The sequence below is a fragment of the Rhodococcus gannanensis genome (genome assembly GCF_042681175.1).
Taxonomy (GTDB): domain Bacteria; phylum Actinomycetota; class Actinomycetes; order Mycobacteriales; family Mycobacteriaceae; genus Rhodococcus_G; species Rhodococcus_G gannanensis.
The window spans coordinates 786,720-827,226 of the sequence record NZ_JBHUFB010000020.1 but is presented as its reverse complement, the minus strand read 5'-3'; the positions used below and the strand labels follow the sequence as shown (position 1 = coordinate 827,226).

Here is a 40,507-nt window from a genome sequence, read left to right as displayed (position 1 = left end):
TCGATCGAGCATCCGGCGGTGCGGCCCGAGGCCGCACCGCCGGGAGGAGTGAGTGATGACCATTCTCTGGTCCGGGCTCGCGCTCGGCGCCGTCTACGCGCTCGTCGCGATCGGGTACAACATCGTTTTCATCTCGTCCCACACCTTCAACTTCGCGCAGGCGCAGCTGATGATGGTGGGCACCTTCGTCGCGTACACCGGACTGGTGACCCTGGAGCTTCCGGTGCTCGTGGTCGCGGTCCTCGCGACCGTCAGCGTGATGATCCTCGCCGGACTGGAGGAGATCGTCGCCGTCCGGCCGGTCGCCGACCACCAGACCCAACTGGTCACCACACTCGGGGCAGCGACGCTGCTCAACGGGGCGACCCAGTTGATCTGGGGCAACGAGCCCCTGACCGTGCCGTTCTTCGGATCGAACGAACCGATCACCGTGCTCGGCGGCCGGACCTACCCGGTGGAGATCACGCTGCTCGTCCTGGCGACCGCTCTGGTGATCGTCCTCGGGCTGATCGGCCGTCGCACGATGACCGGCCTTGCCATGCTGGGTGTCTCGGAGGACAGGGAGGCCGCGACGCTGCGTGGCGTCAACGTCCGCGCCCTCGCACTCGGCGCATTCGCCGCGTCCGGCGCCCTGGCGGGGTTCCTCGGACTCTTCGTGGGTCCCAAGACCTTCGCCGTCGCGACCCTCGGTGCGGCGCTCGCGATCAAGGGCTTCGTGGCGCTCGCGATCGGCGGGTTCGGGTCGCTGCCCGGAGCGCTGATCGGCGGGTTGACGGTCGGTGTCGTCGAGTCCTTCGCCGCCCTCGAACTGGGCAGCCAGTACAGCAATATCGCCGTGTTCGTCGTCCTGATCGTGATCCTCATGGTCCGGCCCGCCGGCCTCTTCGGCCGGGTGCACGAAAGGATCGTGTGACCATGCAGATCTGGCGCGCAGTGCGTGCAATCCCCGGGTGGGTGTACCCGCTGGCGGTCGGGGTCCTCCTCCTGCTGCTGCCGACCCTCGGCCTCGGCTATGCGATGACCCGGCAGGTCCAGCTCGCGTGCATCCTGGCGCTGGTCGTCAGCGGGCTGAGCCTGAGCCTCGGCTACGCGGGTGAACTGGCCCTCGGGCAGGCGGCGATGTACGCGGCGGGTGCCTACACCGCCGGCCTGATGTCCGAACACGGCCACACCGATCTGGCCCTGCAACTCGTCGCCGCCGGTGCCGTCGCGCTCGTCGTCGGAATCGTCACCGGCATACCGGGACTGCGCCTGGGCAGCTGGTCCCTGGCGATGACGTCGTTCTTCCTCGTCCTGCTGGTGCCGGACATCATCGCCGTGTTCGGCGAGACGACGGGTGGGCGCAACGGACTCAGCGGCATCGAACCCGCGACGCTCTTCGGGCAGGTGCTCACTCCCGAGGGCTTCTACCTGGTGATCGTGCTCGTCACCGTCGGATGGTTCGCCGTCACGCGCAACCTGGTCGTCTCGCGGCACGGAATCGCGTTCCGCACCCTCAAACAGAGTCCGGTCCTGGCGTCCTCTCTCGGTGTCTCGGTGTTCCGGATGAAGGTGCTCGGCTACGCGATCGGTGCGTTCCCGGCGGGACTCGCCGGTGCCCTGTTCGCGAACCTGGACCTGTACATCTCGCCGGAGGCGTTCGGATTCACCTTCGCCACCTCGGTTCTCGCCGCCTGCATCCTCGGCGGGGCAGCCAGTGTGTACGGCGCCGCGATCGGAGCGGCGATCATGCAGTTCGGTCCCAACCAGGCCAGCGACTTCCAGGAGTACGCCCTCGTCGTCTACGGCGGACTGCTCCTCGTCGGCGGTGTCCTGCTGAGCGGAGGGCTCGCGCGCATCGGGAAGATCGCGGTCGGCCGGTTGGACCGCGCGGCAGACCTGCGCCCGGCCGCGGGTGCCCCGACCGGCGACGCGACCACGACGGTGGACGTGGCGCCGATCGACGGCCGGCCGCTGACGATCGACGGACTGGGCAAGGCGTTCGGCGGCAACCAGGCCCTGCGTGGCGTCACGCTGAGCGCGCAACCCGGCCAGGTGACGGCGCTGATTGGACCCAACGGGTCGGGCAAGACCACCACCCTGAACATGGTCTGCGGCTTCTACAGGCCCGATTCTGGCCGTATTCACCTCGGTGACAAGGAGATTCAGGGATCGATCCCGTACCGGGTGGCGCGGGCCGGGGTGGCCCGCACCTTCCAGACCCCGAACATCCCGGACGAGGTCTCCGTGCTGGAAGCCGTCGCGTCCGGTCGCTACAGCACCGCACGGTCGTCGATGGCGGCGACGGTGCTGCGACTGCCCGGCTTCCGGCGAGTGCGTGCCGCCGACCGGGCCGAGAGCATGCGGGCACTGGAACTGGTCGGGATGGCGCACCTGGCGGGGGAGACGGCGTCCGCACTGCCGCTGGGGATGCGCCGGCTGCTGGAGGTGGCGCGGGCGGTCGTCGCGAGGCCGCAGGTCCTCCTGCTCGACGAGGTGGCGTCCGGGCTGGACGAGGACGAGGTCGAACGGCTCGCCGACATCATCCGCGGACTGCGGGACGCGGGCGCGACAGTCGTGCTCGTGGAACACAACTTCCGGCTGGTGCTCTCGCTGGCCGACCGCATCGTTGTCCTCGCCCAGGGAGAGGTGATCGCGGACGGCGCCCCCGCCGAGATCGAGCACGATCCCCGGGTGCTCGGCGAGTACCTCGGCGTCACCGTCGACGACGACACCGCACTCACCCGGGAGGTGACCTCGTGACCGATGGCACGAAACCGATTCTGCGCGTCCGGGATCTGGAATCCGGCTACGGCGACATGCGGGTGGTGTGGGGAGTCGATCTGGACGTGCGGCCCGGGCAGGTGACCGCGCTGCTCGGCCGTAACGGAGCCGGGAAGACCAGCATTCTGCGCGCCATCTCGGGACTGAACAAGGTCGCCGCCGGTTCGGTCGAGTTCGACGGCAGCGACATCTCGACAATGCCCGCACATCGGCGGGTCCGCAGCGGAATGGCGTACGTCCAGGAGGGCAAGCGGGTGTTCCACCGGCAGACGGTGGAGCAGAACCTGCTGCTCGGCGGGTACACGCGCCGGATGCGTCGCTCCGCCCTGCGTGGCGACGTCGAGCGGATCTACGACCTGTTCCCCATCCTCGGCGACAAGCGAGGACTGCTCGCCGGCTCGATGTCGGGCGGGCAGCAGCAGATGCTCGCCATCGGGCAGGCGCTGATGTCGAATCCCACGCTCCTACTGCTCGACGAACCGTCGGGCGGACTCGCCCCCGTCGTCGTCGGCGAGGTGATGGAACGGGTCCGGGCGCTGAAGGAGACGGGACTGGCCGTGCTGCTGGTCGAGCAGGCGGTCGAGGCCGCGATGAGCGTCGCCGACCATGTCGTGGTCCTCGACATCGGCAAGGTGGTGATGGATTCGCCCGCCGACGCGATCGACGACCTCGCGGTCCTGCGGGACGCCTACTTCGGCCGAACCGCGAGCTGATCCCGTGCGCGTTTCCGGTGACTCCCGCTACCGGAAACGCGCACCGGCTCAGCCGACCTGGATGGCGCCTGCGGGGGTACCGGTGTCGACGAGGGCCCGCACCGTCGCGCGCACCATTCCCGGCGATCCCACCACCAGGACCTGGTGGTCGACGTATGCGCCGTACGAGCTGACGACGTCGGCGAGGGTGCCCTGGATGAAGTGGTCGTCGCCGTATGCGGCTGCGCCACGGACCCGTTCGTACCATTCGTCGGGCCACGCGGGGTCGCGGACCTCCTCGACGACCGGGATCACCGTCAGCCAGTCGAGTTGCTCGTCGAGCAGCCACAGCATGTCGGAGGCGTACAGGTCGCGGGGGTGCCTGCCGCCGACGAAGAGGAAGACCTGCGGCGGGTTCGGCCGCCTCGTCAGGTCGAGGATGATCGCGCGCAGCGGGGCCAACCCGGTGCCGCCCGCGACCATGATGACCTCGCGGGCGTCGCGGTCGACGGCCAGGCGCCCGCTCGCCGGCGCGATCTGCCACTCGTCGCCGACGACGGTCTCGGTGACGATGGCCCGACTGAGCCAGCCCGCGGGGACCGCGCGCACGTGGAACTCGAGCTTGCCGTCCAGTGACGGAGGCAGGGCGGGGGAGTAGCGCCGGCCGACGTTCGGGTTCTGCGGCACGATGACGCCGACCGACTGCCCCGGCGTGAACGGGATGAACTCGCCCTCGAGGCGGATGACGGCGAGATCCTCGCGCAGTCGGTGGTGCTGGACGACCGTCGCCGTCCACAGGTCGAACTCCTGCTCCTTCACGCCGTGCATGATATGCGGCTCGGACGGAGTCGAGCAGATATCGATGCGCAACATCCGCAGGTGTTCCCGCTGTGCTTGCGCAACCACTAGAACATGTGTCAGTTTTCGATCTAGTGTGTGAGGCACCACACGAAGACCTGGCGCCTATCTGAGCGGAGTACTCATGACCACCGACGTCCTGCATCGGCCGCAGTTCCTTGCGGACCTGCTGATCACCGCGCTCGACCGGAACGCCGACCGTCCCGCGCTGTACCTCGGCGACGTGGTGCTCACCGGCGGCCAGATGCGCGATCAGATCAGCAGCTTCGTGCAGGCACTCGCCTCGCAGGGCATCGGCAAGGGCTCCACCGTCGCGATGCTGTCGAAGAACCGCCCCGAGGTCCTCATCAGTGTCGGCTCCCAGATGATCCTCGGCTGCCGCAACACCGCCCTCGCGCCGATGGGCTCGGTCGACGACCACTCCTACATCCTCGGCGACGCCGAGATCGAGACGCTGATCTTCGACCCGACCGCCTTCGAGAGCCGCGCCGCCGAACTCAAGGCGACCGTCCCGACCCTGAAGAACTTCTTCTCCCTCGGCCCGTCCGAGGTGGGCACCGACATCCTCGCGCTGGCCGCGGGCTTCGAACCGGCCCCCCTCGTCGCCGCGGACGTCGACGGCGACGACGCGTCGAGCATGGTCTACACCGGTGGCACCACCGGCAAGCCGAAGGGCGTCGTCAACACCTTCGCGTCCGGCGTCACCCTGCCGCAGATCCAGATGGCCGAGTGGCAGTGGCCGGACGAGATGCGCTTCCTCGCGTGCACGCCGCTCTCGCATGCGGGCATGGCGTTCTTCGTCCCGACCCTGATGCGTGGCGGCTCGCTCGTCGTGTTGCCCGCCTTCGAGCCCGGCGCGGTGCTCGAGGCCATCGAGAAGCACAGGATCACCGCGACGATGCTCGTCCCCACGATGATCTACATGCTGCTCGACCATCCCGACCTGAAGACCCGTGACGTCTCCAGCCTGGAGACCCTGTACTACGGTGCGTCCGCGATGTCCCCGGCGCGACTGCGTGAGGGCATCGAGAAGCTCGGGCCGATCTTCTTCCAGTACTTCGGGCAGTCCGAGTGCGGCATGACCATCTCCGTGCTGCGCAAGGAGGAGCACCTCGTCGACGATCTGGAGCGGCTCGCGTCCTGCGGTCGTCCGGTGCCGTGGCTGAACGTCAAGCTGCTCGACGACGACCTCAACGAGGTTCCCCGCGGCGAGCTCGGCGAGATCTGCGTCCGCGGTCCGCTGGTGATGAAGGAGTACTGGAACAAGCCGGCGGAGACCGCCGAGGCACTGAAGGGTGGCTGGCTGCACACCGGCGACATCGCCCGCGCCGACAAGGACGGCTTCCTGTTCATCGTCGACCGCAAGAAGGACATGATCGTCACCGGGGGATTCAACGTCTTCCCCCGCGAGATCGAGGACGTCATCTCCGCGCATCCCGCCGTCGCGTCGGTCGCCGTCGTCGGTGTCCCGGACGAGAAGTGGGGCGAGGCGGTCAAGGCGTGCGTCGTGCTGCGCGACGGGCAGACCGTCGAGGGCGCCGAGCTGTCCGCGATGGTCAAGGACGCGAAGGGTGCCGTGCACGCGCCGAAGACCGTCGACTTCGTCGACTCCCTCCCGCTGACGCCGATCGGCAAGCTCGACAAGAAGGCCCTGCGTGCCCGGTACTGGGAAGGCGCCGCTCGCTCGGTGTAAATGCGCTTCGCGCCTGTGCGCGCTTGTGGTAGTGGGAACTACCACAAGTGCGCACAGGCCCAGTCATTCGGTAGCGGACTCGGCGGTGGGCTCGACGTCGGCGGTCTCGTCGTCCGAGGTCTCTGCGCCGGCCGTACCGTCGCCGGGAGTGGTCTCGCTGTCGAGGGCTGTGGTGGTGTCGTCCGTCGCGGTCGTGTCGTCGGGTGTGGCGGCAGGCTCGTCGTCGGCCCGCGTGGTGGCCTCCTCCTCGAATCGGGCCTTCTCCGAGTCGGATTCGGAGACAGTGATCGGATCGGGCCTGGCCGGAGCGAACTCCGAAGCCGGCTCTGCTGCAGGCTCGGGTGCGGGTGCGGGTGCGGGTGCGGGTGTCGACGCCGACGCGGCGACTCCGGGCAGCGGGGCGTTCGCGATCACGACCGCCTCGTCGGGCACGTCGCCGGTGTCGGACTCCACCACCACCGGGAACTCGCCGTCGGGGACGACAGGCGGGGCCGGGGGCGTCGTCACCGGGACCGCGGCGTTGTCGATCGTCGGCTTCGTGATCTCGAACCACCTGTCGTACCTCGGGTCGAGTTCCTGCACCCGCGCCACGAACTCCGCCTCGGTGTCGAGCATTCCGAGGTCGCGCTCCCACTGTGCCTGCAGGACGGCCACCGGGTGGTACGCGTCGTAGATCATGTAGGTGACGTTGCCGTTGTCGCTCGCCAGGGCCAACGGATCGTCGAGCCCTGCGGTGTTCTCGGCGGTCCGCCGGAACAGACTCGGAGTCGACCACGGATTGTCGGCGCCGTGCAGGGTGGCCCAGCCCGCGTACACCACGATCGCCGAGGAGACCGGACGCAGGAACCTCCACTGCATGGTGGCGACCGGGTCACCGACCACGATGATCTGGGTCATGGTGTATCCGTCGGTGACCGCCTCTGGGTCGCGGGCACCGTCGGCCTCGACGCCGAGGAGCGGTGCGCCCACCCAGCGCAGCAGGGGCCTGCCGTCGAGCCACGCCTTGACGCCCCACGGGCCCCGCGGGTCGGCCATGATCACCGCCGCGGAGACGTGGCCCACGAGCAGTCCCTCCTCGATGGCCTGTTCGTAGGCATTCGCCGACGCCTCGGCGCCCTGGGAGTGCCCGATGAGGACGATTGCCTTGTCGGCGAACGCCGGATCGTCGGCGATGGCCTCCACGACGCGAAGGTTGTCCTCGTCCCCGCCGACATGCTGGACGTGTACGTCGGGGCGAACAGTCCGAGGACGCTGCCGAGTCCGTCATCGGGGTCGGCGCTCGCGATCACCGGCCAGAAGCTCTGGGGGTAGTGCACCTGATAGGCGGTGCGGTTGCCCAGGAACGTCGTCGCCCACGGCCGGACGGGGACGTTCCCGGTCCCGTTGGTGACGAACATGGCCGGAATTCCGGCGGGAAGGAAGCCCGCCAGTGAATCCGGTCCGTCGTAGTCGGGAGTGGTGACGTCGGTGACGACGCCTTCGTCCTGGAGTTCCTCGAGCGTCTCGGCGGCGGCCCACGCCGTCCCGAACGTCAGGGACACGGCCAGCGCGCCGGCCCCCGCTGCCTTCACGGTTCTTCTCACCGAGATTCCCCCGACGTCGTTGGCGGGTTCCCGTGCGGGGTCCGCGCGGGTCTGGAGCTCAGGTTGCGAATGGTGCCGATCTCCGGGTGATCTGGCACGACGCTATGTGCCGGATGCTGTCTCGGGGGTGGATTCGACGGCGGGTCGGCCGTTCCGATCGGATAACGGCATCGCGTGTTTGATCTCGAAATCGCCTACAGCACCGAGTGATTGGAGTGAATCAATCGCATCGTCCAGGTCGGCCTGCTCGTTGTCGCGGGAGGTTTGCCAATGTCGGGCGGTTGCGGCCGGATGTGACCTTTCCGTGTCCCCGGCGGAGACGCGCAGGCGATAGCCTCGCGACATGGCGACCTACGTCCTCCTTCCCGGCGCCGGAGGGGAATCCTCGTACTGGCAGTTCGTCACCCCGCGACTGCGTGCGCTCGGACACGAGGTGATCGCGCCCGACCTGCCGAGCGACGACGACACCGCAGGACTGCGCGAGTACGCCGACGTCGTGGTGGACGCGGTCGGGGACCGTCGCGGCGTGATCCTGGTGGCACAGTCGATGGCCGGGCTGCTCGTTCCTCTCCTCTCCCCGCGCATCGACATCCGGCTCGTCGTGCTGGTGGCGGCGATGGTGTCCGCCGAGGGCGAACTTCCCGGCGACTGGTGGGCGCACACCGGGCAGGAGGCAGCCAGGCGGGACCTCGACGTGCGAGAAGGCCGGGACCCCGACGCCGAGTTCGACCCGATCGTCACCTTCCTGCACGACGTCCCCGCCGACGTCCTCGCCGTCGCGCTGGACGGTGCCCGGCAGCAGTCGAACACGCCGTTCGAGCAGACGCTTCCGATGCCGCCGTGGCCCGACGTGCCCACCCGGTTCCTGCTCGCGCGCAGGGACCGCTTCTTCCCCGCCGACTTCCAGCGGCGGGTGGTGCGCGAACGGCTCGGCATCGACCCCGACGAGATCGATGGCGGGCACCTGCCCGCGCTGGCCCGCCCGGCCGAGCTCGCGGATCGGCTCGAACAGTTCCGTGAGACGCTCACAGAGAGCCGTTGACAAACCGCGGGTGGCTCCGGTCGATCTCCGGACGACGAGGTGGAAGGTGGGTGCGAACGCGGTGGTGGTCGACACGCAGGGGGCGGCGACCGACTCGGCGCAGGCGCGGACGACTGCGGTCGGGCAGCACCTCCGCAGGTGGCCGCCGTCGCCGCGGGTGATCCTCGCGGCCGCGCTGGTGCTGGTGGCCGCGCAGGCCGTCGCCCGTGCGTCGCTGGTCCTCGATGGACACCTCTACTGGGACGACCTGATCCTCGCCGGGCGTTCGTCCGCGATGCCCCTGCTGTCGCCCGAGTTCCTGCTCTACGACCACGACGGGCACTTCATGCCCGCAGCCTTCCTCACCGCAGGCGTCGCCACAATGCTCGCGCCGCTGCAGTGGTCGGCGGCCGCGGCGACACTCATCGCGTTGCAGCTGCTGGCCGCCCTCGCCGTGCTGCGGGTGCTGTGGCTCCTCCTCGGCCCGCGCCCGGTGGTCCCCGCGCTACTGGCCCTGTATCTGTTCACACCGCTGACACTGCCCTCGCTCGCGTGGTGGGCTGCCGGGTTGAACTCGCTGCCGATGCAGGCAGCACTCGCCTGGGTGGCGGGTGACGCACTGCTGCTCGCCAGCACCGGCCGCCGCCGGTACGCGCTGACGGGCACGGTGGTGACAGCCGTCGCTCTGGCGTTCTTCGAGAAATCGGTGCTGGTTCCGTTCGTCGCGTTCGCCGTCGTCGCGCTGGTAGCGCGGGTCGACGGAACCAGCTCTCCGGTGCGCGGTGCGTGGCGGTCCGGTCGGCCGTTGTGGCTGGCGTGTGGTGCCGTGCTCGCGGTGTGGGCTGCCCTCTACCTCACCGTCGTCGACTCGCAGCTACGTGTTCCGGCACCCGCGGAGGCAGCGATGTTCGTGCACCACGGCACCAGCCTCGGAGTCGTGCCTGCACTGGTCGGCGGTCCGTGGGGGTGGGAACGGTGGCCACCCGGCCCGCCGTGGGCGATCCCGCCGACCGGTCTGGTCGTTGCCGCCTGGATCGTGGTCGCACTCGCTGCCGTCGTGACGCTGCGGTGCAAGCAGCGGACCGGGTGGGTGTGGGCGGCCATGGTCGCCTACGTCGCGGCATCGGAGGTGGCGATGATGGTGGGCCGCTCCGGGCCCGACACCGTCTACGAGATCGCGCAGTCACTGAGATACACGAGCGACAGCGCCGTCGTGCTGGTACTCGGGGTCGCGCTGCTGATTCGGGCCCCGAGCCGCCTCGACACCGGACGCACCGTCGGGCGCCACGTGGCGAGGCCACCGGTCGCGGCCGCGATCGTCGCACTGATCGTCACGTCCAGTCTTTGGTCGACCGTGACGTTCGCCCGCAGCTGGGACGCCAACCCCGGCGCCGGCTACCTGGATATCGCGCGAGATTCGCTGGCGCGGCACCGGGACGTGCCGCTGCTCGACCAGCCGGTGTCCCTGATGACGCTGCTACCCGTCGCGGCGCCGTGGAACATGGCCTCCCGAGTGTTCGGGCCGCTCACCGACCGGCCCGCGTTCGCTTCGGCGACGCCCGAGTTGCGAGCGCTCGACGAGTCGGGCCGTCTGGTGTCAGCGACTGTGGAGCCGACGCGCTGGGTGGTGCAGGGTCAAGAGCCCGGCTGCGGAACGCGAATCGGCCAGGCAGGTGGCGAGGTGCCGTTGAGCGGTCCGCTGATGATCTGGGAATGGACGGTGGCGCTCAACTATCACGCGTCCGCCGACGGGACGGTGTCAGTCGCTCTCGGTGCAGGTTCACCGGTGGACGTACCCGTGCGCGCCGGTCTGCACCAGGCGTTCGTGCGGATCTACGGTACTGGTTCGGTGTTGTCGGTGCGGCCCGTCGGTCCGGGCCTGGAACTGTGCATCGGGTCGGGGACGGTCGGTGTCGTCGTGCCCGGCACCGAGGCGATCCCGTGACTCCCTGACCGGACCTCCGAATAACGGCGGGCCCGCACCCGGGAAGGATGCGGGCCCGCCGTCACGAGGCCGGATGCGGTCGGCTCAGGCGAGCGCGGCCGCCAGCGCCTCGTTGAAGGTCTTGCTCGGACGCATCACCGCAGCGGTCAACTCGGCGTCGGGGGCGTAGTAACCGCCGATGTCGACCTGGTTGCCCTGCGCGTCGTTCAGCTCGCCCACGATGGCGTTCTCGTTCTTGGCGAGGGCGTCGGCGAGCGGGGCGAAGTGGGCGCGCAGCTCCTCGTCCTCGGTCTGGGCGGCCAGCTCCTGTGCCCAGTACATCGCGAGGTAGAACTGGCTGCCGCGGTTGTCGAGCTCGCCCGTGGTCCGGGACGGGCTCTTGTCGTTCTCCAGCAGCTTGCCGGTCGCGGCGTCGAGGGTCTTGGCGAGAATCGTCGCCTTCTTGTTGCCGGTCTTGATGCCCAGGTCCTCGAGGCTGACCGCGAGTGCGAGGAACTCGCCGAGCGAATCCCAGCGCAGGTGGTTCTCCTCCACCAGCTGCTTGACGTGCTTGGGGGCCGAGCCGCCCGCACCCGTCTCGTACAGGCCGCCACCGGCCATCAGCGGCACGATGGACAGCATCTTCGCGCTGGTGCCCAGCTCGAGGATCGGGAACAGGTCGGTGAGGTAGTCACGCAGGATGTTGCCGGTCGCAGAGATGGTGTCGAGGCCGCGGATGAGGCGCTCCATCGTGTACCGGATCGCGCGGACCTGCGACATGATCTGGATGTCGAGGCCCTCGGTGTCGTGATCGGCGAGGTACTTCTTCACCTTCCCGATCAGCTCGTTCTCGTGCGGACGGTACGGATCGAGCCAGAAGACGACCGGCATGCCGGAGTTGCGGGCGCGGGTGACGGCCAGCTTGACCCAGTCCTGGATCGGCTCGTCCTTGACGATGCACAGACGCCAGATGTCGCCCTCCTCGACGTTCTGGGTCAGCAGAACCTCTCCGGTGGCGAGATCGGTGATGTTCGCGACGCCGCCCTCGGGGACCTCGAACGTCTTGTCGTGCGATCCGTACTCCTCGGCCTTCTGCGCCATCAGACCGACGTTCGGCACGGTGCCCATCGTGGTGGGGTCGAACGCGCCGTTGGTCTTGCAGAAGTTGATCATCTCCTGGTAGATCCGGAAGAAGGTCGACTCCGGGCTGACGGCCTTGGTGTCCTTGGTGCGGCCGTCGGCGCCGTACATCTTGCCGCCGGCGCGAATCATGGCGGGCATCGACGCATCGACGATGACGTCGCTGGGGGAGTGGAAGTTCGAGATGCCGCGCGCCGAGTCGACCATGGCCAGCTCGGGACGGTGCTCGTGGCACTTGTGCAGGTCGTCGACGATCTCCTCGCGCTGAGCGCTGGGGAGGGACTCGATCTTGCTGTACAGGTCGGACAGGCCGTTGTTGACGTTCACGCCGAGCTCGTCGAAGAGTGCGCCGTGCTTGGCGAACGCGTCCTTGTAGAAGACCTTCACCGCGTGGCCGAACACGATCGGATGGCTCACCCGCATCATCGTGGCCTTGACGTGCAGGGAGAACATCATGCCCGTCTTGTAGGCGTCCTCCATCTGCTCTTCGTAGAACTCGATGAGCGCCTTCTTGCTCATGAACATGCTGTCGATGACGTCGCCGTCGGTGAGCGCCACCTTCGGCTTGAGGACGATGGTCTTGCCGCTGGTGGTCAGCAGCTCCATCTTCACCTCGCGGTCGCCGTCGACGGTCATCGACTTCTCACCGTGGTAGAAGTCGCCGTGCCGCATGTGCGCGACGTGCGTGCGGGAGGCCGGGGACCACTCGCCCATGCTGTGCGGGTGCTTGCGGGCGTACTCCTTGACGGCCTTCGGGGCGCGACGGTCCGAGTTGCCCTCGCGGAGCACCGGGTTCACCGCGCTGCCCAGGCACTTCGTGTACCGGGCCTTGATCGCGGCTTCCTCGTCGGTGGTCGGGTTGTCCGGGTAGTCGGGGAGGGCGTAGCCCTTGCCCTTGAGTTCCTTGATCGCGGCGAGCAGCTGCGGGACCGATGCGCTGATGTTCGGCAGCTTGATGATGTTCGTCTCGGGCAGCTGGGTCAGACGGCCCAGTTCGGCCAGGTTGTCCGGGACCTGCTGGTCGTCCGTCAGGTGGTCACCGAACTCGGCGAGGATGCGGGCCGCAACGGAGATGTCGCTCGTCTCGACGTTGATTCCGGCCGCATCGGCGAAGGTGCGAATCACTGGCAGAAAGGCGTGGGTGGCCAGCATCGGCGCTTCGTCGGTCAGCGTGTAGATGATGGTCGGTTGTTCCGCACTCATGTTTTGTTCTTTGCTCCCGTCTCGGCAGACGCGATTGGTGTTCGCATCTCGTCTCGGCCACGTGGTGGTGACAGTGACCAATATCTCGTACTACAGCAGATGTGGTGCCGGCCCCGTTGGGGGCCGGTTCGGCCGCCACCTGACTGACGCCCTGTCGAGACTAGTCAGGTCACCCTCGGCGCACGACCCCGACCGCGATGTTGGTCGTCCGGAGACGGGAGTGGCCGCCACCGAACGATCGGTGGCGGCCACTCACACGTCGACCAGAGGTGGACGAATCAGCCCTCGAGGTACTCGCAGAGGTACGCCGTGGGCACCTCGACCTCGAGGTCGAAACCACTCGAACCCGGGACCTCGAAGCTGGTGCCTGCGGGGAACTGCTGCCACTCGGCGCCGGGGAGCTTCACGCGGAGTTCCCCGTCGACGACCGTCATGCGCTCCGGAGCGTCCGTACCGAAGTGGTACTGCCCGACGTCCATGACGCCGACCGAGGCGCGGCCCGCGGACCGCTCGAACGCGACGCTCTGCACGGCGTCGTCGAAGTAGGTGTTGTGCTGGAGACTCATCGGGCAATCATCGCAGAGCACGACGGGTCTCCGACCTGCGGGCCGACGCAGTTCCCCCTGCTCGGAGGTGCCGGCTCACCAGATCATCGGGGCGAGGACCTTCGTCGCGTACTGACGCACGGCCTCGGGGTCGTCGAGGTCGAACGAGTGGGTGGGCGTCAGCGCGAACGACGTGATCAGACGGAAGACGGTCTCCGCGGCCTGTCGCAGATCGTCGTCGGGCATCGAGGCGCCGACCGCGCGCAGCGAGTACGCGATGCCCTTGCTGAACTCCAGGATGAGGGTTTCCACCTGCGGCGCCTCGAAGCCGACGAACATCTCGAGCGCCTCGGGCTGGTCGGCCAGGATCTTCTGGACCAGCGTGTCGGAACGGAATCCGGTCACCGCGACGACGAAGGTCTCGACGAGTGCCGCGCGCGGGTCCGTCCCGGCGATACGGGAGCCGATCTCCCGCGCATAGCTGTGGCGCAGCTGCACGATGACCTCGCCGAGCAGGTCCTCCTTACGGGGAAACCGGCGGTAGAGCGTGCTGCGACTGACCCCGGCCGCGTCGGCGATGCGGTCGATGCTGGCCCGTCTGACGCCGGAGGTCCGGAACTCGTCGGCCGCGGCACGGGCAATCGTCGCCGTCTGCGCACGTTCGATCGTGACGCGTCGTTCGGCGCGGGAGCTGCTCTTGGCGGCACTGGACACGACATGAACGTATCGCACCGATTCGTCTCACGTGGACAAGTGGTCATGTGTCCCTAATCGGGCATGTCCGGCCCATGCGTGAGCGGTATCTGCGTACTCACCTGCACTGACCGAAAGTGTGTGACATGACGCACATCGCTGTGTGATACTCGTCGCGTTCGGCGCTGACACTGATTCGAGATCAGCGTTTCAAAACCAAGCACACGCTTGGCGGACTGGGGGGTGTGCCAGGTGCCGATGGCCTCGAGCGTGCTCGGCTTCGGCCGCACCGTGCGGCTCGGCGTGCGAACGCCGGTCATCGCGGTGGCCGACATCGTCGGCGGGCGTTTCCCGTTCCGGGAGGCGATCGTGCAGGCCTGGTTCCTGCTCAGCATCACCGTGCTGCCCGCGCTGCTGATGGCGGTGCCTTTCGGTGTCATCGTCTCGGTGCAGATCGGTGGCCTCACCAGCAACCTCGGCGCCACCTCGATGGCCGGTGCCGTCGGCGGCATGGGTGTCATCCAGCAGGGCGCGCCGATGGCCGCCGCGCTGCTGCTCGGCGGAGCCGGCGCCTCGGCCATCGCCGCCGACCTCGGAGCCCGCACCGTGCGTGAGGAGATCGACGCGATGCGGGTGCTCGGCATCGACCCGACCCGGCGGCTGGTCGCACCCAGGATGGTGGCGATGGTGCTCGTGGCGCCGGTGCTGTCGATCCTGATCATCGTCATCGCCATCGCCGCGAGTTTCACCGTCTCGGTTGTCGGCCAGGGCGTGGTGTCCGGCTCGTACTGGCAGTCCTTCGGCAGCTACGCCTCCACCACCGACCTGGCGATCTGCCTGATCAAGTCGCTGGTGTTCGGGTTCGTGGTGGTGGTCATCGCGGCCCGGCGCGGGCTGGAGGCCTCGGGCGGCGCCCGCGGCGTGGCCGACGCGGTGAACGCCGCGGTCGTGCTGGGCATCGTCGCGTCGATGGTCCTCAACGTGATCATCACCCAGGTGACCACCCTGTTCATCCCGGTCCAGGTGATCTGAGATGTTCGGACGGACAACGCAGGTACCGAGCCGGCACTGGAACGAGGGTGGCCGGCTCCGGGACGCCGCGGGCACCGCGGGCCGCCCCTTCGAGCACATCGGCCGCCTGGTCACCTTCGTCCTCGACGTGCTCGCCGGGCTGCCGCACACGATCCGTGTCTACCGGCGGCAGACCCTCGCCGCGTTCTCCGAGACGACGTGGGGCAACGGCTCGATCATCGTCGGTGGTGGCATCGCCGGCGTGCTCGCGATCCTCGGTCTCTCCGTCGGCGGGATGATCGGCATCCTCGGTGTCACCAGCCTGTCCTCGCTGAACCTCTCGCCGATGGCGGGACTCATCACCGGATACGCGGCCACCCGCGAGATGGCGCCGATGATCGCCGCCGTCGGGTTCGCGGCGCAGGCCGGGTGCCGGATGACCGCCGAGATCGGCTCGATGCGGATCTCCGAGGAGATCGACGCACTCGAGGCCCAGGCGATCCGGCCCATCCCGTTCGTGGTCGGCACCCGCGTCGTCGCAGGCGTCGCGGCGATCGTCCCGTTCTACCTCGTGTCGCTGTGCATGGCGTTCCTCGCCTCGCGCATCGTGGTCAGCGTCTTCTACGGGCAATCGGCGGGAGCCTACGACCGCTACGTCGAGGCGTTCGTCAGCCCGGTCGACGTCCTGTACTCGACGATCAAGGTGGTCGTGTTCGCGGTCGCGGTGATCATCGCGCACACCTACTACGGCTTCTTCGCCAGCGGCGGGCCCGAGGGCGTCGGCATCGCCTCCGGTCGCGCGATCCGGGCCAGCCTCGTCGCCATCGTCGCCGTCAACATGATCCTGTCCCTGATGTTCTGGGGCCTGAACTCGGGACTGAATTTCGCATGAGCGGAGTGGGTGAACCTTCGGCCGGGACGCTGCGTGTCCGCGGCCTCGTCGCGGTCCTGGTGGCCGCCGCGGTGGGTGCGGTCGTCGTGGTGAACCCGTTCGCCGGTGACGACCCCACCGCGCGGTTCACGATCGTCACACCGAGCGTGCCGGACGGAATCCAGGACGGGGTTCCGGTCGATCTCCGCGGCGAGACCATCGGCACCGTGTGCGGGTTGGACATCTCCGACCGGACGGTCACCAGGATGGACGTGTGCGTCGACGGCGCCTCGATCGGGAAACTGACCGACGACGCACAGGTCAGCTTCGTCTCCCGCAACCTGTTCGGTTCGGACGCGGTCCGCCTCGCCCCCACGACCTCGGGGACGGCGTTGTCCTCCGGCGACACCATCGTGATGGCGGCGCCGCCCTCGGACTACACAATCACCGCCGCGGTCCGCAGCGCGGGCGCGTTCACCCTTCCCGTCCTGACCCCGGAGCTGACGGAACTCCTGAACGACGTGAGCGACACCACCATTCGGATGACACCGTTCCTCACCACCGCAACCCTCGCGTTGCAGACACTGCAGCAGGCCGACCCGGCGCCGGTGAGCACCCTGCTGCCGACCACCGCCGACGCCGTCGACGGAGTCGGCGAGGCCGGTGCGGGCGCGGTGACCGCGCTCGAGACACTCGTGAACACCGACGACCTGCTCGACCGGCCGTACGTCGCCCGGGTGCACTCGATGATCGGCGACATCGGCACGCTCTTCTCCGGTCTCGGTCTGCTGTTCACCGGTGCCGGTCCGATGGGCTCCGTGCTCGACCTGGTCACCTCGATGACCACCCCGCTCGGCGGTGCGCTGGACGGGGTCACCCCTCAGCGGGTGGGCACACTGATCGACCGGTACGCCGGTGTCTTCCACACCGACGCCGCGACGGGGCGCACCACGGTCTCGGTGTCGGCGAACCTCGACGTGGTTCCGGGCGTGAGCACCCCGCTGAACCTGATCGCCGCGCGAGTGGGGGCGGGGTCGTGAGAACAGTGGGTTCGGCGGTCACCCGCCTGCTGCTGGTCCTGGCGGTGGTCATCCTCGCGGTTTACGCAATCGTGCAGGCCATCAACCGCCCGGTCGGCGGCAGCGTCGAGACGTACCGCGCCGAGTTCTCCGACGTCTTCGGGCTGCGCAAGAACGCCGACGTCCGGATCCGCGGCGTCCAGGTCGGCAAGGTGACCGACATCGAACTGCAGGCGTCCGGAAATGCCCTGGTGGAGTTCACGGTTCAGGAGTCCCGGATGCTGACCGGTCGCGACCGGCTGTCGATCCGCTTCCAGAGCCTCGTAGGTCAGCGCTACCTGGCGATCGCCAAGGACGAGGAGACCCAGGGCGATCCGGGGCAGGTGCCGTACGGCTCGACGATCCCGATGACGATGACCACCGGCTCGTTCGACATCACCCGGCTGTTCAACGGCCTGCGCCCGATCCTGCAGGGAGCGGATCCCGAGGTGTTCAACACCTTCGCGACCAACATGCTGCACCTGGTCCAGGGAGGCGAGGGAGTCGGCATCGGTGACGTCCTCGGCGACATCGACAGGCTCACGCGCTACGCCGCGGACAAGCGCGAGGTGATCTCCGTCATCGTCACCAACCTCGGAGTCGTCTCCGATCAACTCGAGGGGAAATCGGAGATCGTCGAGACGCTGATGGAGAACATGGCGATGCTCTTCGACACCCTGGAGGTCAACCTCGAACGGCTCAAGAGTGCGTTCGGTGGCGGCGCCGACGTCTATCCGCCGATCGTCCAGGTCCTGGAGAGCGTGTTCGACCTCGGGCTCGGCGGCCACGACCACCTGACCGCGCGACTGCTGGAGGCCATCCCGGACACGGCCGAACTCACCGACACCCTGTCGGTGGTGCCGACGGTGACCCGGACCCTGAACGCGTCCATGAACCGGGTCGGATTCGACGACGGGTGTTCGCGGGGGAACGCGGAGTTGCCCGACATGGGTGAGGTCCTGCTCGGTGGCGGGAGGCTGACGCTGTGCAATGGCTGAATCGGTTGCAGGACTTCTCCATTCGCGAGGACGTCGCACCCAGGACGCAGGCGATGTGGGCGATCGGGGTGGCGATCGTCCTCGTGGTGATGACGGCGGTGACCTCGATGCTCTACCTGCATCCGCCGGGACGCACCCAGGTGTACGCGCAGATGAGTGAGAGCGGTGGGATCTCCACCGGTACCGAGGTGCGCATCGCGGGTATCCCCGTCGGCAAGGTCAGCGCCGTCGACCTGCGTGACGACCACGTCGACGTGACGCTCGACGTCGAGGACACCGTGTTCCTCGGCGACCAGACCTCTCTGGACGTGCGGATGCTGACGGTGGTCGGCGGAGCGTACGTGGCGCTGGTGCCTGCCGGTGCGCAGCCCCTGGGGGACGACACGATCCCCGCGGAACGGACGTCCGTGCCCTACTCGACCGCCGAGGTGCTCGACCAGGCGGCAGGACTGAGCACGCAGATCGACGCGACGACGATGCGGGACACGACGGTCGCGGTGACCGACATGCTCGACAGTGAGCCCGGCGCAGTTCGCGGCATCGTCGCGAACGTGGCGGACCTGACGGAACTCCTGGACAGGCAGCAGGCGCAGCTGACGAGCCTCGCCGACCTGGGCGCGGAGTACACCACGGAACTGGCCGGGCAGCGGGACGCGCTGCGCGAGATGATCCGGCGCGTGCGCGCCACCCTGCCGGTCATGGTCGGCTACAAGGACCGCGGCTTGGTGACCTTCGACGCCCTGTCCCGGCTGGTGCTCTACATGGGCGACATCTTCGACGAGCCGTACACCCAGCGGTTCCAGGGGCTGCTGGACGAGGCAGGCAACAGCGGCGAGGCGCTCGGGGAGCTGACCGCCGACATGAACGACGCGATCGCGCAGGTGCGTGCCCTGGTGGACCGGGTCGCCGCGGTGGTCGATCCACAGGGGGTGTCGATGGATCTCGGGGACCGGGTCGTCGAGGGCTCGTCCGTGTGCATCCCGATCGCGGGGCGCGCATGCTGAGCGCCTGGAGTCGCTGGCAGGCGCTGGCCGTCGCGGCCGTGGTGACGGCCGTGCTGGCGGGCGGCGTGATGGTGTTGCGGCAGTCCTCCGCGTCGGACACCCGGTCGCTGTGCGCGGAGCTGTCCGACTCGGCGGGACTGTACGCCGGCAACGCCGTCAACATCCGTGGCGTCAAGGTCGGACGGGTCACCGAGGTCACTCCCGACCGGGGCCACGTCACCGTGAGGATGGAGATCGACGACCGGCCGCTTGCTGCCGACGTGCGGGTGCTCGCCGTGAACAACTCCGTCCTCGCCGATCGTCGTCTCGAACTCGTCGGCGCCGAGGCGACGAACGGCACCGAGCTGGACTCGGACGACTGTGTCCCGTTGTCGCGCACCGCGACCCCGATCTCGGTGAGCACCGCCTTCGACTCCTTCACGAAGATGTTCGACGAGATCGGCGGTGCAGGCCCCGACTCGTCGGCCCCCGTCGGGAATGCGCTGGCGGCGGCGAGCGGTCAACTGCGCGGCACGGGCGACGACCTGAACCGTACGATCGAGAACCTGGCCGGCTTCATGACGGACCCGGACGAGTTCCTCGCCCAGATGCGGACGGTCTTCGACAATCTCACCGTCCTCACCGACCTGGCCGACGAGAACTGGACGGCCATCACGGACGTCGGCCAGAACGCCGCGACACTCACCAACTTCATGGGAGTCCTGTTCGGTGACTTCGCGGACATCTTCATCGGATTCGGCAGGCTCGGCGTCGGACTGGACAACCTGCTGAGCGAACACGTCGGGCCGCTCCTCGACACCGTTCCCAGCGGAGGGCAGTCGGTCGACCCCGCTGTGGCCGAGAACCTGACGGCGATCACGCAGAAGCTGCCCGCGATCACCACCGGCCTCACCGCGGCAATCGGCCGTTCGCCCGCTGCGGTGTCGCTGGGCCTGCAGGGACCCCGGTTCGCGGCGACCGCGTCCGACAGCACGTGTCTGATCCTCAATCAGGCCGAGCCCGGCAGCTGCGATCCGATGACCGGCAACGCCGCCGTCGTCGACCTGCCGGCCGTCGTGGCCTCGGCGATCCAAGGGGGTGCGCGATGATCCGGCGCCGTCTGGGACTGTTTCTGGGGATCGGTGCGGTCGTCGCCGCGCTGGTCGTGATGATCGCCGGGCAGGGCGTGAATCCGGCGAACACGTTGCCGCGCCTGGTGTCCGGGACGTCCGGTGGCAAGGTGATCCACGTCGACTTCGTGTCGGCGGTGAACCTGCCGCTCGGCGCGCGAGTGCTCTCGCGCGGAGCTCAGGTCGGCACCCTCGAGGACATCGAGTTGGTACCCGATGCCGCTCGCCTGACACTGTCGCTCGCACCGGAGGCTCAGGTGCCCAAGGGGAGCAGGGCCGAACTGCGGCAGACGACGATCCTCGGTGACATCTACGTCGCGCTCGTTCCGCCGGTCGAGCAGACCAGCGTGTACCTCGAGGACGGCGACTCCATTCCGCTGTCCGACACCGACCCCGGCCCGCAGATCGAGGACATCATCACCAATCTCGCCGACTTCATGGCCGCGGGCTCGATCATGCGTGTGCAGGACGCGATCCGTGAGGTCAACGCGTCGGTGGACGTGCCGGGCGGTGACCTGGCCGGTGCCTCACGGGTGGGGGCCGAGACCATCGCGGACCTCGCGGCGGGAACGAACGAACTCGACGCGATGATCGAGAGCCTGCGACGGTCCACCACCTCCATCGCATCCGACCCACCGTCCCTCGGCAAGGCGTTCAGCACCGAGGGCCAGTTCGGCATCGGGGCCGTCTTCGGATCGGTCGACGGAGGTTTCAAGCTGATCGCGGGCGTCGACAACCTCAACGCGGGCCTCATGTGGCTGGTGCCGCGGCTCGCGCAGTTGAACCCGTTCCTGGACAAGCTCGTTCCGATCCTGCGCTCGTACTCGCCGAGTGCGACGGAACTGGCAGGCAACGGCGGCAAGCTGGTCGACCTGTACCAGAACCGGCTCGTCCCGTTCTCGGCGAACGGCGCGATCGCGCTGGACGAGGTCTCCGTCGGGGACAGCGACACCACCCGGTCCGTCACCTCGGTCCTGCGGATGATGGGGGCGCTGCGATGACCACACGGCGTGGAATCCTGTCGATCGTCGCGACCGTCGTGGTGTTCGTCGCGGCGCTCGCCTACGTCGCGACCGGGGTGCTGGGGACCAGTCCGACCGCGCGGACGACGACGATGTCGATCAGCGCGCCGACGTCCAACGGGCTGCACACCGGGTCCGCCGTGCTCTACCGGGGAGTCCCCATCGGCAACGTCACGTCGGTGGCGGACAGCGGCACGGCGATCGAGATCACCGCCGAATTCGATGCGGCGTACCAGATCCCGATCGGGAGCAGCTTCGTCATCGAGAACCAGTCGATGATCGGTGAGAGCGGACTGTTCGTCTACCCGGACGAGAGCGACGACGGACCGGTCGTCGCCGACGGGCAGCAGCTGACGGCGACGGCCGCGGCGACCCCGGCGTCGGTGCCTGAGCTCCTGGGCTCCACCCAGCGACTGCTCGACCAGGTCGATCCCGCACTCGTGAACGAGCTCGTCGACACCATCTCGACGGCACTCGCGGGCACGGACGAGGCGATCGACCGGCTGACCCCCGCCGCGGAGGTGTTGGCGGCGACGATGATCCATTCGCAGCCGGCGCTGGTCAACATCATCAGTGACTCCTCCTCGCTGATCCAGCGTGGTGAGTGGGTGGGCCCGTCGACCCGGCCGATGAGGCCGGAACTGGAGATGACCGGCGACGAGCTGCGGAAGGTGATCGTCAAGGTCCGCCGATTCGCCGACTACACCAACGGAGGGCAGATCATCCGCGAACGCTGGCGACCGGTTCTCGACCGCGGCGCCGCCCTCGCCACCGAGTACTCACCACAGGCAGGGGACTTCGCGGAGACGTTGCTGCCCTCGATGCGCAGCTACGGGAGCCTGCTCTCCACCGTCGACATCGCATCCCTCGTCGAGCAGGCGATGGGTGCGGCGCCGGACGGCAGCCTGCACCTGAACGTGACCGTCCCGAACTGAGACAGATCGGAGCTCCACCATGACCATCGACAGCCGAACGAACCTCGACGGGGACACACAGGACACCACCTCGGCGGACGACCACTCGGCGAAGTCCGCGGTGGTCGACGCACCGAAGAAGAAGAAAAAGAAGAAGAAGGCCGGAGCCGCGAAGAAGCCCGAGAAGCTCACGGCGGGAGCTCGATTCACGGAGTACTCGAATCCGAGGAAGCATCCGGTCGTCGTCGCACTCGCCGCGGTCTGCGCGGTGGCGCTGGTCGTGGCGGGCGTGCTCGCGGTGCTCCTGGACCGGAGGTCGGACGAGCTCGCCGCGGCCCAGCAGGCCGCCCGGGACGCGCAGACCGCCGAGGACGTCGCCGGCTCCTACGCCGTGGGTGCCGCCCAGTTCGAGTTCGGCAACCTCGACCCGTGGTCGGCCGCGCTCAAGGACGGGACCGCCCCCGAACTGACGTCGCGTTTCGACGTCGCGGTGCAGACTCTGACGCCACTGATCCAGGAGGTGCAGTGGTCGCAGACGGCGAAGCTGATCGCCGCGACGACGGTCGACGTCCGGGACGACAGCGAGTTCGTCGTCCAGGTGTTCGTGTCCACGCACATGACGAGCACGCAGAATCCCGAGGGGATCAACACGGTCACCCCGTACACGATCACCCTCGACCGCGACGACGACTGGCTGATCACCGACGTCGCCGGTATCGCCGGGACCGCACAGGACGGGTCGATCGGCACCGGCAGCCCCGACGCGCTGCCCGCCGATCCGTCCTCACCGGGAGCCGACGCGCCTGCCGCACCGGCACCCGCCCCGGCCCCGTGACGTCCGCGGTCCGGACATCCGATGCGCGCTGGTCGGTCGCCCTGCTCGGGGCGGCGGTCGTGGCCGCGGTCGCGATGGTGATGCCGTGGGTGCGTGGCCGCGGGACCGTGGTTCCCGACTCGTCCGACCTCACCGCCGCGGACGTGGAGCGGCCCGGGGTCGCCGTGGAGATGTCGGGTCAGGGGGTCGACGGGACCGCCGGGTCGGTGCTGCTCGCGTTGGCGTGCGCGCTGGTCGTGATCGCGCTGTGGCGTGCGAACCCGCAGTACCGACCGGTGTGGGCGGGCTACCTCACGATCGTCGTCGCGGCGGTGGCCGCCGCGACGGCGTTCTGGTTCGTCGGCGACGACGATCTCTGGTCCGGGACGTTCGGACCCGGGGTGGACGTCCAGTCGGATTCGGTGGTCCTGACCGTGTGGCCGTGGATCGCATTGGTGTGCTTCGCCGTTGCGGTCGTGGTCGGTGTTCTGGTGGTGCCGCGCCGGGTGCGGGGGCGGGATGTATCGGCACGCGATCGGGAACCGTCAGGGCACTCCGGCTGAGCGCTCCTCGAGTGTCCTGACTGTGTGTGCGGCGGCCGTCCGGGTGTGTAGCTCGGGATCCGGACCTCCTGTGGCCTCGTCGGTCCGCCGAGAATCGGGGTCGGCGCCACCGCGCGCGGCGGCCAGCTCACGGAGGTACGGAGTGCTGATCCCGGCGGGCCGACACCGATCGCCTACTCCGTCGGGAGCGCGGCAAAATCCCGCTGCGCTTTCTTGTACCACTTCAGTCCCGACACCGGGCGCCGCCACCGACTCTTCATCGCAGCGGCCGCATCACGGTGTAATTCGTCACCGGCAGCGACAGCGTCCTTCAGGTGGCGATCCTGGGCGTGGATGACCTCGTTCGCGTCCTCACCGTGGTGGGCGGTGTCGCACGGGCCTCCGAGGTCCCGGCACGTCATCGTCTTCATGGCCTGCTCCATTGTCAGAACCAACGGTCTGGCCCGTCGATCGTTGGTTCGAGCGTATGAGCGTCCCGACTGCTGTCGCTTCTCGATTCCTGATCGGTTCGCGAGCAGTCTTGGTTGGCGTGTCCGGCGTACCTGATCTCTTGTAGTTGAGCGGAACAGACTCAACCTTCTATACGTTGGAGATGGTGACACCGCCTCGAGTCAGCCTAGGCTCGACGGCGAGACCGACACGTCACCGCCCCGCGGTGACACGACGCCTTCCAAAGGGGTGACCAGTGGACTCGTTCTCTCCAACCACCAAGACTCAGGCTGCCCTGACGGCCGCCCTGCAGTCCGCATCCGCCGCAGGCAACCCGGACATCCGTCCGGCGCATCTGCTGGCCGCACTGCTCGACCAGACCGACGGCATCGCGTCGCCGCTGCTCAAGGCTGTCGGAGTCGACCCGGCCGTCGTGCACCGCGAGGCGCAGACGCTCGTCGACCGGCTGCCCAGCGCGACCGGCGCCACCACCCAACCGCAGCTCGGACGCGAGGCCATCGCCGCGCTGACCGCCGCCCAGCACCTCGCGACCGAACTCGACGACGAGTACGTCTCCACCGAGCACGTGCTCTTCGGGCTCGCGTCCGGTGACTCCGATGTCGCGAAGCTGCTGAACGGGCACGGCGCCACCCCGCAGGCCCTGCGGGACGCGTTCACGACCGTCCGCGGTAGCGCCCGCGTCACCAGCCCCGACCCGGAGGGCAGCTACCAGGCGCTGGAGAAGTACTCGACCGATCTGACCGCCCGCGCCCGCGAGGGCAAGCTGGACCCCGTGATCGGCCGCGACACCGAGATCCGCCGTGTCGTGCAGGTGCTCAGCCGTCGGACCAAGAACAACCCCGTCCTCATCGGTGAACCCGGTGTCGGCAAGACCGCCATCGTCGAGGGGCTCGCCCAGCGCATCGTCGCGGGCGACGTCCCCGAATCGCTGCGCGGCAAGACCGTCATCTCCCTCGACCTCGGTTCGATGGTCGCGGGTGCGAAGTACCGTGGCGAGTTCGAGGAGCGACTGAAGGCCGTCCTCGACGACATCAAGAACTCCGCGGGCCAGGTCATCACGTTCATCGACGAACTGCACACCATCGTCGGCGCCGGCGCGACCGGTGAGTCCGCGATGGACGCAGGCAACATGATCAAGCCGATGCTCGCCCGCGGTGAGCTGCGACTGGTCGGCGCGACCACCCTCGAGGAATACCGGAAGTACATCGAGAAGGACGCCGCGCTCGAACGCCGCTTCCAGCAGGTGCTCGTCGGCGAGCCGTCCGTCGAGGACACCGTCGGCATCCTGCGCGGACTCAAGGAGCGGTACGAGGTGCACCACGGCGTGCGCATCACCGACTCCGCGCTCGTCGCGGCGGCGACCCTGTCGGACCGGTACATCACCTCGCGCTTCCTGCCGGACAAGGCGATCGACCTCGTCGACGAGGCCGCGTCCCGGCTGCGGATGGAGATCGACTCCCGGCCCGTCGAGATCGACGAGGTCGAGCGGAAGGTCCGCCAGCTCGAGATCGAGGAGATGGCGCTGACCAAGGAGACCGACGCCGCCTCCCAGGACCGTCTCGCCAAGCTCCGAGAGGAACTGGCCGACGACCGCGAGAAGCTCAGCCAGCTCAACGCCCGCTGGCAGAACGAGAAGCAGGCCATCGACTCGGTCCGCGGGATCAAGGAGCAGCTCGAGGAACTGCGCGGCGAGTCCGAGCGTGCCGAGCGCGACGGCGACCTCGGCAAGGCCGCCGAACTGCGCTACGGCCGCATCCCCGAGCTGGAGAAGAAGCTCGCCGCTGCGGTCGAGGCGTCCGGTGGCGCCTCCGACGGCGACGTCATGCTCAAGGAGGAGGTCGGCCCCGACGACGTCGCGGACGTCGTCGCGGCGTGGACCGGGATTCCGGCCGGCCGGATGATGGAGGGCGAGACCGCCAAGCTGCTCCGGATGGAGACCGAACTCGGCAAGCGAGTCGTCGGCCAGTCGGAGGCCGTCCAGGCCGTGTCGGACGCGGTGCGCCGCGCCCGTGCCGGGGTGGCGGACCCGAACCGGCCGACCGGCTCGTTCCTGTTCCTCGGCCCGACCGGTGTCGGCAAGACCGAGCTCGCGAAGGCCCTTGCGGACTTCCTGTTCGACGACGAGCGCGCGATGGTGCGGATCGACATGTCGGAGTACAGCGAGAAGCATGCGGTCGCACGGCTCGTCGGCGCGCCTCCCGGCTACGTCGGCTACGAGTCTGGTGGCCAGCTGACCGAGGCTGTGCGCCGCCGTCCTTACTCCGTCGTGCTGTTCGACGAGGTCGAGAAGGCGCACCCGGACGTGTTCGACATCCTGCTGCAGGTGCTCGATGACGGCAGGCTGACGGACGGGCAGGGTCGCACCGTCGACTTCCGCAACACCATCCTGATCCTCACCTCGAACCTCGGTGCGGGTGGCGACCGGGAGCAGGTGATGGCGGCGGTCCGGTCGGCATTCAAGCCGGAGTTCGTGAACCGGCTGGACGACGTGGTTGTCTTCGATCCGCTGTCGGAGGAGCAACTGGAGTCGATTGTCGACATCCAGCTCGGCCAGCTCGCCACGCGGTTGCAGGCCCGCAGGCTCACGCTCGACGTGTCGCCCGCGGCCCGGATGTGGCTGGCGGTTCGGGGCTACGACCCGCTGTACGGCGCGCGTCCGCTGCGCAGGCTGATTCAGCAGGCGATCGGCGACCAGCTGGCGAAGAAGCTGCTCGCCGGTGAGGTGCACGACGGCGACACGGTGCCCGTCGGTGTCTCCGAGGACGGGGACCACCTCGTGCTCGGCTGATGTGAAAGGGGGTGGCGCCCCGCAGGGCGGGGCGCCGCCGCGCACAGACGCACGGTCCTGGAGGGGGAATGAGGACCGTGCGTCTGTGTTTGACGCATCCGGTCGATGCCTCGTGAGGGGCGAGGCATGCTGCGCCGAATGCGATGCGGTGCCCTCAGGGCACTCGATCGAAACTATCGGCATCATTCGTGTGGATCAACCGCTCGGGCGAGTCTCGATTGAGACACATGTCACGCCTGTCTCTTGAGACAAATCGGGCCGACATGTGATTCGCGGGGTGAGGCGGACGCCACATTGCCCGCGGATGACACTCCAGGTCCCCCGCTCGCCGGTAATGTGCGCTAGCAACTCCGCAGGCAAGGTTTCTGCGTGGGTAAGGCAGTGCACGGGGATGTACCGCCGGTCGGGGGATGGCAGTGCGTCGGGGATGCAGTGCTCGAAGGGGACACAGGGGGCAACGGCAATGGTCGTCAACAGGAGCGGACGTCCGCAGAAGACAGCGATGATCATCGCGCGGCGCATCGTGGGGGAGATTCACCGTCGCGGACTCGTGCGCGGCGACAAACTGCCGTCCGAGCGGCTCATGCTGGACGAGTACCAGGTCGGTCGAGGCACCCTGCGGGAAGCGCTGCGCTATCTCGAACTGTCCGGCGCGATCTCCCTCAAGCCCGGGCCCGGAGGTGGCCCCACGGTGGAGAAGCCCGACGGAAGCCACCTGATGAACAGCCTCGGACTGCTCCTGCAGTTCGAGGGCGCACCCTTCTCGACGATCGTCGAGGCCCGCGCCGGGCTCGAGCCGATGGCCGCCCGCCTCGCAGCCGAGCGGATCACCGACGAGCAGTGCAGGGTTCTCGCCGACGCGGTTACGAAGATGGGGGAGAATCTGCGTGACCTCGAGGTGTTTCTCGAAACGAACAAGGTGTTCCACGACGTCATTGCAATGGCCTCGGGCAACGCCTTGTTCGGCTACCTGATCGACGCCGTCGACGGAATCTTCGAAGGCGTGGCCATCGGCGTCGAGTACCCAACCCAGAGGCGTACCAAGGTGTACCAGGCGCACGTCGCCATCCACGACGCGATCGACGCAGGCGACCCTGCTGCCGCCGAGGACGCGATGCGCTCCCATGTCCAGGAGTTGACCGCGTACCTGCGCAAGAAGTTTCCCGGCGCGATGGCGCAGCCGATCACCTGGGGCGCGATGCAGTAGTTCGGCGCTTCGTGGCGCCCCGCGTGCCGAAGCGTGACCACCCGCGTCGGGAACGATCGCGGATCCCGAGTTCGTCGCGCATTCATCAGGAATCGTCTGGTCCATCAGCCTGGAATGCTATAAACATAATCATAGATTATGGTGGCTGTTGACTCCGGTGGGCGGGGGAAGGCCTTACCTGTGGAGGTGCGAGCAGTGGGACGGGTGAACCTTCGTCCGCAGAAGACGGCGATGCTGGTGGCGCAACGGATCGTCGAGGACATCAACAGGCGTGGGAACAAGGTCGGTGACCGGCTGCCTCCGGAGCGCGTGATGCTGGAGGACTACGATATCGGTCGGGGCACGCTTCGCGAGTCGCTCCGGTTCCTCGAGCTGCAGGGTGTCATCGCCCTCAAGCCCGGCCCGGGCGGCGGGCCGATCGTCCAGCAACCGGACAGTGTCGGCCTCGAGACGGCGATCACGCTGTTGCTGCAGTTCGAGAATGCGCCGTTCCGCTCGATCGTCGAGGCGCGGACCGCGTTGGAGCCGATGATGGCCAAGCTCGCTGCCGAGCGGATGAGCGCCGAGCAGTTGGCGACGCTGAAGCACTCGGTCGACCACATGCGTGCGAACCTCGACGACGACGAGATCTTTCTCGAGATGAGCCGCCTGTTCCACGACACCACCGCGCAGGGGTCGGGCAACGCGCTCTTCGGATATCTCATCCATGCGCTCCTGGACATGCTGGACGGCTCGGCGATGGGGATGGAGTATCCGGAGCGGCACCGCGTCGCCACCTGTGACATTCACGAGAAGATCTACCTCGCGGTGGCGGCGGGTGATCCCGAGGCCGCGCTGGCTGCGATGGAGGAGCACATCGCTGGAATCTGGCGCTACGAGGAGAAGCATTACCCGCAGGTCCTCGACACCCCGATTGCCTGGGGTGTGCGGGGCTGATTCGCGCCCGTTCCGTTACTCCCCGAAAGGCGGAGGCAACCTGAGGTTGCCTCCGCCTTTCTCTGTAATGAGAAGGGAGAATGACCTTTTCGCTGTTCGGACTCCGATGGATCAGCGCTCCCTCTTTGTCGAAGTGTGTTGACAACCACACATATGATGCGCATCATATGTGGTGATTTGAGTCACTGACCGGGTGTTGTCACATGCGGCCACGAAGGGTGGAGAGCGGACATGACAAGAGTGCGAATCAGGGCAATCGGAGCCGGGATGGTGGCCTGCCTCGCCGCGGTCGCCGTCGCAGGATGCGCGGAATCGGCGTCGGCCGGCAACGGCGGCGGCTCGGGCCTGGAGTACGGGGCGTCGAAGGAGGGCTACGTCGCCGCGTTCGAGGATGTCGAGCCGATCGTCCTCCACACGCAGTCGCCCTCGTCGAAGGGGTCGACCACCGGCCGGCCGGTCGAGGCGTACCTGGAGTCGATCACGGAGTGGTCGGGCGGCAAGATCACCTTCGACATCGCATACGCGAATGCGATTGCCGCACCGGCTGATATCGACGATGCGCTGCTCGACGGCAGGCTCGACCTCGCGCACATCATCCCGCAGTACGACCCGTCGGAGTACCCGGCGAGCGCGGCGCTCACAGAGTCCGCTTATCTGGCGAAGCAGACGCCCGTCGTCGGTGTCCTGCAGTCCAACGCGTGGGCCAACGACGTCGCATTCGGCACTCCCGAGATCGTGGCGGAGTACGAGAACAGGGGAATGAAGCTGCTTCTCCCCGAATACAACTCGGGATCCAACGGGCTGTTCTGCGCAACCCCCAGGAATGATCTTCCGTCGCTGCACGGTGCGCAGGTCACCGCCAGTGGGCGCTCGATCAGCGCCGAGGTCACCGCACTCGGCGCGAGTCCGGTGACCATGCCGTACACCGAGCTGTACGAGGCGCTGCAGCGCAAGGTTGCGGACTGCGCGGTCACGACGTTCACCGTCGGCACGATCGGCGGGTTCCTCGGCGCCGCGCCGCACGCCGTCATCGACTCGTCGGCGAGCTTCGCGAACGGGTGGGGCGGCATCGCCATGAGTCAGCAGGCATGGGACTCACTTCCGCTCGTTGCTCAGCAGCTGATCTGGGATCGCGTGACCGTCTTCATGAAGTCGAACGTCGAGGACAAGGTGTTCGCCAACACGGTGGCGGGCTCGAAGGAGATCCTTGCCGCGGGTGGCGGCGTCGGCACGTTCGCGCCTGATGCTGCGGCAGCGATCAATGCCGAGCAGGACAAGCTCCTCGACGGTGTGCGCACAGGTAAGACCTTCGACGACGGCGATGCATTCGTATCGCGGATGCAGGACTCGGCCGCCGAATGGCTCTCGACGCTCGAAGCTCTCGGATACACCGACGAGGTCGACTACGACGGGTTCGCCGAGTGGTACGCGCCCGGCAAGGTCGATCTCACCGACTACACGGAGAAGGTCTACGAGCAGATCTTCCTTCCCCATCGCCCGTCCTGACCTCGTTCACCGCCACACCCCGCAGGAGAAGACATGGCCCAGCCACTTCAATGTCCGGTCAGCCACACCGATTACACGCGCGAGAGCGAGATATACGGCCACTACGCGTTGCTGGACGCGGAGCGGGAGAAGGACCGCTTCCACTTCAACGACACGACCGACCGCGGATTCTGGATGCTCACCCGCTACGAGGACGTGCTCGCCGGCTTCCAGAACTGGCAGGAGTGGACGACCGACGTGCGGACGGCGCTCTTTCCCAAGAGCGGCATCCCGCTGCTGCCGCAGGACCTCAACGGTGAGGCGCACCAGAAGTTCCGGAAGATCATCAACCCCTTCTTCGCGCCCGCGGCCGTCAAGCGCATGTCGGAGCTGGCCCACTCGCGGTGCATCGAGCTGATCGAGGAGATCCGCGACCAGGGACACTGCAACTTCGTCGCGGAGTTCGCGATTCGGTATCCGACCGACCTGTTCCTCGCCCTGCTCGGGCTGCCCGTGACCGACGGGGAGTTCTTCCTCCCGTGGAGCGAGAACATGCTGAACTGCATGCTCCAGGGTGATGTCGAGGGGGCCGGTGTCTGGCAGGCCAAGATCCTCGCGTACTTCGACAAGGCAGTGGAGGAGCGCCGCGCGAACCCGCTCGATCCGACGGAGGACATGGTCACCCGTCTTCTCGAGGCGGAGATCGACGGACAGCCTCTGACCAAGGACGACATCCTCACCACGTGTCTGTCGATCATGCTCGCCGGGCTCGACACCACGCGATCTGCGCTCGGCTACATCTTCGCGCATCTCGCGTCGCACGACGCGGATCGGCAGATGCTGGTCGACGACCCCGATCTCACCAAGGATGCGGTGGAGGAGTTCATTCGCCTCTACCCGCTGGTGATCCAGGCGGGCCGGGAAGTGCAGGAGTCCACAGACTTCCACGGGCTCGAGATGCAGCAGAAGGACGTGATCTGGCTCGGGATCGGTTCGGCCAACCGAGATCCGCGCATGTATCCCGACCCCGACTCCTTCGTGCTCGGCAGGCCCGGGCTCAACCGGCACCTTGCGTTCGGGGCCGGACCGCACCGGTGCCTCGGAATGCACCTGGCGCGGCTGGAACTGGCAGCGGTGCTCGAGGAGTGGCACAAGCGGATTCCGAACTACCGGATCAAGGGCAGTGAGCCTCTGATCGAGCGCGGGTCCCAGCTGACTCTCGAGAACCTCGAACTGGAATGGGAGGTCTGATCATGACGGAGGAGAGCATTGCGACGGCAGAAGGCGCTGCGGGCTCGCTCGCCGTCGCCCAGGGCAAGTGTCAGGGCCACGGTCGGTGCTACGCGGTGGCGCCGGACCTGCTGACCGATGACGAGGAGGGCTTCGTCGCCCAGGCCGGCCAGGTGCTGCCGATCAGTGTCGCACTGGCGGAGCAGGCACGGGCGGCAGCCGACGCCTGCCCCGAGTGGGCGATCGACTACCGCGTGAGCTGACCGCTGTTCTCGGGTCCGAGCCGCCTGGCGGTCGACAGGTCGGCATCACCGTGCACGGCGATGGTGAGCGACTCGAACTGTGCGGTGCCGAAATCGGTTAGGCACTCGGCTGCGTAGGTTCCCCAGCCGAGTGCCGACCGTCCGGACCCGAGTGCGGTGTAGAGAAAGTAGCACCGCAGGGACACGATTCCGGATTCCTGGGCCTCGATCTCGGGCTGGCACACGAAATGGCGCTTGTCGCTGGTATCCCGTTCGCGGGCGGCGGCGAAGAATCCGCCGATTGCACTCCGTCCGCGATACTCGGCGCTCGGGGTCCGGAGGATCCCGGTGCGGGTGAACAACAGGGACAGCCGCTGGGGGTCCGGGTCGTCGAGCGCGCCGGCGTACCGGTGCATCAGGTCGCCCGCTGCTCGATGGGCTTCGAGCACGGCCACGCGTTCGGTGAGGACGTTCAGTGCGGTGAGCACGCCGTCGGTCATGGATCTCCTCCTGTGCGGTCGATTGCCGCGGACGGTGGTGTGATCTAGATTTCATGCATATTGTTATCAGGTAAATAGTCCATTGGGGAGTGTCTCGGGTGAACAGATTCGACGGTCGGGTAGCAGTGGTCACCGGCGGCGCCGACGGCATCGGGGCGGCCGTCGTCCGGGGTCTGCACGCGGAGGGTGCCGCCGTCGTGATCGCCGACGTACAGCACGGTGCCGGTACGACACTCGCCGAGAAACTGGGCCCGCGGGCGGTGTTCGTCCGCACCGACGTGTCGAACGATGACGACGTCGCAGCGGCCGTGGACTCGGCGGTAGACAGCTTCGGCCGCCTCGACATCATGTTCAACAACGCCGGGGTGATGGGTGTCCTCGGGCCGATCGACCGCACGCCGCTCGCCGAGGTGGACGCAACGATCGCGGTCAACCTGCGTGGCGTCATCTGTGGCTGCAAGCACGCCGCACGGATCATGAAGCCGCAGGGATCCGGCGTGATCATCTCGACGTCGAGTCCCGGCGGCATGCTCGGTGGCGTCGGCCCTCACGTGTACAGCGCGACCAAGGCCGCGGTCATCGGGCTGACGAACTCCGTCGCGGCAGAGTTGCGGCCCTACGGGATCCGGGTCAACACGATCGTGCCGGGCGCGGTGGTCTCGCAGATGACGGCGACCGTCGTCGCGGACGGCGACCTCGCCGGAGCGGAGGCGGCACTGGGAGCGTCCGCGCTGATCGACCGGGCGTTGCAGCCGACCGACGTCGCGGCCGGGGTGCTGTACCTGGCGAGCGACGCCGCGGCCTACGTCACCGGCGTGACACTGCCGGTCGACGCCGGGATGACCGGAGTGTTCGGGAGTTCCCCCTATACGAGTGGCCGATACGAGGACCCGGTCACGCTGCTGGAGGCCGGCCGCACCCGCACGGCCGGTTGACCGCGACAACCACGTAGTCGTCAACAGAAGAGGAGATGGTCGCATGCTGACCGGAAAGCGAATCCTGGTCACCGGCGGTGCCCAGGGAATGGGCCGGGAGATCGCCGTGGAGGCGGCGAGGCAGGGCGCCGAGTACGTCAGCGTGGCGGACCTGAACGTGGAGGGCGCCAAGGAAGCCGTCCGAGAGATCGAGGCGCTCGGCGTGTCGGCGCAGGCGATCAAGGTCGACCTCGCCGACGGCGCGGAGGTGCGCGCGATGATCGAGGCCGCGGTCGCCGGCGGCGGCGGACTCGACACCCTGGTCAACAACGCGGGGGTCATGGAGGGCACGTTCGCGGAGGATGCGTCCTTCGAGGGGCTCCCGGAAGACGTGTGGGACACAGTGTTCGACATCAACGTCAAGTCCGTGTGGCTCGCGTCGAAGTACGCAGCACCACACCTGAGGGCGTCCGGGCGTGGTCCGTCGATCATCAACGCCGCATCGGTCGCGGGCATGGTCGGCTACGTGAGCACGGCGTACCCCGCAAGCAAGGCGGCGGTGATCCAGTTGACACGGACCACGGCGATCGCATTGTCGCCGGACGTGCGGGTCAACGCCTTCGCACCCGGATCCATCGAGACGCCGATGAGCCAGGGCTTCCTGGACGCGGCCGCGCCGGAGGACCGGGACGCCCGACTGCTCGGCATGACCGGCGCGCACCTGATCCCCCGATTCGGCACCAGCGGCGAGATCGCCAAGGTCGTGGCGTTCCTCGCCTCCGACGACGCCTCGTTCCTCACCGGCATCGTGGTACCGGTCGACGGGGGAACCACCGCGTGGCGCGGACACCGAAGCCGGTGATCGGGGTGACCGCCGCCGTGGCGGGCGTCGGGGAGTCGGAGTTCGGCCGGTCGGTCGACCGTCCTCTGGACCGGCTGGTGATCGACGCGTGCCGGGCGGCCCTCGCCGACGCGGGCCTGGCGGCGTCCGATGTCGACGGTGTGGTCGCGACCGCGCCGTGGCCGGGTCCGGACACGGTCTCCCAGGCCCTGGGGATCCAGCGCGACCACACCGCCTCGCCGGGGATTCCGGCGGGTGCGGGCCCGGTCGCGGCGATCGAGGCGGCCCGCCTCGCCGTCGAATCCGGCCGCGCCTCTGCGGTGCTCGTGTACTACGGCTACGCGGGGTCGAAGCCGGGCGGGCCGTACGCCTTTCACGCGCACGATCCGGTCAAGGCGAGTCTCGAGATGCCGTTCGGCTGGTATGGACAGCCCGTGTACTTCGCGGCGTGGGCGCAGCGCTACCTGCACACCTACTCGGTTTCGCCGGACGAACTGGGCTCGATCGCGATCGCGAACCGGAAGTGGGCACAGCTGACGCCGGGCGCCCAGCGCGCCAAGCCACTGAGTGCCCAGGACTACCTGGCGAGCCCGATGATCGCGTCCCCGTTGCGGGCCGCGGACTGCTGCCTGATCACCGACGGAGCGGGCGCGGTGGTCGTCACCACCACGGACCGGGCGCGTGATCTGCGCACCCCGCCGGTGCTCGTTGCCGGATCCTCGACGGTGACCTTCGGGCCCGCGATGACCTCCTACTTCACCCAGGCGCCGGATCTCTGCAGCTTCGGATCGTCGCGTTCCGGACCGCGCGCGTTCGCCGAGGCCGGACTGCGGCCCGCCGACATCGACGTCGCGGAGATCTACGACTGCTTCAGCATCTCGCAGGCCATCCAGCTGGAGGATCTCGGATTCTGCGACAGGGGAGGGGCATTCGGGTTCACGGCGGACGGGAACACCGAGCCGGGTGGCGCGCTTCCGGTGAACACCCACGGTGGTCATCTCGCCTACGCCTACATCCCCGGCATCGTGCACGTCATCGAGGCGGTCCGCCAGCTACGGGGGGAGCGGGGCGCCGCGCAGGTCCCGGATGCGCGGACCGCCCTGGTCGCGGCGCTCGCCGGCGGCGAGCACTCCACCCTGATCCTGACGGAGGACCGCTGACATGACAGAACCGACGCGGGGCGAGACGGTGGTGGCCCCGGCCGTGCCCGATCATCCCCCTGCCACGGACCTGCCCGACCTGCAACCGTTCTGGGACGCAGCCGGTCGCGGCGAACTGGTCCTGCCACGGTGCCCGGAGTGCGAATCGTGGCAGTGGTATCCCGGCCCGGGTTGCCCCTGTGGCCACACCGGGGAGTTCGAGTGGTGCGGAGTCCGTGGGACCGGCGTGCTGTACACCTTCACCAGGGTCGAGCGGGCGTTCCTCCCCGGTGGATCCGGCCGGCCGTACACGGTCGCGCTGGTAGAGCTCGACGATGCGCGCGGCGTGCGGCTGGTGACCGATCTGGTCGGACCGGGGTCGGATGCACCGCGCATCGGTGCCCGGGTCACGTTGTCCCCGAGCGTGTTCGACACCCATACCCTGCCCACCTTCGCGTTGGTGGGCCACGACGAGGAGGCTGCTCCGCGATGAGACTGTCACTGCGCTACGACATGCGGGCGCCCGAGATCGGCGCGCCCGCAGCCGATCTCTACAAGGCGGCCGTCGAACAGGCCGCCTGGGGCGACACACACGGGTTCGAGACCGTGTACATCGCCGAGCACCACGGGGCCGAGGACGGCTACTGCGCGTCGCCGATGATCCTCGCCGGCGCGATGCTGGGCCGGAGTACGCGGATCCACGTGCACTTCTCCGCGCTGGTCGCCGTTCTGCACGACCCGCTCCGCCTGGCCGAGGATCTGGCGACACTCGATCTGATCGGTCGCGGCCGCGTCGAGATGACGATGGGTATCGGCTACCGGCCCGACGAGTTCGAGATGTTCGACGTCCCGATGAAGCGTCGGGTGAAGATCCTCGAAGAGATCATCGACACCCTGGACAAGGCGTGGACCGGTGAGCCGTTCGAGTTCCGGGGACGCACCGTCCGGGTTCGGCCGATGCCGGTGACCCGCCCGCGTCCCCCGATCTACATCGGCGGCTCGGCGGACCCCTCGGCCGCCCGCGCCGCCCGACTCGGGGACAACTACTACCCTGCCGGGTCCGACAAGGATCGCCTGTACGGCCTCTTCGAGGCGGAGTGCGTGCGCCTCGGTCGCCCGGTGCCGCCGCGGCCGGCGCCCGCAGGGCCACTGTTCTTACACGTCACCGACGACCCGGAGCGGGACTGGCAGCGCCTGGCGCCGCATCTCATGTACACCACCAACATGAATGCACAGTGGGCGAAGGAACGGGGGACCGGGACCACCGGATACAAGTTCGTCGAGTCGATCGACGACCTGAAGACGCTGCCCGACTTCGTCGTCCTGACCCCTGACCAGTGCGTCGATCTCGCGCGGTCGCGTGGCGACGACTCCGAGCTGATGTTCCAGCCCCTGATGGGCGGGCTGCCGCCCGAGATCGGTTGGCAGAGTCTGGAACTGTTCGCATCCAAGGTGCTTCCGCGGCTCGAGGAGAGCGGACTGCGGGAAGCCGGCGCCGGCAGGTCGTAGCGCACATGTGGCTGAAGGGCACACCTTCATGCGGGTGGACCGCGTGAAGGTGCCCTTCAGCCTTTCGCGCTCGGCCTCGTGCCGGCGTGCAAGGGTCAGGGGCGGTGCGGATCCGCGCGCTGCACCGGCGGAGCGGTCTTCCAGTCCGGCAAACCGAATTCCGGCGTTCCGACGACGGCCCTGCCCCCGGAGAGGTGGGTCCACTGGGCGTGGTTGAGCTGGTGGATGGTGAAGCAGGCGTCGAGTGCGTTGGTGAAGCCCATCGCGTCCTGGCTCTGGTTGACCGATTCCTTGACGAGCAGCGCGGCCATGGTCGGCACCTGCGCGATTCGGCGGGCGAAGTCGAGGGTCCGGTCGCCCAGTTCGTCGGCGGGGAACACCTTGCTGACCATGCCGAGCGCGCGGGCGTCCTCGGCATCGAGGCAGTCGCCGGTGAGCAGGAGCTCCTTGGCCTTGCGCGGGCCGAATTCCCAAGGATGGCCGAAGTACTCGACGCCGCACATGCCGAGTCGGCTCGCGACGACGTCCGCGAACTGGGTGCCCTCCGCGGCGACGATGAGGTCACACGCCCACGTGAGCATCAGGGCGGCGGAGAAGACGTTCCCGTGGACCTGCGCGATGGTGATCTTGCGCAGGTTGCGCCACCGCCGGGTGTTTTCGTAGAAGTAGTGCCACTCCTGGTGGAACCGGGACTCGACGGCGTCGTGGGTGGCGCCGGTGCAGGTGTAGGACCAGTGCTGGTCCGGTCCGGGATTGCGCTCGGCCTGGTAGTCGGAACTGCCGAGGTCGTGCCCGGAGGAGAAGACCGGTCCGTCGCCCGCCAGGATGACGACGCGGACGGTGTCGTCGGCCTCGGCGCGCAGGAAGGCCTCGGTCAGCTCGACCAGCAACCCCCGGTTCTGGGCGTTGCGATACTTGGGTCGGTTCAACACGATTCGGGCGATCGTGCCGTCGTCGTGTGTCTCGTAGCGAAGGTACTTGTAGGCCACCGGAGTGGTGGGATCCGTGCCGACAGCGGTCATGGTTGGTCCTTTCCGGGTCAGACGGTCAGGGAGGACGTCTGGACTGTTGCGCGTGCCTTGTCGAGGAGGGCCTGGGACACGGCGTGGAAGCGTTGTCCCAGTGCTGCGTCGGCCTTGCCGGCGCAGGCGCGAGCATGGGTGCCCTCGAGGATGATCGCCAGCCGGTAGCAGGCGAGCACCTGGTACCAGTCGAACTCGGACATGTCCCGGCCGCTGACCGCGCCGTAGCGGGCGATCAGCTCGACCCGGGACGGCAGTCCGTCGAGGTGCTGTGCCAGTCCGACGGTGCGGGTCTCGCTCGGGTCGGGCCAGGTGGCGAGAAGGTGGCCGAGGTCGAGGAGTGGGTCGCCGACGGTGCCGAGTTCCCAGTCGACCACGGCGGCCACTGAAGGTCCGGTGCGGTCGAACATGACATTCCCGAAGTGGTAGTCGCCGTGGATGATTCCCTTGCGCCACGCCGACGGGCGGTGCGCGTCGAGCCAGGCGCCGATCTCGTCGACGCCGTCGAGGTCGGGTCCCGGCCAGCCGTCGAGTTCGCGGTACGAGTCGAGCTGCCTGCGCCAGCGGCCCACCTGCCGGTCGATCCAGCCGTCGGCGCGGGCGAGCTGCTCCGCGCCGAGGACAGCCGGATCGACCCGGCTCAGCGCCGCCGCGGCATCGATCATCGACAGTCCCATGGCGTGCTGCAGTTCGGCGGACGACGCGTGCGGCTCGGGGACCTCGGTGGTCGCGGTGAACCCCTCGATCGCCTCCATGACGAAGAAGAAGCAGCCCATCACCTCGAGGTCCTCGCACGATGCCACCAGGCGGGGATGGGGGACCTCGCTGCCTGCGAGTGCGGCGAGCATCCGCGCTTCGCGTCGCATCGTCTCGTCGCTGTTGGCGCGCTTGTGCAGTGGGGGGCGGCGGAAGACGTAGTCGGTACCGCTCCGGGAGAACTTGACCAGGATGTTCTGGGTGCCACCGGTCAGTGCGGCCACATCGGTGAGGGGCCCGGTTCCGATGCCGTTCCGATCCAGCCACGACGTCAGTGCGGCGACGTCCACCGGGTCCCGATCACTCATCGGATTCACCTCGTGTCTTCCATCTCGGGCGTGCGACGGCGGAGCCGTCGGTACTGCGTTCGATTGCAGAGTGATCTGGGGCACTCGCTCACCGCACCATACACATCCATGGCAACCATTGTCATGATTACCTTCACATTCCGGCGCATAGTTGTTATGGTTTCGGTCGACCGGCCCGAGCGTTCTCGTCAGCGGGCCCCGGCACCTCTGGTGCCCTTCAACAACATCCGAGCGTTCTCACCAGGTGGTGCAATGGGTATCGAAATGGTTTTGGACATGGCCTCGTCGGTCAATCCGGACAGGCTTGCCGTCGGACGTCGCGGTGCGGGAATGACCTACCGGCAGCTCGGCGACGTCGCGGCGGGTGGCGCGGCGGTCGTGGCCGAGCGCGGCGCAGCCCATCTGGTGTTCGTCGGTGTCAACGGCCCGGTGCTCCCGGCGCTGACCTTCGCGGCGGCACGGGCGGGCATTCCCCTCGCCCCGCTGAACTACCGGCTCGCCACCGACCAGTTGCGGGACCTGGTCACCCAGCTCGACCGTCCGATCGTCGTCACCGACCCGGCCTACCGGGACAAGCTCGACGGTGTCGCGGAGACCGTCTTGACAAGCGAGGAGTTCCTCGACCTCGCACGGGCCGCCGAGCCGGCGGAGCAGGCCCCGGTCCAGGATGACGCCACCGCGATCGTGCTGTTCACCAGCGGTACCACCTCCGCCCCCAAGGGTGTGCTGCTTCGCCACCAGCACCTGCTGTCCTACCTGTTCAACACGGTCGAGTTCGGTTCCGCCGACGAGGAGCACGCCACCCTCGTCAGCACCCCGCCCTACCACGTTGCCGGAATGGGCGCCGTGCTCAGCAACGTGTACGCCGGACGCCGGATGGTGCACCTTCCCGACTTCACGCCGCAGAACTGGCTCGACCTCGTCCGCGAGGAGGGCGTCACCAGCGCGATGGTGGTGCCCACGATGCTCGCCCGCGTCGTCGAACACCTGGACGGCGCGCCCGCGGACACCCCGGCGCTCGGCTCGCTGGCGTACGGCGGCGCGCGGATGCCGCAGCCCGTGCTCGAGCGGGCCCTCTCCGCGTTCCCCACCACAGGATTCGTCAACGCATACGGCCTGACCGAGACGAGCTCGACCATCGCGGTGCTCGGCCCCGACGATCACCGCGAGGCCCTCTCCGATCCCGCGCTGCGCGGACGCCTGGCCTCCGTCGGGCGCGTGGTCCCCGGCATGGAGGCCGAGATCCGGGACGAGGACGACACGACCGTCCTCGCTCCGGGTGAGACCGGGCTCCTGTGGGTGCGCGGCGCCCAGGTCAGCGGCGAGTACATGGGCAAGGGCTCGGCGCTCGACGCCGGCGGCTGGTTCCCGACCCGCGACCGCGCCCGCATCGAGGACGGCTACCTCTACATCGGAGGACGCGCGGACGACACCATCATCCGCGGCGGCGAGAACATCGCCCCCGCCGAGATCGAGGACGTGCTCGTCCGCCACGACGACGTCCGCGAACTCGCGGTCGTCGGTGTGCCGGACGACGAGTGGGGCGAGCGCATCTGTGCCGTGATCGTGCCGGTCGGCACCGAGCACGCCGATGCCGAGTCGATCCGCACCTGGTGCCGCGAGCGACTGCGCGGATCGCGCACCCCCGACGAGGTGGTCTTCGTGGACGAACTGCCCAAGACCGCCACCGGCAAGCTGGTC

Annotated in this window: 36 protein-coding genes (1 of these 36 running past the window's edge); 28 read left to right on the top strand and 8 right to left on the bottom strand. The window is 68.3% G+C overall.

What is annotated here, in order from left to right; translation table 11 throughout:
* The first annotated feature begins 55 nt into the window (after window positions 1-55).
* The 3 genes from ACFSJG_RS24640 to ACFSJG_RS24630 are packed head-to-tail and all read left to right on the top strand — an operon-like array spanning window position 56 to window position 3,476.
* Window positions 56-913, top strand: a complete 858-nt coding sequence (locus ACFSJG_RS24640; protein ID WP_378487846.1) for a branched-chain amino acid ABC transporter permease — start codon at window positions 56-58, stop codon at window positions 911-913.
* 2 nt (window positions 914-915) lie between these two features.
* The gene (locus ACFSJG_RS24635; RefSeq protein WP_378487942.1) at window positions 916-2,742 is read left to right on the top strand and encodes a branched-chain amino acid ABC transporter ATP-binding protein/permease; all 1,827 of its coding nucleotides are present in this window, start codon (window positions 916-918) and stop codon (window positions 2,740-2,742) included.
* A 56-nt stretch (window positions 2,743-2,798) separates the two neighbouring features.
* On the top strand, window positions 2,799-3,476 hold the full coding sequence (locus ACFSJG_RS24630; RefSeq protein ID WP_378487941.1) for an ABC transporter ATP-binding protein: 678 nt from the start codon (window positions 2,799-2,801) through the stop codon (window positions 3,474-3,476).
* A 48-nt stretch (window positions 3,477-3,524) separates the two neighbouring features.
* On the opposite strand, the gene ACFSJG_RS24625 is transcribed toward ACFSJG_RS24630, so the two are convergent.
* Window positions 3,525-4,283 (bottom strand): FAD-binding oxidoreductase, encoded by a 759-nt coding sequence (locus ACFSJG_RS24625; protein ID WP_378487845.1) that lies wholly within the window; start codon window positions 4,281-4,283, stop codon window positions 3,525-3,527.
* Window positions 4,284-4,437: 154 nt separating this feature from the next.
* Between ACFSJG_RS24625 and ACFSJG_RS24620 the strand changes: the two genes are divergently transcribed.
* Entirely contained in the window at window positions 4,438-6,006 is a 1,569-nt protein-coding gene (locus ACFSJG_RS24620; protein ID WP_378487844.1) for an AMP-binding protein, read from the top strand.
* Between the two features lie 63 nt (window positions 6,007-6,069).
* On the opposite strand, the gene ACFSJG_RS24615 is transcribed toward ACFSJG_RS24620, so the two are convergent.
* Entirely contained in the window at window positions 6,070-7,188 is a 1,119-nt protein-coding gene (locus ACFSJG_RS24615; RefSeq protein ID WP_378487843.1) for a hypothetical protein, read from the bottom strand.
* A gap of 744 nt (window positions 7,189-7,932) precedes the next feature.
* On the opposite strand from ACFSJG_RS24615, the gene ACFSJG_RS24610 reads away from it, so the two are divergent.
* Window positions 7,933-8,631, top strand: a complete 699-nt coding sequence (locus ACFSJG_RS24610; protein WP_378487842.1) for an alpha/beta fold hydrolase — start codon at window positions 7,933-7,935, stop codon at window positions 8,629-8,631.
* 46 nt (window positions 8,632-8,677) lie between these two features.
* Window positions 8,678-10,555 (top strand): hypothetical protein, encoded by a 1,878-nt coding sequence (locus ACFSJG_RS24605; RefSeq protein WP_378487841.1) that lies wholly within the window; start codon window positions 8,678-8,680, stop codon window positions 10,553-10,555.
* Window positions 10,556-10,639: 84 nt separating this feature from the next.
* On the opposite strand, the gene ACFSJG_RS24600 is transcribed toward ACFSJG_RS24605, so the two are convergent.
* From ACFSJG_RS24600 to ACFSJG_RS24590, 3 genes are all read right to left on the bottom strand, one after another.
* A complete protein-coding gene (locus tag ACFSJG_RS24600; RefSeq protein WP_378487840.1) occupies window positions 10,640-12,877 on the bottom strand; it encodes an NADP-dependent isocitrate dehydrogenase in 2,238 nt (745 codons plus the stop codon).
* Between the two features lie 278 nt (window positions 12,878-13,155).
* Complete coding sequence (gene ppnP / locus ACFSJG_RS24595; RefSeq protein ID WP_378487839.1) at window positions 13,156-13,443, bottom strand: pyrimidine/purine nucleoside phosphorylase; 288 nt, start codon at window positions 13,441-13,443, stop codon at window positions 13,156-13,158.
* Between the two features lie 75 nt (window positions 13,444-13,518).
* Entirely contained in the window at window positions 13,519-14,136 is a 618-nt protein-coding gene (locus tag ACFSJG_RS24590) for a TetR/AcrR family transcriptional regulator (RefSeq protein ID WP_378487838.1), read from the bottom strand.
* Window positions 14,137-14,373: 237 nt separating this feature from the next.
* On the opposite strand from ACFSJG_RS24590, the gene ACFSJG_RS24585 reads away from it, so the two are divergent.
* The 16 genes from ACFSJG_RS24585 (at window position 14,374) to ACFSJG_RS24510 (ending at window position 31,838) form a co-directional block, all read left to right on the top strand.
* Window positions 14,374-15,147 carry an MlaE family ABC transporter permease gene (locus ACFSJG_RS24585; protein WP_378487837.1) on the top strand — a complete coding sequence of 258 codons (774 nt, stop codon included), beginning with the start codon at window positions 14,374-14,376 and terminating at the stop codon, window positions 15,145-15,147.
* A 1-nt stretch (window position 15,148) separates the two neighbouring features.
* Complete coding sequence (locus ACFSJG_RS24580; protein ID WP_378487836.1) at window positions 15,149-16,018, top strand: MlaE family ABC transporter permease; 870 nt, start codon at window positions 15,149-15,151, stop codon at window positions 16,016-16,018.
* Window positions 16,015-17,037 (top strand): MlaD family protein, encoded by a 1,023-nt coding sequence (locus ACFSJG_RS24575; RefSeq protein ID WP_378487835.1) that lies wholly within the window; start codon window positions 16,015-16,017, stop codon window positions 17,035-17,037. The genes ACFSJG_RS24580 and ACFSJG_RS24575 overlap by 4 nt, the downstream gene beginning before the upstream one ends.
* Complete coding sequence (locus ACFSJG_RS24570; RefSeq protein WP_378487834.1) at window positions 17,034-18,053, top strand: MlaD family protein; 1,020 nt, start codon at window positions 17,034-17,036, stop codon at window positions 18,051-18,053. Before ACFSJG_RS24575 ends, ACFSJG_RS24570 begins: the two co-directional genes overlap by 4 nt.
* Window positions 18,041-19,057: an MlaD family protein gene (locus ACFSJG_RS24565; RefSeq protein ID WP_378487833.1), complete on the top strand. Its 1,017-nt coding sequence runs from the start codon at window positions 18,041-18,043 to the stop codon at window positions 19,055-19,057. Before ACFSJG_RS24570 ends, ACFSJG_RS24565 begins: the two co-directional genes overlap by 13 nt.
* Entirely contained in the window at window positions 19,051-20,145 is a 1,095-nt protein-coding gene (locus ACFSJG_RS24560; RefSeq protein ID WP_378487832.1) for an MlaD family protein, read from the top strand. The genes ACFSJG_RS24565 and ACFSJG_RS24560 overlap by 7 nt, the downstream gene beginning before the upstream one ends.
* Window positions 20,142-21,167: an MlaD family protein gene (locus ACFSJG_RS24555; protein ID WP_378487831.1), complete on the top strand. Its 1,026-nt coding sequence runs from the start codon at window positions 20,142-20,144 to the stop codon at window positions 21,165-21,167. The genes ACFSJG_RS24560 and ACFSJG_RS24555 overlap by 4 nt, the downstream gene beginning before the upstream one ends.
* Window positions 21,164-22,123 carry an MlaD family protein gene (locus ACFSJG_RS24550; RefSeq protein WP_378487830.1) on the top strand — a complete coding sequence of 320 codons (960 nt, stop codon included), beginning with the start codon at window positions 21,164-21,166 and terminating at the stop codon, window positions 22,121-22,123. The genes ACFSJG_RS24555 and ACFSJG_RS24550 overlap by 4 nt, the downstream gene beginning before the upstream one ends.
* Before the next feature lie 19 nt (window positions 22,124-22,142).
* On the top strand, window positions 22,143-22,937 hold the full coding sequence (locus tag ACFSJG_RS24545) for a serine/threonine protein kinase (RefSeq protein WP_378487829.1): 795 nt from the start codon (window positions 22,143-22,145) through the stop codon (window positions 22,935-22,937).
* On the top strand, window positions 22,934-23,479 hold the full coding sequence (locus ACFSJG_RS24540; protein ID WP_378487828.1) for a hypothetical protein: 546 nt from the start codon (window positions 22,934-22,936) through the stop codon (window positions 23,477-23,479). The genes ACFSJG_RS24545 and ACFSJG_RS24540 overlap by 4 nt, the downstream gene beginning before the upstream one ends.
* Window positions 23,480-24,164: 685 nt before the next feature.
* Window positions 24,165-26,717, top strand: coding sequence for an ATP-dependent chaperone ClpB (gene clpB / locus ACFSJG_RS24535; protein ID WP_378487827.1), 2,553 nt, complete (start codon window positions 24,165-24,167; stop codon window positions 26,715-26,717).
* 463 nt (window positions 26,718-27,180) lie between these two features.
* On the top strand, window positions 27,181-27,924 hold the full coding sequence (locus ACFSJG_RS24530) for a FadR/GntR family transcriptional regulator (RefSeq protein ID WP_378487826.1): 744 nt from the start codon (window positions 27,181-27,183) through the stop codon (window positions 27,922-27,924).
* A gap of 195 nt (window positions 27,925-28,119) precedes the next feature.
* Window positions 28,120-28,860: a FadR/GntR family transcriptional regulator gene (locus ACFSJG_RS24525; RefSeq protein ID WP_378487825.1), complete on the top strand. Its 741-nt coding sequence runs from the start codon at window positions 28,120-28,122 to the stop codon at window positions 28,858-28,860.
* Window positions 28,861-29,091: 231 nt separating this feature from the next.
* Window positions 29,092-30,366, top strand: a complete 1,275-nt coding sequence (locus tag ACFSJG_RS24520; RefSeq protein ID WP_378487824.1) for a type 2 periplasmic-binding domain-containing protein — start codon at window positions 29,092-29,094, stop codon at window positions 30,364-30,366.
* 33 nt (window positions 30,367-30,399) lie between these two features.
* Complete coding sequence (locus ACFSJG_RS24515) at window positions 30,400-31,596, top strand: cytochrome P450 (RefSeq protein ID WP_378487823.1); 1,197 nt, start codon at window positions 30,400-30,402, stop codon at window positions 31,594-31,596.
* Between the two features lie 2 nt (window positions 31,597-31,598).
* On the top strand, window positions 31,599-31,838 hold the full coding sequence (locus ACFSJG_RS24510; protein ID WP_378487822.1) for a ferredoxin: 240 nt from the start codon (window positions 31,599-31,601) through the stop codon (window positions 31,836-31,838).
* Here ACFSJG_RS24510 and ACFSJG_RS24505 read toward each other — a convergent pair.
* On the bottom strand, window positions 31,823-32,317 hold the full coding sequence (locus ACFSJG_RS24505) for a nuclear transport factor 2 family protein (protein ID WP_378487821.1): 495 nt from the start codon (window positions 32,315-32,317) through the stop codon (window positions 31,823-31,825). The genes ACFSJG_RS24510 and ACFSJG_RS24505 overlap by 16 nt on opposite strands.
* Before the next feature lie 98 nt (window positions 32,318-32,415).
* Here ACFSJG_RS24505 and ACFSJG_RS24500 point away from each other — a divergent pair, with 98 nt between their 5' ends.
* From ACFSJG_RS24500 to ACFSJG_RS24480, 5 genes are read left to right on the top strand one after another with little or no spacing between them, the layout of a single operon-like run.
* Window positions 32,416-33,252, top strand: coding sequence for a glucose 1-dehydrogenase (locus tag ACFSJG_RS24500; protein WP_378487820.1), 837 nt, complete (start codon window positions 32,416-32,418; stop codon window positions 33,250-33,252).
* Window positions 33,253-33,295: 43 nt separating this feature from the next.
* Window positions 33,296-34,093, top strand: a complete 798-nt coding sequence (locus tag ACFSJG_RS24495) for an SDR family NAD(P)-dependent oxidoreductase (protein ID WP_378487819.1) — start codon at window positions 33,296-33,298, stop codon at window positions 34,091-34,093.
* Window positions 34,069-35,232 (top strand): thiolase family protein, encoded by a 1,164-nt coding sequence (locus tag ACFSJG_RS24490; RefSeq protein ID WP_378487818.1) that lies wholly within the window; start codon window positions 34,069-34,071, stop codon window positions 35,230-35,232. The genes ACFSJG_RS24495 and ACFSJG_RS24490 overlap by 25 nt, the downstream gene beginning before the upstream one ends.
* A gap of 1 nt (window position 35,233) precedes the next feature.
* The gene (locus tag ACFSJG_RS24485; protein WP_378487817.1) at window positions 35,234-35,704 is read left to right on the top strand and encodes a Zn-ribbon domain-containing OB-fold protein; all 471 of its coding nucleotides are present in this window, start codon (window positions 35,234-35,236) and stop codon (window positions 35,702-35,704) included.
* A complete protein-coding gene (locus ACFSJG_RS24480) occupies window positions 35,701-36,720 on the top strand; it encodes an LLM class flavin-dependent oxidoreductase (RefSeq protein ID WP_378487816.1) in 1,020 nt (339 codons plus the stop codon). Before ACFSJG_RS24485 ends, ACFSJG_RS24480 begins: the two co-directional genes overlap by 4 nt.
* A 95-nt stretch (window positions 36,721-36,815) precedes the next feature.
* Here ACFSJG_RS24480 and ACFSJG_RS24475 read toward each other — a convergent pair whose 3' ends face one another.
* The gene (locus ACFSJG_RS24475) at window positions 36,816-37,742 is read right to left on the bottom strand and encodes an enoyl-CoA hydratase (RefSeq protein WP_378487815.1); all 927 of its coding nucleotides are present in this window, start codon (window positions 37,740-37,742) and stop codon (window positions 36,816-36,818) included.
* 17 nt (window positions 37,743-37,759) lie between these two features.
* On the bottom strand, window positions 37,760-38,806 hold the full coding sequence (locus tag ACFSJG_RS24470) for a phosphotransferase family protein (protein ID WP_378487814.1): 1,047 nt from the start codon (window positions 38,804-38,806) through the stop codon (window positions 37,760-37,762).
* A 252-nt stretch (window positions 38,807-39,058) separates the two neighbouring features.
* Between ACFSJG_RS24470 and ACFSJG_RS24465 the strand changes: the two genes are divergently transcribed.
* Window positions 39,059-40,507: the 5' portion of a class I adenylate-forming enzyme family protein gene (locus ACFSJG_RS24465; RefSeq protein ID WP_378487813.1), read on the top strand. It continues 45 nt past the right edge of the window; only the first 1,449 of its 1,494 coding nucleotides appear in the window; it begins with the start codon at window positions 39,059-39,061; the stop codon falls past the right edge of the window.

Coding starts and splice junctions, on each gene's coding strand:
- ACFSJG_RS24640 (WP_378487846.1), top strand. CDS start 56: ATGACCATTCTCTGGTCCGGGCTCGCGCTCGGCGCCGTCTACGCGCTC.
- ACFSJG_RS24635 (WP_378487942.1), top strand. CDS start 916: ATGCAGATCTGGCGCGCAGTGCGTGCAATCCCCGGGTGGGTGTACCCG.
- ACFSJG_RS24630 (WP_378487941.1), top strand. CDS start 2,799: ATGCGGGTGGTGTGGGGAGTCGATCTGGACGTGCGGCCCGGGCAGGTG.
- ACFSJG_RS24625 (WP_378487845.1), bottom strand. CDS start 4,283: ATGCACGGCGTGAAGGAGCAGGAGTTCGACCTGTGGACGGCGACGGTC.
- ACFSJG_RS24620 (WP_378487844.1), top strand. CDS start 4,438: ATGACCACCGACGTCCTGCATCGGCCGCAGTTCCTTGCGGACCTGCTG.
- ACFSJG_RS24610 (WP_378487842.1), top strand. CDS start 7,933: ATGGCGACCTACGTCCTCCTTCCCGGCGCCGGAGGGGAATCCTCGTAC.
- ACFSJG_RS24600 (WP_378487840.1), bottom strand. CDS start 12,877: ATGAGTGCGGAACAACCGACCATCATCTACACGCTGACCGACGAAGCG.
- ppnP (WP_378487839.1), bottom strand. CDS start 13,443: ATGAGTCTCCAGCACAACACCTACTTCGACGACGCCGTGCAGAGCGTC.
- ACFSJG_RS24585 (WP_378487837.1), top strand. CDS start 14,374: ATGGCCTCGAGCGTGCTCGGCTTCGGCCGCACCGTGCGGCTCGGCGTG.
- ACFSJG_RS24580 (WP_378487836.1), top strand. CDS start 15,149: ATGTTCGGACGGACAACGCAGGTACCGAGCCGGCACTGGAACGAGGGT.
- ACFSJG_RS24575 (WP_378487835.1), top strand. CDS start 16,015: ATGAGCGGAGTGGGTGAACCTTCGGCCGGGACGCTGCGTGTCCGCGGC.
- ACFSJG_RS24560 (WP_378487832.1), top strand. CDS start 19,051: ATGCTGAGCGCCTGGAGTCGCTGGCAGGCGCTGGCCGTCGCGGCCGTG.
- ACFSJG_RS24555 (WP_378487831.1), top strand. CDS start 20,142: ATGATCCGGCGCCGTCTGGGACTGTTTCTGGGGATCGGTGCGGTCGTC.
- ACFSJG_RS24550 (WP_378487830.1), top strand. CDS start 21,164: ATGACCACACGGCGTGGAATCCTGTCGATCGTCGCGACCGTCGTGGTG.
- ACFSJG_RS24545 (WP_378487829.1), top strand. CDS start 22,143: ATGACCATCGACAGCCGAACGAACCTCGACGGGGACACACAGGACACC.
- ACFSJG_RS24530 (WP_378487826.1), top strand. CDS start 27,181: ATGGTCGTCAACAGGAGCGGACGTCCGCAGAAGACAGCGATGATCATC.
- ACFSJG_RS24520 (WP_378487824.1), top strand. CDS start 29,092: ATGACAAGAGTGCGAATCAGGGCAATCGGAGCCGGGATGGTGGCCTGC.
- ACFSJG_RS24515 (WP_378487823.1), top strand. CDS start 30,400: ATGGCCCAGCCACTTCAATGTCCGGTCAGCCACACCGATTACACGCGC.
- ACFSJG_RS24510 (WP_378487822.1), top strand. CDS start 31,599: ATGACGGAGGAGAGCATTGCGACGGCAGAAGGCGCTGCGGGCTCGCTC.
- ACFSJG_RS24505 (WP_378487821.1), bottom strand. CDS start 32,317: ATGACCGACGGCGTGCTCACCGCACTGAACGTCCTCACCGAACGCGTG.
- ACFSJG_RS24495 (WP_378487819.1), top strand. CDS start 33,296: ATGCTGACCGGAAAGCGAATCCTGGTCACCGGCGGTGCCCAGGGAATG.
- ACFSJG_RS24485 (WP_378487817.1), top strand. CDS start 35,234: ATGACAGAACCGACGCGGGGCGAGACGGTGGTGGCCCCGGCCGTGCCC.
- ACFSJG_RS24480 (WP_378487816.1), top strand. CDS start 35,701: ATGAGACTGTCACTGCGCTACGACATGCGGGCGCCCGAGATCGGCGCG.
- ACFSJG_RS24475 (WP_378487815.1), bottom strand. CDS start 37,742: ATGACCGCTGTCGGCACGGATCCCACCACTCCGGTGGCCTACAAGTAC.
- ACFSJG_RS24470 (WP_378487814.1), bottom strand. CDS start 38,806: ATGAGTGATCGGGACCCGGTGGACGTCGCCGCACTGACGTCGTGGCTG.